The organism is Fulvivirga sp., from assembly GCF_040218215.1.
Taxonomy (GTDB): Bacteria; Bacteroidota; Bacteroidia; order Cytophagales; family Cyclobacteriaceae; genus Fulvivirga.
The window spans coordinates 1-57,671 of the sequence record NZ_JAVJQL010000010.1; the positions used below are offsets into that span (position 1 = coordinate 1).

Genomic DNA, 57,671 nt, shown 5'->3' on the forward strand with positions numbered 1-57,671 from the left:
TGGCAACTACCACAAGATCAAAGGGAAATATTTGCAATTGTACCTCAATGAGTTTGTCTATAAGCTTAACAGAAGGCATTTCGGTGAAAACCTGTTTGATAGGCTCGTAATTGCAAATATCATAGGATTATGAGACTTTACGAATATTCAAAAAAATTGTTTATTTTAATACATATGTAATATTTAGTAGAAATATGTCATGAAATTTCCTATTAAGCAGTTGTCGGTTAAATTTTTTATTAATTCGAAAAATCCGTAGAGTGGAGTAAGGATAGGGCAGATAAGACATAATATAACTTTTAAAGTTTCTAACAATAAAAAATGATTGTATAGCGATGATTAGTCCAATGAATTAAACAGCTTCTCATTATATCCATCCAGCACCTCATTACCAAAGCTATTTAAATAAGTCTGCGTCATTTCCTCGGTTTTATGGCCCAACCCCTCTTGGATAGCCGCAGCTGGTGTACCGTTGCGCTTTAAAGATGTGGCATATGTGTGTCTTGCTGTATAAATTGTGAAGTCATCTATTTTCAATTCTTCAGCAATCTTCTTTAATGCCTTATTTACCTTTTTACGCTTGTTTTTCATTCTTTGTACTGCAATTAAATCAGGTTCATGATTCAAAATAGGAAGAACATAGTCTCGCCTCTCTATTTCATTAATTTTACTACCACGTAAGTTTTCAATAATATCCTTAGCCTGAGGAAAAAGTTTGATACTAAACCTTTTACCTGTTTTGTGTCGTATGTAAGTAATTCTTTCAAAATCTGAACTTATATTATCGCCCTGAAGCAAGCACATATCCATCCAATTCATCCCTTGAAAAAAGAAGCTCAGCAAGTAATAGTTTTTGGCATCCTGCAAGACCTTGCTATCGAATGGACTATTTATGAGTTTTTTAAATTCTATCGGACTCAAAGCGTTACGTTTTGCTTCTGATTTTCTTATGGTGTATTGTTTAAATGGGTAATCATCAAGCTTAGCAATACCGCTCTTGATTGCCTTATTATAAACGGCTCGAAGTGTTCGCATATATACACCCAGTGATCCAAGGTTAGAACCTTTATTCAAGTGCACTTTTTCCAAATCATTTAAAAACTTATAATCTATCTCATGGAATTTAAGATTGAGGTTGCCATTAGTGAAGTTCTTAATCTTGTTATATAGTCCTTTATATGAATCAGCTGTGCCTATTCTCCTTGCCAATTTAAGATCTTGAATCTGCTCATTTAAGAATGGAAAAAAGCTGGAATTTAAATTATTAGATTTCTTGTCGGCCTTCTCTTTTAACTCAGAGGCCGATAAGTCTTTAAACCCTTTAGAAATCAGATCAAAAATAGCTTCATTAAATTCTGCCTTCTTCTTTATCAGCTCATTGTTAAATCGAGTAGTATTTTCGACCCGCTTCGAACTAGGTTTGAGCATCTCTTTTTTATTGTCCCATTCATTTGGGGATAGATAAAATCCAGTTGAAACATGGGCACTCGTGCGATTATATATAAGTCGTAGCTTTAAGGGTCTATCACCATTGGGCTTAATCGTCCTAGAATCTAATATATATTTTAATGTCATAATTACTTGCAAACAATTTGCAAACAAATATAGGTTTATTATGAAATTAACAAACTTAAAAAGGTTATTTAAATGCACTTAAATGCACTTTTATTTCATATAAATCCAGTTTGAATGTGACTCATAATCAGGTGGTCCCTGGTTCGAGTCCAGGTGGGCCCACGTTGATAATCAAGCACTTACGATGTAAAAATTGTAAGTGCTTTTTTATTTGCGTGCGGTTTACATACAGAATTAGTCATTTATTTACTTAATTCAGCTGATTATTATATCTATGAGAAAACAGTTGAACCCAGACAGACTTAATTTGGAATTTGATGCAGAATGCACTGCATGATGAAGTATGGGCACTAGCCTTTAATGAAGTTAGATTTGCAATATTCATTACCTAAACTTATCTGATAGATGATACTGTTTAGGTAGTTTTGCAATCAATTATGAGCAACATGCACGAGCAAATAGAATTAGAGAAAATCAATCAGGTAATTGCTGATTACTTTGATAACATTACCAAGGAGAATTGGGTGGCGGTTAAAGAATTAATGCCTTATTTTATCAAGGCAGGCATATTCAATGCCGATGTCAAAAAGGGGCTTCCTATCAGGAAGGTATTGCGGTCACTAGACGCGGATAATGCGCTGGCTAAAATTCCGTTTGTTCATGCTGAAAGAAAGGATAAAGATACCTATTGGTATTTTGTAAGACCTGGCAGTAGCTATGTTTCCAAAGCTATTAACGATACTGGTGTTACCAAAAAACAAAAAGCAAAGATTATAAAGGCAGGAAGTGATGAAAACTATGTGATAGACCTGTGTGATGAATTGCTACAACAACGTGCGTCAAGACAGCATAAGTTTGGATTTCTACTGGGTGACTATCACAAAAATGGTAAGACAAGAACTGCCCTGCCAGTAGATGCTTATTATGCGGCTTTAAACCTTGCCATTGAGTTTATAGAAAAGCAAAATTCAGGTTCGGTGAGTTTTTTCGATAAAGTAGAGCGGAGGACTGTTAGTGGTGTGAGCCGTCCTGAGCAAAGGAAAATATATGATGAAAGAAAAAAGAAAAGCCTAAGGGCTAATAATATTCAACTAATAGAGATTGGTAATTCAAACTTTGATTGTGATAATGAGAATAAACTTGTTCGCAATGAAGCACAGGATAAAAAAGTATTGGAGAAACTATTGAAGGAATTTATTTAGAAGAGGAATTCGGAGGCTTCCTGTTCCAATCTCGAACCTACAGTTAGTTATAGCCAACTACCGGATGCTATCTTATTCGACTATGACTTCTTTCAAATTCCTTTCAACAACTTATTGATTTTAGATTTACCCATTAGGTCGTCAAGCTCGTTGAGAACATTGTCAGCTTCCAATAGAGGCTTCTTACCCTCACCCGCTTCTGCCTTACCATGCCCTTCAAATTTTGCCAACACGTACTGCACCGAGATCAAATCTGTATCTACAGCCGGCTGAAAAGCTTCTGCATCATCACGGCTGGTCAATGAAAGCACGTTACATTTTATCAGCACGTCCAAAACCTCATACAAGAGTTGCACAGGCACCTTCACTTTCTCATTCACATCTTGAATAGTTAAGGGAGCCTTACCTGCCCTAAAATTTTCAACGATGACCATACAAGCTGCCAGGGCAATTTTTTTCTTAAAGCGTAAGCTAAAACCTTCGGCTTTTATGTTGCTCTCATAGTTGTCTATATTTTGAATGGAATAGGCTATCTCCGATCCAAAAAGTACGATCATCCAACTTGTCTGCAACCAAAACAGAAAGAGTGGCAAAGCAGCAAAGCTACCGTATATAGCATTGTATTGTGAAACGCCAATTCCCGCTTTAAACAAAAGTATTTCAAAAAACTGAAAGAATGTTCCCGCTACTACGCCTGCAATAACTGCCGCCCTAAGGCTTACCTTGGTGTTAGGCATAATAATGTAAAGCAATGTAAAAAGCAGCCAAATCAATGCAAATGGCAAAATTCGCAAAGTGGGAAGTATGAGGCCTTTAAATGTTCCTAGTAAGGCAATTCTTTCGGTAAGCTCAGTAATTTGTGTGGCCAAGTAGGTGGTTATACCATTGGCCACTATGATTAGGATAAAGCCAAAAATCATTACTGTAATATAATCCGTCAGTTTACGAGTAAGGTCACGGGCCTTATGAACATACCAAATATCGTTAAATGACTCTTCAATATTACTGAGCAGCTTCATTACTGAATAAAAGAGAAAGACTACGCCAATACCGGCCACAAGCCCTCCACTGGTAGAATCCAGCAGATTGTGGGCGAAAGAAAGGCTCTTATTTAAGACCTCTTCTTGCCCCTGAAAATTCTCAGAAAGTTGCTTTTCAAGTACTTTATCTAGTCCGAAACCTTTGGCCAATGCAAAGGCAATGGCTAAAACAGGCACAAATGAAAGTAAAGAAAAATAAGTAAGTGCTGAAGCACGCAATGCGATTTTATCTTCCTGTACGCCTTTGGCTGCCAGGATGATTACTTTAATGACTTTATAAAAAAACCGATGATAACCCGATATACTTTTTAGGTCAATCTCCCAAATACCTTCTTTAAAGAAGTGAATCATTTTTTTTATAATGCCATCTTTCATATTCTTAGTGCCAATAAGCAAATTTTGCAAAGTAAACCTCTATGAAGCTAACCAACCTCATTTCTACAACATGAATCTAAAAGAAAAAACCTTCTGAAATAAGATAAAATAATAATGATTTTAATTTCGCCCCGGCAAAAGACAGAAGTGATAAACACTTTTGATAATCAAAAAATATGTCCTAAAAATAAAAGAGGCTGTCTTCTATGTTGAAAACAAGCCTCTTTAATCAATGATATCTATTGACTACAAACCTATTGGCACGCGCACCATGGTGTCATCCCAAGCGATAATCATATGGGCTCCTGGCTCTGCTTCTTCAAACATTATACTCAGGTTCTCCACAGTACTTTCAGTTTTTTGTTTCGGTACTTTTATGGTTGCTACCATGCTGTCTTCCGGCTTATAGGCATAATGGCCCCATCCATCTGTATCAGTGCTGAAGTGGATAGTCCAATCTTCTTCACCAAGCAGTGCATACATGGTATATCTTCCTGCTGCTACCTTTTTGCCGTCAATGGTCACATCCTGAAAAAACATGACCTCTGTTGACTCATTAGCACCAACTCTCCAGATATTTCCTGGCTTTTCAAGTTCAGTAAACACCTTTCTGCCTTTGGCCTGTGGTCTTGAATAAGTAACACGAATAACTGGTTTTGCATTTTTTTCTTCATCTGTCTTTCCAAATGCTCTAAAAGCCACTCTTGATGGGTAATAAGCCATATCCATGGGGCTACCGTCCAATTTTGGAAATTCCTGAGCACTGACATCAGGATTTGCCATTAAGCAGGTAAGCACAACTAATGATGATAATAAGATTTTTTTCATTTTGATAAGTTTAAATGTTACAACACTATAAATGTAATTAATCGAAAAAGGTTTAGAATGTCGGCTAATAGCTAAAACTAATTTTTTATGGATGACGCCTCAAAAACTGAAGGGAATAATTCTGCAAACTGCTTTGCCTAATTTCATCCATCAAAAAAATCTCCCCATTACCTCGTAAAATCTATGGCTGTAAATTGAGTTTAAAGATTTAAGATATTTTGATATTTACCGAATTATCGTGGCTGTCGGTGCCCTGGAGTACTAGTAGTATATTAATCTACTATCATATAATCCAATGAGAAATATCATCACCACTTAAAAAAAAAGAGGCTGACTTAAGCTAAGTCAGCCTCCATTCATTTTAAAATCACCTAAACTAAATCTTCTCCAATCTAATAGTAGTTTGAGCAGGAGGACCACAATCTCCGGTCACATCCTCTGTTAAGGTAATTTCCAGCACACTGTCATCAGCAGGATCAAATGAGCTAGGCACATTAGCAGAGCCGAAGCTTATGCCCGACACACACTGCAACCCTGAATTCTGGTTATCAGCAAACAACACTCGCTGGCATTCCAGTCTAAACTGAAATGTTTGTGCTTGATTGCCTATACCAAATGATGGAAGGTACGTAGCCTCAAAAGATCGTACAAAAGTGCTTACTTCCTCTAACTCAATTGGCCCTTCACCAAACAAAGTTGCCCCTCCACCGGCTGAGCTGCCAGTAATGTCAACAATCTTGTACTCACCAGTAAAATCAGCGCTAAGTGGACATGAGAAAATCATCTGGGAAGTTCTCGGAGTATTCAGTACACTGCTGGATGTTGGGCTTGCACCTGTTACATTAAGTAGGTAAGTAAAAGACCATGAATCCCCTGGATCCAAATCATCTTCAGTCAGAACATTTCCATTAACTGGCACATCTGCAAACAACTCGGCTAATGTCTGTGAAAAGCTGTCACCTGTAACTGTATAAGTTACGGGGCTGGATTTAACCGCATCTGATGTCTCAGGATCATCATCAAAGTCTGCAATATTCAGAACTTTAGTCACCTCTACAGATGCTATGGATGTGGCATTCTGTTCTGACTTATCAAAATTTATTGTAATATCAGAAGTCTGACCATATAAAAAATTCACAGTGGCCGGGGGATTTATATTTGCATAAATATCTCCTCCATCAGCTACGTCAAAAGGTTCATCGCCACATGAAACCGATGTAATAATCAGGAATATGCAGCACATACTTATATTTATAATTCTTTTCATCTTATCTCGATTTTATATTGTAGAATAATTTTATTTAAACGCCCAAAGTGGTACATCTAAATTGTTATTTTGCCCCTGATTAGCCACTGCTGCCGCTAAACTTTCAGCGTTAGTTGTTCGCTCATTTTGAGGGTAAGTTATTCTTCTAGGAATAACGCCACTTGGATTGTTCCCTTTCACACCATTTGGATTGGGTGTAAGCGCTGGAAATCCAGTTCTTCGGTAATTAACCCATACTTCCAATTCTGCCTGACCGTATAATGCAACGTAGCTTTCGTTCATAATGGCTTCAACTGCGGCAGTTGGTGATAAAGTACTAATATCAGGCAGGTTACCAATGTATGTTGCAGCATCTGCCGCTGCTACTCCCATATAATCCATGCTAGACTGAACTGCTGCTACAAAAGCAGTTTGTGCAGCAGCGGCTGAACCGGTTCTTACCAGTGCTTCAGCTTCAATAAATTTCAACTCAGTGTATGAAATTAATGGGCTTGGTGCAGTGTTTACTGTCCAAAAAAATCCACCATCTCCGATAGTTGCCCCACCATAAAATGCATCACCATCAGTAATCAAATCTTCACGAGGATCACCTGAAAGTTTACCAACAAAGCCCTGATTGATTACCAAAGTATTTGGACGTCCCCTTCCAAAAAGCGCATAGGGGTTAGAAAAAGCCGATGCTGCATCCCAAGTAAAGTCAGGCTGATTAGCTGAGCTGGTAAATGCACTGGCTATCTCAGTCAAGGCACTTGAAGCATTGCTGTTATTCACTTTTTGAAGGTGCATAAAATACCTGGCCTTAAGAGCATGTGCTGTTGCAATCCATTTTGCAGCGTCACCATCGAAAATCAAGTCTGAACCTGCCGCTGGCCCACCGCCAACAGCTGGTTTACTTAACTCTGTAATAGCTTCTGATAAAAGTGTCTGGATTGAATTATAAATAGACTCTTGTGAATCGTAACCAGGTTTCAGGTTCTCGGTACCCAAGAAGGCCTCAGTATAAGGCATATCTCCAAATATTGAAGTGCCCGTACCTAATGCATTGGCCATTAATATTTTAGCAATGCCCACATAGTAAGGCTGCTCTTCTTCGATTCCTTTTTCTATCATCACTACGGCATCTTTCATTACACCTCCATACAAACCGAAGTTCCAGAAGTTATTCAAGGCATTTTCATCGATTACATAGTTTTCTAAATCATTTTGCTGGGCATCAAATCCAGAAAAATGTTGCATCAAAATGCCCGATAACCGGGCAGCTGCTCCAGACTGGTTGTAGGCAGTTTGGGTAAGTGCCGCTGGCAATATCAAATTCAATTGAACGTCCGCCTGTCTTGTTGGGTCAATGTTCTCGTCACCATACTCGCAACTGGAGAGTGACACTGTAAAACCCAAGGTAAGTAATAGTATATATTTTAAATTTTTCATAATTAATATTTTTTACCGTCTACTAATTAAAATGTCACGTTTAGCGTAGCTCCATAGCTCTTGGTATTTGGCATATTGAAATAATCCAGTCCAATACCATTATCAGCTCCTGTTAAGTTCGTTTCCGGATCTATGCCTGTATATTCAGTTTTTAACCAAAGGTTTCTACCTTGTACAGAAAAAGAGGCCCTTGAAATCTTAAGTTTCTCAAGGATAGATGAAGGTATTTGATATGACAAAGTCAACTGTCTTAACCTTATCCATGAGCCGTCTTCCATATTCTCCTCTACCAATCCTCCAAATCCATACCTGTTCCATTTGTTCCCCGCTATTCCATCAGCAGGGTTGGCAAAATCAACAGGGATATTGTTAACTGTCTCAGTTGGGTTTCCATCACCATCTGCTAAGACACCATCAAACACATAACCTCTTATTTCCCTCTCATCACCAGATTTTTTTGAGGTTCCAAAAGTGTGCATAATACCTCCTGTACCATTCCAAACGGCACCACCTTGTCTGATATCAAGCAAAGCGGATAAACTAAACCCTTTGAATGAGAAGGTATTTCTGATACCTGCAATCCAATCTGGGTTAGGGTCACCTAAGTACCTGTCACCAGCAGGGTCTACATTTGGCCAGCCGTTAGGGCCAATCACTAACCTGCCTTCATCATCTCTTTGGAATGCATTACCATAAATAGCACCATAGGGCTTACCAGCAATAACATTGGAAGAAGCTGATGTAAAACCGGCTAAGAAAATCCTGTCGGTTCCGGGAGCCAGCTCTTTCACAAGGGACTCGTATTGTGTAAAGTTAACCTCAACATCCCAGGAGAAATCACCCACTTTTACAGGGGTACCTGTTATCAAAAGTTCATGCCCTTTATTCTCAATAGTTCCTGCATTGGCAATGGATCCACCAAAACCAGTAGTGTTGGAAATATTGATATTAATGATCTGATCCACTGTCTCACTATTGTAGTAAGTGTAATCGAAACCAAACCTTCCATTGAAGAATTTAAAATCTCCACCAAATTCATAAGTAGTGGTTAACTCAGCTTTTAATTTATCATTACCCAGTACATTACTTCTTTCAAAAGCGTTAGTTCCGAAGGCAGGAAAACCAACCGCAGCAATAAAACCATCACCAGTAGCAGTGGCTGAATTAAAATAATTACTCGTTACATAAAGAGGAGCATCATTTCCTACCTGGCCCCAAGAACCTCTTAATTTACCATAAGATAAAACTGGTCCATTAGCTAAACCAAAAGCCTCGGTAAAATCAAACCCTAAGGCTACCGCTGGGTAGAAGAAGGAATTGTTATCTTCCGGAAGTGTAGAAGACCAATCATTACGTCCGGTAACATTCAAGAACAGAAAATTCTTATATTCTAATTTGATGTCTCCCATCACACCATTAATTTGCTTTCTATCCCACTCTTCGAAGGTTACAACAGTAGCAGCATTTGAGATATTACTAAAACCCGGAGAACCAAAGTCTGTTCCTATATCCTCGCTCAGGTATGAATCGAACGTGTAGTAGTTGTGCCCAAATACAGCGCTTACATTCAAATCTTCATTGATGTCCTTATTAATAATAAAAAGTAAATCAGAGTTGATGTCAGTTCTATTTCTATCAAGATTGACTATGGTTCCTGTAGGAAACGCTGCCCCACCAAAGTCTGCAAAACCCTTGGTCCTATCTGTGTAATGGTCTAAGCCTACCCTATAAGTAGCCTTCAACCATGGAGTGATGTCATAAGCCAGATTTACATTACCAATAATCCTGTTTACATTATCATCAAACTGGTTTTTGGCAACTGTCCAGTAAGGACTATCATATACACCTGCTCTGTAGCTTCTTTGAGAACCATCTGGCAACTGGTAAGTTGTTGGATCATCGGCTGCTTCTTGCCCTGTTTTTCCATTTCCAGCATCAAATGTTGTAGTATTTCTATACAAACCAAGCGCTACACCAGAGATGTTAGAACCTCTTTGTAACCTGCTGCCTCCAGTATTCGAGAAGGTGGCAGACATGCCAGCAGTAAGCTTATCGGTAATCTTGGTATCTGTGGTAATTTTAGTTGTAGTTCTCTCCCATTCTGAATTGGGTACGATACCTGATGTTGTTAAATTACCGAATGACAAATAGTATGTAGACTTTTCATTGCCACCGGATACGGAAATGTTTTTATCCCAGGTTAACCCGGTGATGAAAAAATTCTCTGTATTGTCATAGGCTCTTGCAGGAGTACCATTTCCTGTGCCTTTGGGCACCAATCTGCCATTAACATCATATGGGTAATCTGACCCATCAAACTCTAAATCGGCAATGGCAGGGCCATAAGTATTTCCTTCCAGGGTCTCTGGTCCTCTCCAAACATTGACACCACCAACAGGTCTTCCCTGAGCATATTTTTTCTGGAATTCTGGTAGCTTATTGACCTGGTCAAAAGTCAATGAAGTGTTGAAGTTCACCTTCGCCTTGCCTGACTTACCTTTTTTGGTAGTAATGATAATGGCACCATTGGCCGCCCTGATACCATAAAGCACTGTTGCTGATGCTCCCTTAAGCACCGTCAATGACTCGATGTCATTTGAGTTAATGTCAATTGCCCTGTTAGAGTTGTCAACCCCGCCTGTTCCATTGCCCTGGCCACCGGTGGAGTTATCAATAGGCACACCATCAATAACGAAAAGTGGGGAATTTGAGCCGTTAATAGAGGTATTTCCCCTAATCCTGATGTTAGAAGAGGCACCAGGTGAACCGGAGGAACTTACTACACTTACCCCTGCCACTTTTGAATTAAGTGCATTGACAAGGTTGGTCTCACGGGCATTTACGATGTCATCAGCTGCAACATTCTGCACAGAATAGCCCAGTGCCCTTTTGTTTTGTTCAATACCAACAGCTGTGACTACAACCTCTGAAAGTTGCTGAACATCTGGTGACATTTGAATGTCAATAACAGATCTTGCGCCTACGGCTATTTCTTCAGTAGCAAGTCCAATAAATGAAAACACCAATGTACCGCCATCGGATGGGACAGATAATCGGTAATTTCCATCAACATCGGTAACTGTACCTGTAGTTGTACCTTTTAGCACAACATTAACGCCCGGAAGCGATGTCCCATCTTCTATGGATGTGACCTTACCCGAAACGGTGCGTTCTTGAGCCCACGATTCACTAAAAGTGAATGCGAACATCAACATGAAACTCAATTGTAAAAACTTCTTCATATTGTTTTGTTAGGTTGATAAATATGCTGCGCACTTTACGCAACTCAACAAAACTATTCTTACCATCACATAGTCATTTGGCTCGAAAATGGGGATTTTTACTATAACGCTCAATTATATAATAAACTGATTATCAATTATTTATATAGAATAAATTTTTAAGTGTTAGGATAATCGTCAAAATAAAAGGCAAAACATCCCCCAATTTGCAGAAGGTCTATGGAACTAAATTTTCCTGTCATGAGAAAATGAAAAAAGCCACTTTTTCAAGTGGCTTCATCGGTCAATCAAATGCTCAAATTGTTTGAATCTAAACAACTTAAACCAATATGATCAAAAACCTGAGCACCTACATTATACCAATGTTTCTTGCTTTCTCAACAGCATTGAATCTGCTCTTGACTTCGAGCTTCGAGTATATATTTTCGAGATGTGTTTTAACTGTCTCTTTACTTATAAACAACTTATTGGCAATCTGGTCATAGGACAAACTTCGCCCGAGTTCTTTCAAAACTTCAAGTTCCCGCAGCGTAAGGTCTGAATCAATAGCAAAGGTGACATGGTTAGTTTTATTAACAAGATGTTTAAAAACCTGATTTGAGCTGGGAAAAGTAAGCATATCCAAAACATCCTTATAGGCATATTTATTTTCGTGATAAGATATTATCCCAAACTCCAAATAATCATCTAAGAACCCAGCGTTTCCTCCAACGCCTATGATATTGTTATGCCCTGCCTGTAGGTATCTGTATAAAGATTTATGGTTAACAGTATCCAAATCGACAATGATTGCATCACTATTTTCAAAAACAATATTCATCCAATCAGGTTGGTTCATATTTGCCGAGCCTTGATATGAATAACCGTTACAAACATTTAAAATGAGCCTGAGATCATTAGCATAACGCTGATCCTCAGAAATCAATCCTATTTTCATAATACTGTACATAGTGTTTCCATTAAGCATATGCTATTTTAATTATATAATGAACTTTCATTGACCTACACTTATATGAAGAGGCACAAAAACGAAATGAAATAACACCAGTAAGGAATTAATAAAACGCTGTTGGCCAGAAATAAGGCTCAATAGCTCATGACTATTTATTTCACCTTTACACCTTTTATGTGAACTTTTAGTTTGCATTAATATTTATCAAATTGCCTAATACCTTAACATTAAGGCATGAAGACATTATTATTAATTATCGCCATTGGTATATCAGGACAAGTTCTAGCGCAGGACAGCCTCATGTATTATTATAACAAAAGCACCGAAGCCTATAAGGTTAAGGACTACCCTTCCTTTATGACTGCACTTGAAAAAGCCAATGGTCTCAGGCCAAATCACCCTACGCTTGTTTATAATTTAGCTGCGGCATATTCATTAAATAACAATCAGGAAAAGGCCATAGAAACGCTTAAGCAACTCATACTCATGAATTCAAAAACAAGTATTGAGGGTGATAGCGATTTTATTAGTCTTACCAATAATCCCAACCTGGCAGATTTAATCCAGCTCAGGAAAAGTCTGGAAGAGCCTGTTCAAAATAGTAAGTTGTACATAGAAATTGAAACTCAGGACATCCATCCTGAAGGTATGGCCTATGATAGCCGAACCGAAGACTTTTATTTTGGGGGTGTAAACAAGAGAAATGTTGTTAAATATTCTCAAGATGGAAGTATTACAGAATTAATCAGTTTCAAAACCGATGCTGATATTTTCTCTGTAATGGGCATTGAATATGATGAGAAAAACAAGATTTTGTGGGCTTGTACTGGCTCGCTTCCTGAAATGATGGATTATAACGATTCCCTTAAAGGCCGCTCATCTATACTCGCCTTAGATAAAGATGGCAATATCTTAAAGAAGCATGTTTTTAAAGGGAACCATATGTTTGGCGATCTTAAAATACTTGTTGATGGCACCGTGCTGATCTCTGATACTGGAGAGAATAAAATATACAAGACAACGCTAAACACCGAACCTGAACTCTGGTTTGATCTTAGTGAAAAAGTATGGAACCTTCAGGGGCTTGCCATGTCTGAACAGGAAGAATATCTATACCTATCTGACTACATATCAGGACTTTACCGAATAGACTTAAAAACCAAGGAAGTAGAGAAAGTCAAACTTCCGAAAACTATGTCTGATAAAGGATTTGATGGAATTTATTTTTACAATAATCAATTGATTGGCATTCAAAATGGAGTGTCACCAAACAAAACATGGGCTTTGCAATTGGACCAATCGGGCCTTGATGTGGTTAATGCCAGGGTAATAGATCAGGCGTTGGATATACTGGATGAACCTACTCAGGGAATATTACTTGCCAACAGGTTTCTCTATATTGCCAATAGCCCTTGGGCACATTATAAAGAAGGCCAATTTGATAATTCTAACCTTGCTAAAACTGCCATTTTAGAATATACAATTGACTGAAACCTGACTTGTCCCACATACTTCAAACATCCTAAATGTATTTTTAGCCAGTAAAAGTGACACTTGGTCATCAGCAGGTTCATTTTGACCCTAAACAGTTCTACTCTCACACATAAATTTCATTTATAATCTTAATGAGGGTAATCTGTTATTGGCTTTTTGTGATCCTAAGTTGCACCATTGCCTATGGTCAGAACTGCGACAGCATGGTGAAGTACCATTCCGTTTATGACCTCTATGATTTAGATGTCTATACTCCCAAGGGTTATGATCCTAACAAATCTTATCCTGTCATATACTTTAATGATGGTGAGACAATATTTGCAAGTCAGGGTTGGAACATGAAGTCTATACTCGATAGCTTGATAACTTATGGAACTATCAATGATGTTATTGTTGTGGCAATACATTCAGGCAATGAGCGAAACAAAAGATATATCCCGTACCTGGCCAGCCATCCTGTAAAGAATAACGCAGAAGAATACGCCACTAAAATTAATGAGCTCATCGTTCCTTATGTTGAATCAAGGTATTCTGTAGATGATTGCAAGCGAGGAATTGCCGGAGCATCTTTTGGGGGATTGTTCAGCACATGGGCAGGCCTTTCTTCCAATACCTTTTCTTTTGTGGCATCATTTTCGCCCAGTTATTGGGTAAGGGATTACGAAATTATTAGAAAACCTCCTCAAAAAAGGGATACACCTTTGACCCATTGGTTTGATTTAGGTACTGCAGAATGGAACTATTACATTCCCTTTATTGCAAAGCTGGACAGTATGGAAGCGATAAAATCTGGTGCCTCATATTATTATGAAGTGCCTGATGGCACACATACCTATAATTCATGGGCAGACAGGCTCGGTTATGCACTTCAAATTTTTACCGGAACCTTTGACAGCACTATTAAGGATATTGACCTTGTCAATGAATGTATTCCAAGTCAATCTATGCCTGGAAGGATTTTTCAAAGGGTAAACGCAATTGTAACCACAAATTCAGGCACCAGGTATTCATTATCAACAAAAGCTGATTATAGAATTAGCAAAGGAAAAGGCACAATAGAAAAAGATGGCAGGTATTTCTTGGAGTCAAAAACAGCCGAAATAACTGTCACTTATGGCAATTATGTAAGAAAAATCTCCCTTACTAACTGCATTAATTAGTAATTTACCAAAGATGAAATCATACAATTCATTCAAAATAAGAATTCTACTGGCTGGGTTAATATCGCTCCCTGCTTACCCGGTTTTAATCCTAATTCAAAACTCCAACCTATTTGATGTTGCCCTATATGCCTATGTAGAATATACTTTTGCAGTATTCGTTTCTCTCGTTATCCTGCTTGAGTTTCAGAACTGGAAAAGTAATTTGCTGGAACGAAGACTATCATGGAAAGACAGTTTCACCAAAAGACTTATCAGTGAGTTGACTATTACATTTATTGTAACTCCTTCACTAATCACCGCTTCCTACTATTCCTTTTACAACTTTTACTGGGACATGAACATCTATTTCCCATCGGCTATTTTTTACAACTCGATAGGTATTTTTATCTCCCTGTTTTTTCTGGCATTTGTTAATGCCGGCTATTTCCTCAGCAACTGGAAAAATGCCTCTATTAGAGCTGAGGTGCTGGAAAAAGAGAATATTAAATCGCAACTCATTGCTTTACAAAACCAGCTCAGTCCACACTTTCTTTTTAACAATTTCAACATTCTGAGCGCTTTAATGGACGAAGATCTGGATACCGCAAAGCGATACCTTCACAATCTTTCAGAGGTATTCCGCTACATACTTCAAAACAAGTACAACGAAGTTGTGAGCCTGGAAGATGAACTTAAATTTATTACCAATTATTCATTCCTTTTGCAGACAAGGTTTAAAAAGAAGTTTAACCTCCGCATTGAGGTAGAAGAACAATACAAAAAACTGAAAATACCGCCCGTATCATTGCAGGTAGTGTTAGAAAATGCCTTGCAACATAATGAGGTATCTGAAAAATATCCATTGCAAGTAGATATAACCAGTGACGGTCAGGAAATAGTAGTCACTAATAAGATTAAACCTAAAAAAGGAAAAATAAACAGCACTAAAACCGGGCTGGACAATATAGCCAGAAGGTATGAATTTATCACTTACAAAAAGCTAAGGATAAATAACGATAATGAGATGTTTACAATAGCCCTGCCTTTGATTGAATAACCATGAAGATTGCAATAATAGAAGATGAGCCACTGGCTGCCAGCAACCTGAAGAAGCTTGTTAAGAACTACGACAGCACCTTCACAATTCTGCCTATTGCTGATACAGTTGATCAGGCAGTTGCACTTTTGAGTGAGGTTGAACCCGATCTTATCTTTTTGGATATAGAACTTGCAGACGGCTCCAGTTTTGAGATATTTAAACAAATAAAAATTAATGTACCAATAATATTTACCACTGCGTACGATCACTACTCAATTAAGGCCTTTGAGGTGAATAGCATTGCATACCTGCTTAAGCCAATTAATGCTGAGAAACTGGAAGATGCCTTCTCACATTTTGATAGCATGAAAAAGGCATTTGATCCTAAAAAGCTCAACCTCGCACTGTCAGAATTGAATCAAACCTCATACAAAAGCAATTTTTTAGTTAAAAGGGGCAACAAGCTTTTACCAATTGAAGTTGACCAAATTGCCTATTTTGTGGCATCAGACAAGTGGGTATACCTGGTTACACACGACAACGAGCAGTTTATTGTCAACTATAACCTAAGCGAGCTTTCAGAACTCATCAACCCTAAGAATTTCTTTAGGGTAAACAGGCAATACCTGGTTTCCAAAAAATCAATCGGTTGGTTGGAGCCTTATTTCAAAGGCCAGGTATGTGTGTCACTAAAACCAGAAACTGAAGTTCAGGTGGTTAGCAGAAAAGTGACCCCTGAATTGAAGGAGTGGTTAACTAATTAATAAAGGCAGGATGATAATTCGCAAATACACTTCTTCTGACTGGAATCAAGTTAAAACCTTATTTGAACTCAATACTCCTAAGTATTTTGCTCCTGAGGAAATTGATGATTTGAATGATTACCTGGAAACCTATGCAGACACCTACTTTGTAATAGAGCATAACAAGCAAATTTTAGGTGCAGGTGGCTATCATATTATCGGCAATAAACTGGGAAGATTGTCATGGTACTTCTTCAATCCAGAAAGTAAAGGTCAGGGTTATGGCACTAAAATAGTACAGCACTCTATAGATGAGATGGTCTCAAAAAACGATTTAGAAAGCATAGAAGTTTGGACCTCTCAATATGCCGAAAAATTTTTCAGAAAGTTCGATTTAAAAACTGTGAAAATTGAAAATAATTTTTGGGCGAAAGGTATACATCTTTATTTAATGAGAAGGTCATTATAAATTGGTAAAAGTTCACTCCCCTACCGAAATGTGACACTTCATTCCCTGAGCCTATGATTGAAGTCGTCTTTAAGAGACCTTTAATCAAATGATTAAAAAAAGAATGAAGCACATTCTGTCCTTACTTTCTATTCTGACTCTATTTGGTTGTGCCAATTCACCAGAGCCAATTGAACTCAATTCGGAAGAAAACAGTCCTGAATCTCAGTTTAAAACATACAGTTCCATTGCTAAAGTTAAAGTGATGGTTGTTGGCACCTATCATTTTGCTCAGGAGAAAGACAGGAATGAGTTGTCACAAGAAAATCAGAAACAGATTAATAAGATAATAGATGCTTTATCTGAATTTAAACCTACAAAGGTCATCATTGAAATGCGGCCAGAATTTAAAAAACGGTATAGTCAAATGTATAGCAAATACAAAGCCAGCCAGCTCTCAATAGACACCCTTGCTAACGAGATCTTTCAACTGGGTTTTAAAACAGCCCACAAAATGAATCATGACTCCATCTATTTCTTCGACAATCAACCTGATTTTATAGGATCGCTGGAAGGTTTTACTTTCGAAGGTTTCGCCCAGTACGCAGATAGTGCTGATGCAGGCTTTTATGACATTTATAAAACCCTTATTATAGAGAATTTTGAGTACAACGAGAAACTTCTCAAAAGCCAATCCCTTTATGACGAGATAAAACTCAGAAACTCCCCTCAAATGCAGACATTCAATATTGAGCGGATGCATGCCTATGAAGTAAGGGCAGGAATTAACGACAACTGGATTGGCGCTGACTGGCTAGGAAGGTGGTACCAGCGAAATATCAGAATGATGGCTCACCTGCTGAAAATATATGAACCTGATGACAGGTTACTGATAGTTGTAGGCGACAATCATAAATGGGTACTTGAGCAATTAATGAACAATACACCAGACTTTGAAGTCGTATCAAGCTTTGAATACTTAAATAAATAATAACCAGAAATTAATTCTCACAATAACACATATGAGGAAAATAATACTGTGCCTGATGATCTTTTGGCACCCGGCAGTTAATGCTCAAAATGAGGTTGAATACACAACCGCTGAAGTCAAACTCCAATCAAAAGTTCTTGATGAAGAAAGGGAATTAACAATATACAAGCCTGTAAACCTTGATTCCAAAACCCCTATTACCACCATCTATCTACTCGATGGTGAGTGGAATTTTAGCTATTTAAAAGGTCTGATCGATCTACTGATCCGCTGGGAGCGTATTCCTAACGTTGCATTAGTTTCCATCAAAAATATAAACAGAACAAGAGACTTCACCCCTAGTGAGGATGAAGCAAGATTTCCGGGCAGTGGTGGAGCGGGACAATTTCTGAGCTTTATGCAATCCGAATTAATTCCACATATTGAGGAAAACCATTTTAAAAGTTCAAACAGGCTTATTATTGGTCATAGTTTTGGTGGACTATTTGCCCTTTATACGCTCTTTGAAAATCCTGAATTATTTAATGGTTATATAGCCATTAGCCCGAGCACATGGTGGAAAGATAAATTTCTTTTCAAACCCGAATACCAGAACGCACAAATAAAGAATCACCCTATGCTTTACATGTCTACAGGTGAATTTGATCGTGGAAATGTGGCTTCTAATCTGGAGTATTATGAATGGTTGAGGTCAAACAATCTGGATGATCAAATGACGCTGATTTATGATTCAAACAATGGAGAAAGTCATTTTTCAAATGTAAGTATCAGCATCCATAAAGGTCTTAGCCACTATTTTCCCGGACCAGAATTAAAGAATATAATAGCTGATACCTATGCAGCAGATGGACTGGAGATACTAAAGGACTGGTACACCGAATTGGACAAAAAAATGAATGGGCGTTTGATTCCTCCTATAGAAAGTATTCTTGAAATTGCTGCTGAACTTAACAGAACATCTAAAAAAAAGGAAGCTCTAGACCTGCTTCAATGGTTTCAGCATATTGATCCTGATAATGGCAATATTCATTATTATGTTGGGGCAATAGCAGCAGATCACGGACAACTCGACCTGGCAATGACACATTACAATAAAGCACTGGAGCTAAATATGCCTGAGAGGATGAAAACTGTGATTAGAAAAAATATAGAAAAACTTAAAACTGACAATAATGATTAAAACCGCATTTATTTCATTGATGCTAACCTGTGTTGTTCATAATGTCTCTAAGGCACAAGTTAGTTTTGAACGACTGTCTGATAACGTTTTTCATATCAATGCCGATGGTAATAAAACTTCAGTTAAGTCTTTATTAATCGTTAAAAATAATAAAGGACTGCTTGTTGATGCCATGTATGGTGAATTTGGAAAATCAATAAAGACATACCTGAATGAGAATGATATCAAGCTTGAATATATCATCAACACGCATTACCATGGGGACCATACGCATGGCAATTCAAATTTTGACAATACTACTATTATAGCACACCAAAATACCTTGAGCAACATAGAAAAAAAAGCTCAATATGGTCCTGAAGAACCTTTTGATAAGAAATACTGGCCTAATCTATTGTTTACAGATTCACTATTACTTTCATTTGAAGGAATTGAAATCAATATCTTCCACCTAGGTAAAGGGCACACAAATGGTGATGCTATCTTACATATTCCAGCATTCAATTTAGTTGATTTAGGAGATATGATTCTTGCTCCACAAGCACTGCCTTATGCATCAGATCCAAAAAACTTGATTAGTGTACTATCCACCATTTCAGAAAGCATCAATACTGAAACAATAGTAGTAACAGGTCATGGCACTTTAGCAAATAAAGATGCCCTTGATGCCCTAATAAGGATTATGAAAGAGACCATCGGTTATGTAGAAGATGGTAAAGATGTTTCCAAATTTCCTGCTGAATGGAATAGCTGGAACAGTCAGTTCATGGATATGGCCACTTGGCTTGGGATGCTTACTAAGTACTACAAGTCATAAGACCCTTAAAAAAATCAAGACACCATCACCTCTAGATTTTATAAATAATGATATTCATTAAAGTGTCCCTTTCTCCTAATGTAATGAACCAGAGAGGATTCATATTCTATTAGGCCTTTCAACTCAGAGATATTAAAAAAAAGTTGACAATCAACTTTTTTAGCTCTGAAGTTTATTCCATCCTCGCAGTCTACTGAGTAGGAATGAGATATAATTTTCTTGCTACGTTCATTGAACAAACCAATCCTAAAAAAATTGGTCTCCATACCCTTAAGCATAATAACATATCCCTGTCGAATACTTTGTGATAAGGACGGAAGCGAATTAATTAAAAATTCCGCCTGCCGTATTAATAATCCGTTCTCCGTATTTGATCCACAAAGAGAGCTTCTGTATATCTTTAATTCCAATCTATCTCCGTTCATTAACCCCAGGTACTCGGCTTCTCCTACTTGAATATCCAGCGTAGATCTCATGTCTTTAATTTACATTTAAATTGAAATATCTATATTGTAATATTACTTTATATATCATTATAGGTTATTTCATTTATGTAAGTGGAGTAATATTTAGCTAAAAGGTTGTAGATAAACTGAAAAAACAATGAAATGGCTGCAATTGGGTAATTATAGCCCTAATCAAAACCTAAAAATATCTCCTAGATAAACTCAAACTTAATACGAGATATTATATTGTAATATTACTTGCTTGAATAAAAAATGATAAAACAATTATTTAGGCGGCTTATTATACCTGTAAACTGAAAGAACTGTTCCAATTAAAAGGCATTGAATATGACATTTTAGAGAGAGTTACCAATATCTAAAAATACAGCTATTACATTCTATAAATTATAGGACTTTACACCTATTTAGGTTATAATTAAAGCTTTAATAGAAGTATCATATAACGCGCTATGTGGGATAAGAAGTTTAAACAGTCTGATCGAAAAAAATTTCTTCATCTAATTCAATACATTGTCGATGCAATAGATAGTGGTAAACTCAAATCTGGAGAAGTGCTTCCAACCCAAAGGCAGCTATCCAAGAAACTCAATCTATCAATAGGCACAATAACAAAAGCCTTCAAGGAGCTTGAGCGAATGGGCTATTTAAGCGGAGAAATAGGCAGAGGCACCTTTGTTAGTGACATTACCACTGAGTATAAGAATTTCCTCTACACTGAAAGCAAAACCCCTTATAAGTACAATCTGGGGCATTTTAGAACGAGTGAATTGTTTAACCACACCATTCAACTCAACCTTCTATCTGGTATTAAAGAAATAGCTGGCACTCCTGACTTCTTTTACAAACTTAACGACTTTAATAACTGCGGTACCGAAGCACAAAAAGAGTCTTTCATCAACTGGATAAAACCGCTCGGATTTGAAAGTATAGACACCACTGATACGACTTTATTAATGTCAGAAGTCTCAGCAATTAATACCATCATAAATGCTTTAACAGAAGTAGGCGATAAAATTTTGGTAGAGCAAATTGGTGACAGAATTACTAAAGATCAGATTGCACAGAGCAGCAGAGAAGCTACACCAGTCAAGTTAGATGCTCATGGTATTGACACCTCGGATTTGGAAGAAAGAATAAAACTTCACCAGCCCAAATTACTTATAACACAGCCTACCTTTCAGATGCCCACCACTATTACGTCTCCTAAATCAAGAAAGGAAGAAATAATGAAGATCTGTGAGAAATATGGGGTGATCATACTTGAAGATGCTAAAACTGACAAGTTTTATGATGCTGCAGTGAACCCATATTATGAAATGAATCCTAATATTGGGCTTTACGTTACAGGTACATATTTCACCCTTAACCCTGCCCTGGCAAGCTCAGTTGTTGTTGGTAACAGCAACCAAATTAAAAAGATTGAAAATCAATTTAAGCTTTACAATTGGACCCATTCCCAGATACTTTTAGAGATGTGTTCTAATTTAATTAACACAGGTAAGGCTGATAAAATAGTTGATGAAAGAAAGAAAATACTCGAAAGCAGAAACATCTGTTTTGACGAAGTATTTGATATACCACCAAACACATCCCACAAATACAGCCCATTCAGATGGTTGAAAATACCAGATACCTGGTCAAATGCTCAATTTGCTCAAGTAGCCTATGAAAATGGCATTTTGGTTCGGAATAGTGACATTTTCTTAAATGATAAACTTCCACCAATGCCTTATTTGAGAATTAGCAACGGCTCAATTCATAAAGATGAAGATTATAAGACCGCGCTTGTTCAACTAACGGAGCTATTTAAAGAACAGGATTTTAGTTTTTAGCCTTGCTTTTCAGCCTAGTTTTCACAACTACTCTGTCCTAATAGATTTAACCGGATTAGCAATGGCCGATTTTATTGATTGATAGCCAGTGGTAAGCAAAACCAATATCAGTGACAACACACCTGCCATCAGGAAAATATCAAAAGAAATGGTGACATCATATGGGTATTGTTGCAGCCAGTCATTCAATACGTAATAGGCAATAGGCCAGGCTAACAGATTAGCAATAACAAGTAGTTTCACAAACTCTTTTGACATCAAGAATACGAGACTGTTTACAGAAGCACCCAGCACTTTTCTAATGCCAATTTCTCTTGTTTTTTGAATAGCAAAGAATGATGACAGGCCTATAAGACCAATGAGTGCTATGAAGATAGCAATAACGGCAAAGGTTAAAAATATATCTCCAAATTGGGTTTCTGACCTATAAAGCTCATCATATTCCTGATTTAGAAATGAGTAATCAATCTGCTCGTCAGTCACCCGTTCCTCCCAGAGTTTAGTAATATCAGCTATGGTCTTTTGAATATCAATACCTGGTTCAAATTGAACTGTAATTACCGGAGGCGTAATATTCCTGTTAGTCAGATTTTCAAGATCGACACCAAACATTATCAATGGTCTTATTCGTTCGTGCAATGAGTTGAAATGAAAGTCTTTTATAACGCCTATTATTTCAACCTCTCCTGCAGTGGTAGGCCTTATCTTCTGGCCGATTGGATTCTCCCAGCCTATTTCATTAGCTGCTGTTTCATTAATAATCACATTTAATGAATCATTTCTCTGCTCTTCAAAACCTCTTCCTACAACAATCTCAAGCCCATAGGTATTGATAAAATTCTTATCCCCGGTAATTTGCCCACACTGGTACCGTTCTGTAGATGGCCGTCCTATCGCCTCAAAAGTAAGACCTGAAACCTGTCTGCCTGGAACGTGAAATGAAGCTGAAACCTCATTGACTCCGGACATTTGCTCGATGCTATTTTTAAATGACAAGAAAGAGCTTCCAAGAAGATTCGTATCGTTAATCGTTAAAAGCTGCTCCTTCTTAAAACCCAGCTTTTTATTAATTAAAAAGTCAACTTGCTTATTTACTATTAGCGTACCAATAATCAGAAATATTGAAATACTGAATTGAAGAATGATCAAGGTATTTCTTAAGATATTATTGCTCTTACCTTGTGTAACCTGACCTTTGAGTATTTTCACCACATTGAAAGAGGATATAAAAAGGGCAGGATAAGAACCTGAAAACAGGCTCACCAGCAATATAATCACAATAAATACTGGTCCATAAATCAACCAATCGATCTGATCTATAGACAGCTCTTTGCCTGCCAAAGTATTAAACTGTGGTAGCAGTAAACTAAAGAGGATAAAACCAATAATACCTGATACTGTGCATAATATCGTAGACTCGGTAAAAAACTGAACAAATAGGCCTTGCTTCGTAGAGCCCAACGTTTTTCTGATCCCTACTTCTTTGGCTCTTCTGATAGATCTGGCAGTTGAAAGATTGGTAAAATTAATGGACGCTATCGCCAGAATAAAAAGCCCAATTATTGAAAATAGAATCACATACTGCATGTCTCCAGTGGGTTTCATTTCAAACTGAAGATTGCTATTTAAATGAATACTACTTAAAGGCTGCAAATAGAAATTATGAATGTTTCCAGCAGCCTCATATTCTTCAATGGTTTTTCCCAGGTAAGCTTCTACAGGTGGCCCCACATATTTGACAACAACAGTATGAAATAGCTTTTCAAACTCCCTTGGATCAACTCCGTCATTGAGCTTTATGTAGTTATAGGTGTTGTAAGACACCCATTCAAATGCACTAAACTGATCAAATGAAAACGACTCCCATGAAAGCAAAAAATCAAACTCCAGATGTGATTTTCTTGACACATCTTCAACCACTGCAGTAATAGTATATTCCGCAGTGTCATTAACCAGCATCTTTTGCCCCAGTACTTGATCTGTCCCAAAATATTTGATTGCCATTTCTTCGGTTACGGCCATATTAAACGGCTCTTCAAGCGCTGTTAACTCGCCGGCCTTAATTGGTATCGACAACATTTCTAAAAAGTTAGAATCGACCGCAAGTACATCCTCTTCCAGAAATGAAATATCCTTCCCCTCATTTTCAAAACGGAAATTCGATATTGGCAAAGCCCTACTGGATTGCTGTACTTCTGAAAATTCCCTTTGCATGGTATAGCCCAGCGGCTGCGGTGTGGTAGCATAACTCGTTTGGGTATTCGGAAAAAACCTCTCCAGCACTATCCTGTAAACATTGTCCTGATGATAATTATCAAATGAAAGCTCATCATTTACAAAAAGTGCAATAAAGTAAATACAAGCGATAGCTGTACTCAACCCTAGCAAGTTGATAATGGTAAACAGCTTATCTTTTTTGAAAAATCTAAAGGCAAGAAGTAAATTGATTCCTTTCATAACAACGGCTTGATGATTTACTATTACAAAAAAAATTATTAGTATCGAACCAATTGATACCGTTTATGTAATATTACAATTATTTGCCTTAATTTTAATTGAATACGTATATTTAGATTAAATCCTGTATATGCATAATATTGTACTTGGATAATTCATTCTATTTAATCGCACCTACTTTGATTAGTATGTATTGTAATTATCTCTCATTGCATCTGATTTAGCAATACCGTTATCTCTTTAATGCCGAAGTATCTGCTAACGGTTATTAGGGTTCAGGATGCATAGCTTCTCTGCTTTTAGAGCTTTCTAATTCATTAAATCCAATTAGGCTTTATAACTTCCACCTATTATATTGATGTTTTATGATCATATGAAACACTAAATCAATATAATCATGACACTCACCCAAGAGCAAAAAAAACATCTTGAGACACTGTTGATAGCTGGTGAAGAGCTGGAGGCCGTTCGTTATCTACAAGATACATTGGGACTTTCTGCCGAAGAAGCCCTCCAACTCACGGAAAAGTTGGACAAAACTGTTGAGCAATCACCTGCCGCTACCATGTTCAAAACCATGAAACATGGCTCAAAACACATGATGAAAGATTCCAAAGTAGGTAAGTGGGTTGGTGGTATATTCATGTTTTTCGGACTGGTAATGTTGGGGGTGTGCACTTATATTTTTTACACCAATTATACCTTTGCCCAAAATGCTGTTATAGTAAAAGGGGAAGTAACTGGTTTTGATACCCATTATAGTTCAGATGACGATGGTGGTTCCACATTGATGTATAGCAGTATTTTTAAATATGAATATCAGGGTCAGGAATATGAACACACCAGCGATGTGAGCTCATCAAGTCCTGATTATGATGAAGGTGATGAAGTTGAAATATTAATCGACCCAAATAAACCCTCAAAAGCATTGGTCAATGAATTCTGGGACCGCTGGTTTGTCATTGTTATCTTAGGATTTATGGGAACGATGTTTACAGGCTTAGGGTATATGGCCTTTAGGTTGTTTTAACTTGAAGGAAAATTGTAATTTAAGCCCATAAAAAAAGTGCCTGAACAATGAGAAAAAAGATAATGATAAGTCTGGCCGTTATTTTGATACTGGCCATAGCAGGTGGTTTCTATTTTTACAAAAAGGAAGTGCCTAAAATGGCGGCCAAAGCAATTGTAAAGGGCGAATACTCCCCTTTGGTGCCAAAAAAAATACAAACTAAGGTAAATGCAGCCAGGCAGGAAGTAAATGAAAAGGTGGAAAAAACGCTTATAGTGTCAATGTCCAATGACATTACAATCGAACAACTTTTTGCGGCTATAGATCAGGTTGAAAAACAGGAGGTTGAAAAAGTATATGACTTAATAAAAGAAAAGAATATTACTGACCCTCAGGAAGCCTTTAAAGTGGCTTATGACAATATTAAGATCGAAGCTTTCGATCCGCTTGTTCTAAAACCTGCTTATGACGATATCATAAAAAAACATCATGTGCTCATGGGATTAAATTTGATTGAGAAATACAATCTCTTTGAAACATTGGATGTAGCTATGGCTCGAAGTATAGCGAAGCAAATTTTACTTCAAAAAAAGGAGGAAATTGAAAGTCGAACTGATGCACTTAATTTTAAGTGAGTTTTTATCTAACCTTTTGAAGGTTGCCTAATCCCCGCCCATAAAATTACTCTCATAATTCACCTCCTTTTTAGTTAATATTATTCCGTATTAATATCTCCTATATCTTTATGAAGCATTTATCTCTTCCATTATTGCTATCAGTTTTTATTATCAGTTGCTCAACTGACCCTAAAGAAAAAACGGCTGAAACACCAACTTCAGGAAACCCATTATTTGAAGGTTGGTATGCTGATCCAGAAGGGGCTGTATTGGACAATCAGTATTGGATCTTCCCAACTTATTCATCCGAATATAAACAGCAGGTATTTTTTGATGCCTTTTCCTCTCCTGACTTGGTATCTTGGAAAAAGCACGAGCATGTACTGGACACATCCATTATTAAATGGGCTCGACAGGCCATGTGGGCACCATCTATTATCGCAAAAGATTCTTCTTACTACCTATTCTTTTCAGCCAATGACGTGCAGCAACCTGGCGGCCCTTACTGGGATGAAAAAGATACAATCAACCACTATGGAGGTATAGGCATCGCACAGGCCTCATCTCCCTCTGGGCCATATAATGACTACTTAGGCAAACCTTTGATATCAGTATTTCAGAATGGAGCTCAACCTATAGATCAGTTTGTATTTAAAGATGTTGATGGCACCTATTACATTTTCTATGGTGGTTGGAAACACTGCAATATGGGCATACTAAATGATGACTTTACTGGATTTACCCCTTGGGAAGATGGCTCATTGTTCAAAGAGATAACGCCAGAAGGATATGTTGAAGGTCCTTTCATGTTTATTAGAAACGAAAAATACTACCTCATGTGGTCGGAAGGTGGCTGGACCAATGGCAGCTATAAAGTGGCCTATGCCATGGCTGATAAAGTCACCGGCCCATTTGAGCGAATAGGCACCATTCTGGAAAGTGATACCACCATTGCCACAGGAGCAGGGCATCATTCTATCATCAACACTCCCAATACCGATACCTGGTACATTGTGTATCATAGAAGGCCTATTCCGAATGAAGGCCGTGACCACAGAGTGACTTGCATCGATAGTCTGTATTTTAATCCTGATGGCACCATCAAGCCAGTGAAAATGACTTTTGAAGGTGTTGCTAAAAATGAATTCCAACAGAATTGACCTAACTTAACATTCAGTCATAAGAATATTTATTCAATCCCATGAAATACATCTTCTCGTTACTTTCCGTTGCAGTCCTATTTGGATCCTGCGCTAAAAATGACTTACAAACCGTACCCTCTGATTCCAGCATAGAACTGGTCGATTATGTGAACCCATTAATGGGTACCGATTCGGAAATCTTATTGTCCAATGGCAACACCTACCCTGCTATTGGTGTACCCTGGGGAATGAACATGTGGACGCCACAGACCGGAGTTATGGGTCACGGTTGGGCTTACACTTATGATGCAACAAAAATCAGAGGTTTCAAGCAAACTCATCAACCTTCTCCATGGATGAATGATTATGGTCAGTTTGCCATCATGCCGGTAACTGGGGGTATGAAGTTTAATCAGGATGATCGTGCCAGCTGGTTTTCACATAAAGCTGAGGTTTCTAAACCTCACTATTATAGCGTTTACCTTGCCGACCATGATGTAACCACTGAAATAACCCCAACAGAAAGAGCTGCTCAATTCCGATTTACATTCCCAAAGTCTGACAGTGCTTTTATTGTGGTAGATGCGTTCGATAGAGGTACTTACGTCAAGATTATTCCCGAAGAAAACAAAATTATTGGCTACACGGTAAGATATCACCGTGGCGAATACAAGAACTTCAAAAACTATTTTGTTATCCAATTTGATCAGCCATTTGATAATATCAATACCTGGAGTGGCAATGACCTGGCTAAAGGGCAAGCCGAAATGGAGGCCAATCATGCAGGAGCAATTGTTGGTTTCAAAACCACAAAAGGTCAGGTTATTAACGCTAAGGTGGCGTCATCCTTCATCAGTTTTGAACAGGCAGAATTCAACTTAACTAACGAGTTGGGGCAGGATGATTTTGAAACAACAAAACAAAAGGCTGCTGACCTGTGGAATGATAAACTTGGAAGAATAAAAGTTGAAGGTGGGTCAATTGATCAGATGCGTACATTCTACTCTTGTCTTTACAGAACGCTCTTCTTCCCAAATAAACTTTATGAGATTACTGAGTCAGGTGAAATTATGCACTGGAGCCCTTACACCGGAGAAATTTTACCTGGGTATATGTTTGGTGGCACTGGTTTCTGGGACACTTTCAGAGCACTCTATCCCTTTCTTAATTTAGTTTATCCGGGTATCAATAAAGAAATGCAGGAAGGCCTGATCAATGATTATAAAGAAGGTGGCTGGCTGCCTGAATGGTCTAGTCCCGGTTATGCCAATATCATGGTCGGGAACAATTCAGCGTCTGTAGTGGCTGAAGCTTATATCAAAGGATTGAGAGGCTATGACATTGAAACTCTTTATGAGGCATTGGTCCATGGTGCAAATAACGAAGGGCCTATGACAGCAGTTGGCAGAGCGGGAGTTAAATACTATAATGAATTGGGCTATGTTCCCTATGATGTAGAGATTAACGAAAATGCTGCCCGTACCCTTGAGTATGCTTATGATGATTTTTCTATCTATCAACTGGCAAAAGCTCTAAACAAGCCTCAGGAAGAAATTGATTTATATGCTAAGAGAAGTCAGAATTACAAAAACCTGTTCGATCCATCTTCAGGATTAATGCGTGGAAAAAACAAAGATGGTAGCTTTCAGTCACGATTTAATCCTTTCAAATGGGGTGATGCCTTTACCGAAGGTAATAGTTGGCATTATAGCTGGTCTGTATTTCATGATGTTCAAGGCCTGATTGATCTTATGGGTGGCGAAGATAATTTTGTAGCCAAACTGGATTCCGTTTTTGAGCTTCCCCCAATATTTGATGATAGCTACTATGGTGGTGTGATCCATGAGATTCGTGAGATGCAAATAGCCAACATGGGGCAATATGCTCATGGCAACCAACCTATTCAGCATATGATCTATCTCTATAACTATGCCGGGGCTCCCTGGAAAACCCAATACTGGGCGCGTGAAACGATGAACAGAATGTATCAGCCAACTCCTGATGGCTATTGCGGTGATGAAGATAATGGGCAGACCTCTGCATGGTACATCTTCTCTGCCCTAGGGTTCTACCCTGTATGTCCATCAGTTAATGAGTATGTGCTTGGCGCTCCTCTATTTGAGAAGGCAACAATACAATTGGAAAATGGAAACACCATTGAAATCACTGCGCCAAACAATAGTGATAACAATCGCTATGTCCAAAAATTAATGATCGATGGTCAGGAGTATTCCAAAAACTATCTGATTCATGAGGAACTGATGAATGGCGCAAAATTAGATTTTGAAATGACGAATACTCCAAACAAAACCAGAGGCACTAATAAAGAAAGCTTTCCTTATTCCTTCTCCAATCAAAAATAATAGGTCAACAATATGTTCAAGAAAATAATAGGTTTCAGTTTAATCAATTTATCAATCTGCATTTCTGGTTTCGCTCAGGATACATCATCGCAAAACCTGGTGAAATATGTAGACCCAATGATTGGCACTGCCCGAATGGGACATACCTACCCTGGTGCAACGGCTCCTTTCGGCATGGTACAGCTCAGTCCTGATACTGATACTATCCCTTATGCAGTTAATGGCAAGTATAACCCCGATGTTTATAAATATTGTGCAGGCTATCAATATGATGATCCAACCATAGTAGGGTTTAGTCATACGCATTTCAGCGGTACTGGCCACTCAGACCTTGGTGATTTTCTAGTAATGCCTACTACAGGAAAACTTCAAATGAATCCGGGTACGGCAGATAAGCCAAAAAGCGGTTTTCGCTCTGCCTATTCTCATGACAATGAAAAAGCCGAGGCAGGGTATTATAAAGTAAAACTGGATGACCACAACATCACTGCTGAATTGACTGCTACTACCCGAGTGGGCATGCATCAATATACATTCCCAGAATCAAAAGATGCTCATATCATTCTGGATCTGATGCATGGCATTTATAACTATGATGAGAAAAATACCTGGACTTTTGTTCGGGTTGAAAATGACACTTTAATTACTGGCTACAGGCAATCAAACGGCTGGGCACGAACAAGAACGGTATATTTTGCCATGGCTTTTAGTAAGCCCTTTAAATCCTATGGACTTCAAAGTAATGAGAAGCATGTTTATAAAGGTTTTTGGAGACGTTTTGATCAGGAAAACAACTTCCCCGAGGCTGCCAATGAGAAAATAAGAGCTCATTTTGATTTTGATACAGCAGAGGAAGAAAAGATCAAAATTAAGTTCTCGTTGTCTTCAGTAAGTACCGAAGGCGCTCTAAAGAACATGTATGCTGAAACTCCAAATTGGGATTTTGAAGCAGTGAAAAAACAAACACAAAACCAATGGAATAAAGAGCTGAGCAAAGCGATTGTTGATGCAGGCAGTGAGGGTGAAATGACGAACTTCTATACTGCGATGTACCACTCCTTTTTAGGACCTACCGTTTACATGGATGTTGATGGTCAATACAAAGGTTTGGATCAGAACATTCATAAAGCTGATGGTTTCACCAATTATACCAGCTTTTCGCTGTGGGATACTTACCGGGCACTACACCCGCTTTTCAATATTTTTCAGCCCAAGCGGAATCAGGAGATGATTGAGTCCATGCTTGCTCATTATGACCAAAGTGTGCATAAAATGCTGCCCATCTGGTCACACTATGCCAACGAAAACTGGTGCATGATCGGGTATCACAGTGTTCCTGTTATTGCTGATGCTGTGATAAAAGGCAATGCTGATTTTGATGTGAAAAGAGCACTGGATGCATGTGTACAAACTGCCAACACCAGGTACTTCGATGGTTTGGGGTATTATATTGACAAAGGCTATGTACCAGAAGACAAAAGTGGCGCTTCGGTTTCTAAAACACTGGAGTTCGCCTACGATGACTGGTGTATTGCTCAAATGGCGAAAAAACTTGGTGAAGAGGGTATTTATAACACTTTCATAAAGCGATCAGAACATTACAAAAATGTTTATGATGCCAAAACGGGCTTTATGCGTCCTAAGCTAGATGATGGCTCATGGAAGGCGGATTTTGATCCATTGAATACGCACGGACAAGGGTTTATTGAAGGCAACTCATGGAACTACAGTCTGTATGTGCCTCATGATCCTGCCACCATGATTGACATGATGGGTGGAAAAAGCCAATTTACTCAGCACCTTGATTCTCTGTTCTCCATGGAGCTGCCAGACAAGTATTTTGCTGATACAGAAGACATCTCCAGAGACGGTATTATAGGTAACTATGTTCATGGCAATGAGCCATCACACCATGTAGTGTATTTGTACAACTGGACGGATGCACCATGGAAATCTCAGGACAAAGTGAGGATGATTTTGAAAGCAATGTACAAACCTGCTTCTAACGGACTAGGAGGAAATGACGATTTTGGTCAAATGAGTGCTTGGTATTTGTTCAGCGCTATGGGCTTCTATCCTGTGGCTCCAGGCTCTGATAAATACTACTTCGGTAGCCCAGCTATAAAAAGTGCGTCTTTACGTTTAGAAAATGGAAAGACCTTTGAAATTGAAGCGAAAGGCCAAAGTGATAAAAATGTTTTTGTAAAGAAAATAGAACTCAATGGCAAAGAGCTGAACAGCAGATACATTACTCACGATCAGTTTATGAATGGAGGTAAGCTAACTTACTATATGAGTAACAAGCCTTCTAAATAGATTGAAAGTCTTCAAGTACAAGAATGTGCCTATCCATTCTTATGCTTGCTCTTCCCAATCCACCCCAGATGGGTGTGATCAAAACTGTCGAAATACTTAAGGCCATAGCCCAGTACCCTGTCAAAAAAGGAGTGAGCCATAAAGACAATTCCGCACATGAGTACTATATCATTTTTTAACAGGTACCCAGTGATGATTACCAGAGCCATTACGCCTCTGTGATGCATAAAATTATACGCCACAGTGGCTACTCTCTTATTAATTACGATGGCAATAAACGCTAAATCTGGCACGAAGAACAGCGCCAAAAACCATCCCCACCCCAAGTCCAATTGTGTGAAATAATATCCTGTTGATAGCAGAAGCAAACCAACCTCCTCAAGCTTAAGTGTATTTTTCATTTTAATAAATCGGTATATTTCTACTAAAAATATCAGTTTCTGATGGCATTTTTTTGCCCATTTTTCGTTTAAGAATATATACCTGAACAAAAACCTGTCTAAGGTCTTTGCTCTATTTATAATTTTCACACTTAAATTGATAAATATGGGCTTCTTAAAAGATAATGTAATTCCCGGTAACCATGGTAAAGTTTTCGGAACTAATGCTAAAAAAGATGAAGATTTAGCGTACATAAAGTCATCAATATTAAAAATCAAAGGGGTAGAAGATGTGGTTATTGACCGGAGTATTTTCCCCATAGAATTCACTGTTTACACATCAGCCCTGGTAAAAGTAGATGATGTGGAAAAAGTGGTTCAAAAGAGCGGTTTTCATGCCATTCCGCAGGAGCTGTTTTCATTATAAAACCGCTATTCAGCGAAAGAAGAGTTGATTTAACCGATTTATAACATTGGGTACTTAAACTCATGACAGAAGGGTTGTATATTACAATACAATTAAAACCTGATGCTATAATCTTATGAAATCACTCTACACTTTCTTCTTTTTATTATCCGCACATCTGGCAGTAAGCCAGTCTAGGCAGGAGATTCATTGCAAACATTTTTTCTACGGCTATCCATATGGCACTCCGGCAACCAATGACCTGATTATTAGGGATATTTATGCGCTTTCAAATAATGACGACACAAAATTTGCCGATTGGGTGGCATACCGACTATCCATGCATGAAGTTGATGGCGACTTAACCGTTGAAAGAAACTGGAAAGCCGATCCATGGCTTGCTGAAGAAGAAACGCTGGAGCCAAGCCCAAGTTCTCATGATGATTATAAAGATGCATCTCGTGATTTAGACTCAGACCGGGGCCATCAGGCGCCTTTGGCCTCGTTTAAAGGATCAAGACATGCTTCGCATACTAACTTCCTAAGTAATATTACTCCTCAGAAGGCTGACCTTAACCAAGGTCCTTGGCAGCTTTTAGAAGCCAGAGTTAGAGAGCTGGTAAAAGCCACAGGTGAAGTATATGTGATGACAGGTCCGGTCTATCAAAGAACCATGCCTCCTCTTCCGAATGCCGATGAAACTCACAAAGTGCCCAGTGGTTACTGGAAAATTATTTGTATTCAGGAAGGCAGCAATATTAGTGCTGCGGCCTTTTTCTTTGATCAGGATACACCCAGAAGTGATAAGATAAAGGACCACAAAAAGACCATTGATGAAATAGAGCAGCTAACAGGCCTGGATTTTTTATGGGAGTTGCCGGATAATCAGGAAGATCACATTGAGAGCAGTTTAAACAATGCTTTTATTAATATGTATTTTGGGGATTAGAGAGTCATCCCGGAAATTTTATTCCAAAATTCCCTTCATGGAATAAAATTTCCGGGATCCTTATAAAGTGTTTCGCTTAATGAAATGCCTTAGTTATTCAGCGTTACCGATTCCATCCCCACCATCTCCCTTGCCCAATTAACCACCAACTCCAGTATTTTCGGATCCCATTGGCCGGGCTTTCCGAAATAAGAATTCTCTGGTGATTCATGGATAGTATTCCAATGATCGAGGCCGGGATAACGAACAAGCTTGTGATCTTTATGACCTACTTTATCCAAAACATCAATGATCATGGTATTGTCAACATCAGACATGATCCAGTCATTTTCACCTCTCAGTATTCTTACAGGCACTTTGATATTCTGCCAGGCGCTGGCCAGATCAAAGTCCTGCAACTGCTGATAATAACTCAGTGGCCTTCCATACATATGATTCATGGGGTGATAAACTTCCTTTGCAATTGCTGGATAGTCATTAATAATCTCCTCATAGCTTCTTTTTTTAATTAACATCTCATAATAAAGCGGTATAAACACCTCATTCATTTTCCTGGCCACTGTTGCCTCATCATCACCTTCCATCTGCCTTAACCTTCGTTCTATTTCCAGCATATGTTCAAACCAAGTCTTGAAAAACACCCCATCAGAAATAACCCCAGCCAGATTAAACTCATTTACTAAAACCGGAGCCAAAGCACTGCCCATGCTTGCTCCATAAATCACAATCTTGGTGGTATCAACATATTCCTTACCCTTCAATGCTCGCAAAGCTGCTCTATAGCCTTCCAGTTCAGTAATAAAATCAGTAGAAGCACAGTCACCTTCACTGTCCCCTACGCCTGGTTTTTCTACCCGCATCATTACCATTCCTGATTCTTCTACCAGCCCATTGATCATTTTGGGGTAGTTTCCCTGTCGGCCCTCATAATTTTCTATTGATGAACAGCTCAAACCCTGAACCATAAATATGGCCGGGTACTTGTCCCCCTTCTTCGTGGGGATTGTGATGATAGTTCTTTGAGCAATATCATAGTCACTGGTCACGACCTCATACCGAATATCCAAATCAGTATGTTTCTCCTTTCCGACTTCATTTAGTTGCACAGTTTTTTCAAACACCTCACTATCTCTTCTCACTAGCAGCTTAGTATCTTGCTTTGCTCTTATACCATAATAAATACTTGTCCATGACTCACCTGAATCGGCTATAATGCCATTCACTTTTAAAATAACATCGCCAGCCTGAAGCCCGGCTTTCTGCAGTGGACTGTTTGCTTCTATTGACTGAATAGTAGCGCCAGGCTTACCTGAAGGATAACTAATACTAGCCTGCCAGGTTGCCCTTCTAGGCAGCTCCTGAGCATATACATTAAATAAGACGCCTAGCTGGAACAGATAGGTAAAAATTGTAATATGGGTGAATTTTTGTCGCATGTCGAGTTTAAGTTTTAGCCAATTATAGTGGCTAGAATTGAATAAAAACTGGTATTTATGCCATCGACATCTATATTTATGCGTATGACAGGTATTATTCTACATCCATTTTAAACACATGTCTCAAAAACCCTCCGCAAAAAATATCGGCATCATTTATCATGTTATTTTCTGGATTGCCTACTATGTGCTTTTCAGTTTTGTTTGGGCGAAGGATGGCAGATACTATGAGTCTTTTGGGTTAGAATTCATTTTGATGCCCATCATAATATCTGCATCATACCTTTCTATGCACTACCTGATGCCCCGGTACCTTTTGAAAGAAAAACTGTTGAATTTTATTGGCTTATACCTACTTCTCATTCTGGGAGCGGGGCTGCTTCAAAGGATATTCATTTACTATTACTATGATCTTATTTTTAGTGAAATCACTACTGAGCTTTTCTCTGCCTGGGATACAATCAGAGCCATAATTTTGGTCAATTCAACAGTCTTGTTTCTTTCCGCTTTGAAGATGTACGATTATTGGAAAATTGAAAAGGCCTCTAATCAAATGGAAGAACAAAGCCTTGTTGAAATAAGAGCTGACAAGCGAACGTACAGAGTTCCGGTAGATAGCATTACCTATGTAGAGGGACTCGGCAATTATGTGACCTATTACTTCACTGACCGGAAGCCATTGATAAGCTACAGCTCGCTGAAAGACATAGAAGAAAACCTGTCAAAGGATTTTACACGCATACATAAGTCTTTTGTGATCAACCGGAAGCATATTGATTCCTATACGAATGAGAATGTGCAAATCAACGACAGAATTATACCTATTGGAAAGTCTATGAGCCTTGAGCTTTAGGAGCTGTTTTAAAATATTAAAAAGCTTCCTATTCATATCCAGTTCTGTCTAAGGCGTGGTTCCAACAACGATGCTACTCAATCATTAATATCATTCCAGGCATCTGCATAGATTTTCCACTCTCCTTCAACCTTTTTCCAAACAATCAAATATTTACCCTTCCACTCCACTACAGAGCCATCTTTTCTTTGGGTTTTACCATTATAGTAACCAAGATCATATGCAATATTATTTACTATGGTAATTTCTGTTGGGTTTACCTTATGGAGCAATATTTTTATTCCCTCTGGCAGTGTCCATCTTTTTTTAATTGCAGCATAACCTACTATAATATCTGCTCCAGGAGGAAGAATTTTAGCATCAGGAGTATAAGCACGAGCAATTGCCTCGTAATCAGCATTCATATAGCTGCTAGAAAACTTCTTGATGTTTTTCAAAATGCTTTCTATCTCTTGCTTGTCACCAACAAATGTCTGTGCTCTACCATTAAATGAATTAGCCAGCATTAGAATAATTAAGACAATGTATATTTTGTTTTTATGTTTCATCTATTGTTATACCCAATTCAAAAAATTTTGTTCGCCTCTAATTTCATTTTCCAGCTTGCAAAACAAAATGTATCTAACCATACTTATCTTTTCAAGTCCTTATATTTACCCTATGACTAAAACCATCAATTTCAAAGACCTTCCTGCCCCAAAAGGGAAACCAATATTTGGCAATCTCAAAGAATTTGCCGCTAACGAAAAGCATACCGTGCTTGAAAAGTGGGTGAATGAAGTTGGATCTGTATTGAGAATTAGTCTGGCAGGGAAAAAGTTTATGGTATCAGGTAATGCTGACCTAAATAATGAAATCCTAAAAAGTCGCCCCGATAAGTTTCGAAGGTTTTATAAGATCAATGAGATCCTGGAAGAAGTGGGCATTATTGGCGTTTTCAATGCTGAAGGTGATCAATGGAAGCATCACAGAAAGCTTACCTCAGAGGCGCTTAACTTAAAAAATGTTCAGGGTTTTCTGCCTACACTGCATAAAGTAACTGAGCGATTGATGCAGCGATGGGCGAATAAGAATGGAGAAATAGTAGATATCCAAAAAGAGATGATGCGTTACACGGTGGACATCACCACCAATATCGCCTTTGGCTATGACATCAACACATTGGAAAAAGATGGGGACGTAATCCAGAATCATCTGGAAAAAATCTTTCCGATGATCAACAAAAGGATCACCAGCCCTATACCCTTGTGGCGTTTGATCAAGTCAAAGGATGATAAGGAATTTGAAAATGCATTAGTTGAAATTGAAGCCTTTGTGCAGCGATTTATTGATGAAGCTAAAGAGCGTCCTACCAACCATCCGGAGCTTAAGCAAAACCCCACCAACTTTCTTGAAGCGCTTTTAGTAGAACAAGAAAAAGAAGGCGGATTGTCAGATAAGGAAGTATTTGGCAATGTTTTTACCATTCTCCTTGCAGGTGAAGATACCACTTCCAATTCCATTTCATGGATAATCTACTACTTGTGCCAAAATGAAAAGGTTGTAGAAAAGCTTAGAAAAGAAATTCAGGAAGTGCTTGGTGAAGATTCTCTTCCTTCTACTAATGAACAATTGACGGCTTTAAAATATACCGAAGCCGTTGCCATGGAAGTAATGAGGTTGAAACCCGTAACCCCGAACCTGTATTTGCAGGCGTTGGAAGATGTGACCATCCAAAACTATGAGATCAAAAAAGGCATGACCGTGATGATGCAAAACAAAGTGCCACAAACTCATAATGAGCATTTTTCAGAGCCGGATGCCTTTATTCCTGATCGCTGGATTCCCAATGGCTGTCCACATTTACAGAACCATAGTCCCCAAACCATCAAAGTATTTGGTGCTGGCCCGCGGTTTTGTCCGGGTCGTAATCTGGCATTTCACGAAATGAAGATGGCTATTGCCATGCTTCTCAAAAACTTCGATTTCACCTTAGAAGTTGATCCTAAAGATGTAAAAGAGGTATTCGCCTTTACAATGTATCCGGACAACCTAAAGGTGAGCATAAAAAAGAGAGACTGAAAATTAATTGCATTGAAAGAGTTCTCTGTGCCCCTCTGTGATCTCAGCGGTTTTTAGTTAACCACGGGGATCACAGAGTAAGCCACAGAGAAATTGAATGTCACAAGAATAACATCGACTTCATTATTTACTTACCAACTTTTAAGTCAAGTTTTTTTTAGTTTTAAAATCTTATTCCGATCTCAATGAATTGACTGGATTAGCCACCGAAGCAGCTATCGATTGGTAACTTACAGTAAGCAAACCGATGCCAATAGCCAGCGCTCCCGCTAGGAAGAACACCACAATTGAAGAAATAGACAATAAATCAATTTTATACTGAAAGTCACTCATCCACTCTGTTACTGCAAGGTATGATATTGGGAAGGCCAAAACAGTAGCAATTATGATAAGCACCACAAACTCCTTTGACAGCAACATAACGGCCTGCTGCACGCTCGACCCCAATACTTTTCTAATTCCAATTTCCTTTTTACGTTGCTCTGCCACATAAGCTGAAAGGCCAAATAGACCCAGGCAGGCAATTAAAATGGCCAACCAGGTAAAGCCCATAACAAGACTTGAGAAACGATCATCTGCCTCAAACATCTGGGCAAATTCCTGATCGAAAAATTCATATTCAAATGGATAATCTGGGTACATCTCTGCCCAAACGGATTCAATATAACTTACCGTTTCATTGACATTACCTTTGATTTTCACAGAAAGGTTTCCGTTGGCATTTGGATTATAAAACATTACCAACGGCTCAATAGCATGACGCATAGAAGCAAAATGAAAGTCCTTCACCACCCCAATAATGGTGCGCTCCTGATCATTGCCCATGGTCAATTTTTTACCAATGCCACTCTCCCAGCCTACCTGTTTAATGAAAGCTTCATTGACTATTATTCCTTCCTGCTGATCAGTACCATATTCTGGTGAATAATTCCTTCCTTCTGATACCTCAATACCCATAGCATCCAGAAAATGCTCGTCAAAGGATAAAGCACTTACAATCCAGTTCTCCTCATCTTCAGGGCGGCCTTCCGGGGTCACCCCTGTCCTGCCAAAAGTTCTGCCAGGCATGTTAGAGGTCACGGCTGCATTTGAAATGTTATCATACTGCAACAGTCGATCGCGTAGAGTAACCATTTTTTCACGCAATGTCTGATCATTCATACTCATGGTCAGCACTTGTTCCTGAGAAAAGCCCAAGTTTTTATTCTTAAGAAAATCGAGCTGCCTGTTTACAAGAAGTGTGGCTATAATCAATGTGATAGAAGCCACAAACTGGCTTACTACCAATATCTTTCTCAACCAAACACCGCTCTTGCTGGTTTGGAACTGCCCTCTGAGAATAGTTGTTGAATTAAATTTTGAAAGTACAAATGCCGGATATAAACCTGCCAACAAACCAATTACTATAGTTATACCAAATAGTTCAGCCAGAATTAAAGGATGGTTAATAAGGTAAGTAAATACATTTCCATCAACACCTAAGGGCACATAAATGGAAATAATGCCAATCAGGGCCAGCGATATAATAAAGGATAAAATACAAATGAGCACTGATTCACTTAAATGCTGTGTAACCAGCGATCCCTTGAGCGCCCCCATCGCCTTTCTAACTCCCACTTCTTTGGCCCTGGATGATGATTTTGCGGTAGACAAATTCATAAAGTTGAAGGCAGCTATGAGAATGACAAACAGTGCTATGGCTGAAAGTGAGTAGACATAAATGATATCTCCTTTATTGGCATTATTACCATCAAACAGGATATTGGCTGACAAAAGGTGCGTGTCCTTCAAAGGCTGAAGTTTTGTGATCCAAAAGTCCGGCACCTCATTGCTATGGGCCAGATCATTCATTTGGGCTTCTACAGAGTTGGCATTTTCGGTATCATTAAGTTTCACATAACCAACCATTCCCAATCCTTGCCACGAATCTAAATACTGCGCAAAATTCGAGTCTGCCTGAGTAAGGTACATGGACAAAATCAAATCCATCTCTAAATGTGTATTGAGATCGGTGTCTTTTAACACCCCAACTACTTCCCAGTCTTCATCGTCAATATTAAGCAGCTTGCCAAAAGGTTTTTCAGTCTTAAAAGTACGCTGGGCAAACTCTTCGGTTAGAAATAGCTTCCTTGGAGCATTAAACTTGGCTGTATCACTGCCTTCCACCATAGGGAAGTTAAACATGTGAAAAAATGACGGCTCAACATATTTGGCATTTTCGGCAAATACCACATCATCACCATTTTCCACGCGCTGTCTGCCTTGCCCTGAAATACGGGTTGAAAGCACCACATCCGCCAATTCACGTTCAGCAGCTTTTGGCATTATAGGGTTGGTAATGCCTACATTATTGCTGGAAACACCCAGTGCCTGATCTATAGTGGTGACACGATAAATCTTCTCATAGTCATTATGAAAAGTGTCATAACTGAGTTCATTTTGCACATAAACGAAAATCAGGGCAAAACAGGCCAGGCCTATAGAAAGGCCTATGACATTAATTAAGGTCGCAGATAAATTCTTGGTAAATCCGCGAAAAGCGATTTTGATGTAATTCTTGAGCATGTTGTTGTTGTTTTGAGATTGTTGACCTTTTTATAATCAAATCTATACGAAATGATTCTTACCTATGAATTTAACATGTTAAAGAATGTTAACAATGAAGATTTACACGAATGGGGGATATTATCATACAACTTGTACAAGAAAATGGGTGAACGCTTCACATTGTTATAGATATGTTAAACCCATCGATCTGATGAATAAAAATATTAAATGCAACATTGTTGCAATAAGCTATAGAGATGATATATTTGCATCAATGCAATAATGTTGCACTCACAAAACAATCCTGATAATGAAAGAGACTCATTTCGAAGTAATAATAATAGGTGGAAGTTATGCAGGACTCTCTGCAGCTATGGCACTTGGCCGATCGTTGCGTAAAGTGCTGATTATAGATAGTGGCATGCCTTGCAACAAACAAACACCTCACTCACACAACTTCATCACTCAGGACGGAGAAAAACCCACAGTTATTGCATTAAAAGCAAAGGAACAAGTGATGAAATATAACACCGTTCAATTTCTAAATGATCTGGCTATTAGTGGACAAAAGACGGATAATGGCTTTACCATTGCTACAAAAACAGGCAATCACCTCTCAGCGAAGAAACTAATATTCGCCACGGGTATTCGTGATATTATGCCTAACGTAAAAGGTTTTGCTGACTGCTGGGGAATTTCTGTTGTTCATTGCCCTTATTGCCATGGCTATGAAATTCGAAAGCAAAAGACCGGTATTATGGCAAATGGTGAAAAGGCATTGCATTATGCCGGATTGGTTAACAACCTCACAGATGATCTGACTATATTAACTTCAGGTAAAGCAGAATTTGACACTGAGCAATTTGCCAAACTGGAGAAGAATAAAATTTCTATAATTGAGAAAGAGGTTGCCGCAATAGAGCATGAAAATGGCTATATAAGCAAAGTGATTTTCAATGATGGCAGCGCAGAAAAATTTAATGCAATATATGCCGGTCTACCTTTTGAGCAGCACTCTCAAATTCCTGCCGATTTGGGTTGTGAAATTACTGAAGCCGGCTTTATTAAAGTAGATATGATGCAAAAAACTACCGTAGAAGGCGTTTATGCTTGTGGTGATAACAGTTCAGGTATGCGCTCTGTTGCTAATGCCGTAGCAGCTGGAAATGTTGCTGGCGCGGTAGTAAATAAAGAGTTGGTGGATGAAAAATTTTAGTCTTGGATCTGTTATCAGATTGCCGTCTAATGTCTGTGCCTCGCAGACCTAGAACAGTCCGTCATTCCGGTTTTCGAGGAACGAGAAAGACCGGAATCTGTATATTAAAGAAGATTCCTGACTCGCTGCGCTCTCAGGAAGGACGTTCTAATATAATCTGTCTGAAACCCTACAGTTTTACGTCACTGCGAGGACGCAGGACGCGGCAGTCTCCCTATACTTTCTAATCAAGACCTTACAATTAAACTATTTAAGTATTTTTATTACTTTTTAAAGGTAAATAGCGATATTTAATACAATGTACAGAAACTAAGTTGAGAGTCTTAAATCTAATTTTAACAGCTTAATGAAATTAAGTCAATTAATAAATCGTGATAGAAAGTTCAAATAAGCTTCAATTTCATTACTTATTCAAAGATGACAGTCATTCCATTGATGCGTCTTTGAGAAATGAATGTGAAAAAGAACTACTTCATTTATTTAAAGATGTAGCCGAAAGTTTAAGGCTGGATATTCGACTGGAAACTCTTCCTTCTCAGGAAGGAGGGTTTAAAGATGTTTGGAAATTTCTTGGAAAAAACTCTGTTCAAATTACCTTAATAATTAGTATTACTACGATTGTACTTTCTAGATTTCCTGCCGAAAACGAAGAGCTCACGAAACTTCAGATAGAAAATCTAAAGTTAGACAATGAATTAAAACGAAAAGAATTAGATAAATTAAACCTTGAATTTCTTCAAGAAGATAAAGATTTAGATGATGACAAATTAAAAGACTCAGTAGAACTAGTAAATACTAATTATAAAATCTCTTGGCGTAAATCAAATCTTTATAAAAAGTTGCAGAACTATCGTAAAGTAGAAGCAATTGAAATTCAAAGATTCAATAATGAAATTCCAATTAACCCTCCGAGGCACATTCCAAGAAAAGGCTTTCATAATTTTATTTTAAAGTCTGATGACCTACCTGATCTTATAATTACTAAAGCAGAAATAGACGTAATTTCACCTACAATTAAACCTGGCAAATTTAGATGGAAAGGTTTCTACAATACAGAAATAATAACTTTTGAAATGAATGACTTTGCTTTTAAAAATCAAGTTTTACATGGCGATATTCATTTTTCTAATACATTTTCCATTGAGGTCGAAATGACGCAAAAGAGAAAAATTGATCAGGATGGGAGCGTCAAGGTCACCAATACTTATGTTAATAGAGTCATTGCTACAATTGAATATGGAAAAAGAACTGAGTTTAACTATTAATGGCTCATCAATAATACAACATAACAAATATCCATATTTCATATTCTAATCTTCTGCAATTATTAAGCTGCATTAACAGTCCAAATATCTTCTTCAATAAGAATATTTGATTGAAAGTTTAATAAAAATTTACGTCCTTAATTTGCGTAGCTAAATAGCTACATATATATTTGTAGTCAAATGGCTACATAATAAAAACCATTAGCACAATGAAACTACGAAGAGACCCCTTCCAGGCTATAGCCGACCCTACACGCAGGGCAATACTTGTTCTGCTTACTGCGCAAACCATGTCGGCCGGGGCTATTGCCAGCAACTTTGATGTGGCGCGCCCTACCATCTCCAAGCACCTGACCGTGCTCAGCGAGTGCGACCTGATCCAGTCGAACCAGCAGGGTCGAGAGATTTTCTACGAACTAAAAGTAGACAACATGAAAAAGATAGATCAGTGGCTGGAGCAGTTTCGCAAGATTTGGGAGGATCGTTTCGATAACCTGGATAACTACTTAGCACAACTTCAAAACAAAAAAACCAATGGATAATACAGAAAACAGAACGATGAGAATTGAGCGCACCTTCAATGCGCCTATCGAGCTGGTCTGGACAGTCTGGACAGAGCCTGATCATATTAAAAACTGGTGGGGACCGACCGGATTTACCAACACCATCAAAACCATGGATGTAAAAGAAGGTGGAGAATGGCTATTTACGATGCACGGGCCAGATGGTACTGATTACGCCAACCGAAGCGTGTACAAAGAGATTATCCCGCACAAAAAAATAGTCTTTGAGCACTTTAATCCGCACTTCATTACCACTGTTCTTTTTGAAGCAGATGGTGACAAAACCCACATAAAATGGAGCGTAATGTTCGATTCTTCAGAAATTATGAAAGCCATAATAAAAGCACACAATGCTGCAGAAGGTTTGACACAGAACTGTGAGAAACTTGAAAAATACCTATCAACCAAAATATCATTATCATGAAACCAACCTTATTATTCGACTTTACTGTAGATAAAGAAAATAGCACGGTAAATGTAAAAAGAGAATTTGCCGCTGAGCATTCGTTAGTCTGGGATGCCTGGACAAAACCTGAAATGCTTGATAAATGGTGGGCACCAAAGCCTTATGTAACCAAAACCAAATCAATGAATTTCACAAATGGTGGCCGCTGGTTATATGCCATGGAAGGCCCTACAGGTGATAAACACTGGTGCCTTGCTGATTATTCGGAAATTGATACCAAAAACAGTTTCAAGCACTTAGACGCCTTTTGCGATCTTGAGGGCAATATCAGTGATGCCATGCCGCGTTCAGCCTGGAGCACAAAATTTACTAATCAGGGTGAGACTACGCTAGTGAATGTTTCCATTAAACATGATACGTTGGAAGATCTGGAAAAAATCATCGAAATGGGCTTTAAAGAAGGCTTTACCATGGCAATGGGCAACTTAGACGAACTATTTAGTAACTTAAAATAAACCATCATGACTAAACTATTCTTCGACTTTATAGTCGACAAAAAAAACAACACGCTGACCATAAAAAGAGAATTTGCTGCTAACCGGCAGTTGGTATGGGACTGCTACACTAAACAGGAGCACCTCGACAAATGGTTTGCACCAAAACCATTAGGCACAAAAACTAAATCAATGGACTTCTCTGAAGGTGGCCACTGGCACTATGCTATGGTAGAGCCCGAAGGCAATGAGTACTGGGGCTGGACAGACTACACAAAAATTCAGCCTATTGACTTTTACGAAACAACGGATGCCTTTTCTGATAGTGAAGGAAAAACCAATAGTGATTTACCAACTGCTACCTGGCATGTACACTTCACTGATAAAGGATCAAACACATTGGTAGAAACTACCGTGCAATATGCTTCCTTAAATGATCTGGAAACAGTAATCAACATGGGTATGGAGGAAGGTATGATGTCCACACTTGAAAGGCTGGATGAATTACTATTAACTTTAGCTAAATAACTTACTATCTTAATGAAAAAGAAAATCCTATTTGTTGTCTATTTATTGTTTAGCTTGATGTTTATCAATGCAGGGCTTAACAAGCTTTTTAATTATATTCCTATTCCTGATGATTTGCCTGAGAAAGTGCAGAAAATGAATGCGGCTTTCGAAGAAATTTTCTGGATAATGCCCTTGGTTGGAGTGATAGAAGCCCTGGGCGGAATTCTTTTTATCTTACCAAGAACAAGGGCACTTGGAGCAATTATGCTCTTCCCTATTATGATAGGAATTATGATCGTGCATTTAACGGTAGCACCTTCCGATTTAGTTTTGGCCAGCGTATTCTTTATTGTTAACCTCTGGGCCATTTATGAAAACAGAGAAAAGTTTATGCCACTAATCAATAATTAAATTTCCTTCGTTCTATTAAACCTCCTAGGTTAATCTGTTTGATGGAAGTTAAACCTAGGAGGTTTGACCCCCAACAAAGATTATCCCTCTTAAGTCTATCTGCGCAGTACAAGTAAAACTTAGGAGGGTTATTATTTTTTATAAATTTGACATAATTTTATTAAATTCCATTTCCCAATCAGAAATAGCAAAATGAAAAAGTTAAAATATCAAATAGATGTTAATGCCACTGCCGAGACTGCATACAGAGCAATGCTTGGCCTTGATGATAAAAAGACTTATGAACAATGGACAGCAGAATTTAACCCTACATCTACTTATGAAGGAAGCTGGGATAAGGGGTCTAAAATCCTATTTGTAGGCACCGATAAAGATGGGAAGCGAGGTGGAATGATTGCAGAAATTGCAGAAAACATTCCAAACAAGTTTGTCTCTATTCGTCATTATGGAATGTTAGATGGCGACAAAGAGATTACTGAAGGCCCTGAAGTTGAAAAATGGGCTGGTGGGTTAGAAAATTACTCTTTTGAGGAAAATAATGGGATAACGACAGTTACCGTAGAAGTAGATGCTGATAATGAATTTGCCGATTACTTTGATACTACCTGGCCAAAAGCATTTGAAAAGCTAAGGGAGATTGTAGAGAAATAATCCCTAAGGCATAGAAGTGATAATTTAAAATATCAGATAAATGGAGAAGGCGGCTTGGACATAAATTCAAGCCGTTTTTTATGACATATCATAAAAGTTCAATTAATTTATTATCTTAATATCAGATCGTTAAATTTTAATAGTTGATAAGTTCAATTAATATTTTCAATCACTAACCAGATTATTTTGAAAAAAATATCACTATTAATCGGCCTGCTTTTATTAGTTGCATCTGGTTATTCTCAAAATATCAATTCAAAAGTTGAAGAAATGCTTCAAAAAGCTTTTGAAGCCCAAAACCCTGAGGACGGATTAGTTTATTTAAACAAAATCAGCGAACAGATATCAACTGCTAATGATTCTGTCAGGCTTGAGTATTTAATTGCCAAAAGTGTGGCTCATGGTCAGCTAGGTAATGCTGATTCATCATTGATTTTTTTAGACCAGGCAGAAAAAGTTAGTCAACAATTGGGCGATGATTTACGGCTGATTAAAATCTACAATACGAAGGGCTTAGTACTCATGGGGCTAAGCAAATATGAAAAGGCACTGGATGTCTTTCAAAAAGGACTTGCAATTGGAGAAAATAAAAAAGACATAATCTACCTTGAGGCGATACGTAAAATATTGGGTAACTCTGGCGGCATATTTTATGAATTGGGCGACTACCAAGGTGCATTAAGACATACCTCACGCGCATTGGATATCTCCAAACAATTGAATGACTCCTCTGGGTTAGCCTATAACAATCTAAGGTTAGCCCTCACCTACCAAGCGATGGACAGTCTTGAAAATAGTATCAAACATTTGACGCTATCTCAACAGGTACTCTACAATCTACATGATACCTCAACCCTACTCTATGTAGAAAATACGCTCGGCTTGGTTTATGGTAAAAAAGACCAGTTCAAAAAATCACTTACGCATTATCAAGCCGCTTTAAAATTAGCGCAGCAAATTAGAAATGAAGAAGAAATCATTCATACTAAGGTATTTCTTGGGCAAACCCATTTTTCCTTAGGAGATTTGACAATGGCCAAAAAAATTGCTTCTGAAATTATAAAACAAACCAATGAGAATGGGATGGCTAATCACAAGCAGTCGGGGTATGAACTGCTGTATGACATAGCCTATAAGAAGAACAATTGGCAAGAGGCACTTGCCTACAAAAACAAGGGCCTTGAAATAAAAGATTCTATAGATAACGTGGAGATAAAATCAAGAATAGCAGAGTTGGAAACTAAATATGAGACAGAAAAGAAAGAGGCGGAAATTGTAAAAATTTCATTAGAAAATGATCTTAATGCTGCCAATCTTGCCTCCTCCCGAAATGCCAATATTGCCATGGCTATTAGTGGCTCACTAACAGTTATACTTCTCATCGTATTTTTCACACTGAGGCACAAAAAACAATTGGTTGAAAAAGAAGCACAGGAATTACAAATAGACGCCTTAAAAAAACGATTTATGGAATTGCACGCCAGTCCTGCTGAATTGGCTGTAGCACTTGAGTTTAATGAACTCAATAGCAAACTAAATACACAACTGACCGAAAGGGAATTTGAAGCCTTGAAACTAAGCCTAGAAGGCAAAACGAATACCGAAATAGCCGACATATTATTCATTTCTGTTTCAACAGTGAAGTTTCATTTACGAAATACCTACTCCAAAATGGGTGTTGGCAATAGAAAAGAGGCCTTTCAGCTGATGCTTAAAACAAGCTGATTATCAATAACTTACAAAGTTATTTTTAAAAACTAACCCATAGGGTCAGGTAAAAAAAGCGCTCTTTTATTGAGCTTCATGACATTATTCACAAATCAAAAATGTCATGAAAAAAATTACACACACACTTTTTACATTGGCATTACTATGGCTCGGTATGAGCAGTAGTTTTGCCCAACTGCCGGAGATTTTATCTGATATTGACAGCAGACCACGACCGAGTGATCCAAGAGAATTAACGGTCATTGATGGTAAAATTTATTTTGCCTCCAATATTTACAATAGAGGATTTCAGTTATCTGTTTATGATGGCAATAGCACTGAAAATATTTTATTTAGAGAAGGCAATACAGGTAGTTCTTTTTATCCAAATGAGTTTGTATCAATAGGCACTGATATCTTTTTTCCCTCACGTACAGATGAGTATGGTAGGGAAATTTATAAATACGATGGTAATGAAGTAACTGTTATTGACGCGAATCCAGGCAGCAACGATTCCAGCCCAACGAACTTAATCGTTTATAATTCCAAATTATATTTTAATGCAACAGATGGTGTAAATGGTTTTGAATTATGGGAATATGATGGAACTGATGTTACTATGGTGGAGGACATACAACTAGGAGCAGGTACCAGCAATCCATCAAAGTTATTTGTTTATAATAATGAATTACTATTCAGCGCAAATGATGGTACCAGTGGCTATGAACTTTGGACCTATGACGGAACAAATGTTACTATGGTGGAGGATATCAATCCCGGAGCAGGCCATTCAAATCCTGACCACTTTACCATTTATAACGACAAGCTTTATTTCGCTGCTGCAAATGTAGCTTGGGTATATGATGGTAGCATATTGCAAAGTCTAGCGGATGTTACTGGTCAAACTGTTGGAACAGACCCAAGGTATTTTACCGTATATAACGATGAATTATATTTTAATTCTTTACTGGCAGCGTCCGGTGCTGAATTGTGGAAATATGATGGTACAGGTGTCGGGATGGTCGCGAATATTAATGCAGGTTCTGCTAGCAGCTTTCCAAGATTTTTGACCGTTGGCGCTGGAAACTTGTTTTTTGATGCTGAAACAGATAATGGTCGTGAACTGTGGAAGTTTGATGGCACAACAGCAACTGAATATGACCTTAATGCTGGGACACCACACTCCTACCCATCAAATTTTACAGCAGTAGGTGATAAAATTTACTTTCGCGCTACTACGGTAAATGACGGTCAGGAATTATGGATGCATGATGGTACTTCAGCGACTTTAATTGATATAAACGAAGGTTCAGGAAATTCTACACCAAATTATTTAGTAGCCTTTGATAATGAAGTATTATTTAGTGCCAACAATGGGGATGGTGTTTTTTTATGGTCATATGATGGAACAAACTTGAACAGAATACTAACCAACACTAATACCTATGGAAGTACAGCTGATTCACCAATCGTTTTCAATGGCAAACTATATTTTCAAGCAGAAACGAACGAACTGGGTCGAGAACTATACGATTATGATGGTTCTGTTTTAAATGTGACTGAGATTAATCCAGGCGAAGGGGCTGGTGATCCTAGCAATTTTTTTATTCATGGTGATAAATTATATTTCTCAGCCTATGATGGATCAAATGGCTATGAAATGTTTGTATCAGATGGCACTGAAATGACTATGATTGATATTAATCCAGGCTCTGGGAGTTCATTTCCTCAACAATTTACCGCTTTCAATGGTGATATTTATTTCAGAGCTACAGATGGTACTAATGGAGTCGAGTTATGGAAATATGATGGTATATCTGCCACCATGGTTCATGACATTAATCCAGGTGGAGATTCATCCCCTCAAGGATTAATTGTTTATAATTCCAAATTATATTTCTCAGCAAATGATGGCATAAATGATTATGAACTTTGGGTTTACAATGGTACCAATACAACTATGGTGGAAGACATTAATATAACTGGTGGCTCCAACCCAGATAATTTCATTATTGTTAATGACAAACTCTATTTCACCGCTGATGATGGTGGAGTAACCTATGGTAGAGAAAATTGGAAATTTGATGGTACCAATTTGGTAGCAATAGATATTTATGCTGGCACACCGAGCTCTTTCCCAAGTCAATTAACAAACTATAATGACGAATTATATTTTACTGCATATGATGATACAAATGGTGAAGAATTAAGAAAGTACGATGGTACTACTGTAACAACAATTGACATTTATGCAGGTTCCGCCTCCTCCTATGCATACGCCTTTACTATTCATAACGAACTTCTATATTTTAGTGCTTACGAAGATATTAACGGTAACGAATTAAGAAGTTACGATGGCACTAACCTCAATTTAGTCGTTGATTATAGTGATAATGACGACACTTCGCTCGATTTTATATTTTCATATGGTCCAATGTTATACCTAAACTATTACGACTATAGTGATCAAACATATAAACTAACTTCTTACAATGGCACCGAAATAACTTACCTAAAACAAATGGCTCTGCAAGAGTTTGATGACTATGGTACTCCTACTGAATATGGAAATTATATGTACTTCTCAGCAGATTCTGAAGAATATGGTGATGTGGAAATGTGGCGCATTAGAAAAATCAGTGAAGAAACAGATATCTTAACCTTTGAACTATCTGAGCAATTAGCTGAAGCCACTATTAATGCTACTAATCATACCGTAGTAATTGAAACGGTTTTTGGTACTGATATTTCAAGTCTATCACCTACTATAACTGTTTCAGATTACGCGAGTATTAATCCTGTAAGTGGTGCAACGGTAGATTTTAGTTCACCAGTGGTATTCACTGTTACTTCAGAATTTGGTAACACCCAAGACTGGACAATAAGTGTGAGTGCAGAGACCAATGACGCGCCCACCGACCTGAGTTTAAGTGCAAATACCATAGATGAATTAAATGAAGTGGATGACATTATTGGGTCATTTTCAACAACCGATCCAAACATAAGTGATTTCCATACTTACTCATTAGTAGCAGGTACAGGAGATACTGATAATGCTTCATTCGATATTTCAGGAAGTAATTTGATCGCTTTGGAAGCATTTGATTTCGAAACTAAATCAAGTTATTCGGTTAGAGTTCAAACAAACGATGGTCGTGGAGGCATTTTTGAAAATGAATTCGCTATTTCGGTGAACGACTTAAGCAGCTTAGAACAAACAATCACATTCAATTCACTGACGGACAAGACATTTGGCGATGATTCATTTGAGCTTACTGCTTCGGCTTCATCAGGCTTAAATATTGAATTTACTTCATCAGATGATAATATTGTATCAATTTCTGGAAGCTTAGTAACTATTGTTGGTGCAGGCACAGTAAACATTACCACATCTCAATCTGGTGATACTGATTTTGCGGCTGCAACAGGTGTAGTTCAATCACTAACTGTAAACAAAGCAGACCAAACAGTTACTTTAGATGCGATTTCAAATAAAGATGTATCTGATGCTCCATTTGAGGCAGTAACTTCTGCAACATCTGGATTAAGTGTTAACTTATCTGTTAGTGGGCCAGCTTCTATCACCGGAACCACTATCACATTAGATGGAACAGAGGGCATCGTAACGGTAACTGCTTCTCAATCTGGAGATGACAATTACAATTCGGCATCGGATGTTGAAGTTAGCTTTGAAGTAACCAGCTCAGCAGTTGCACAAACCATCACTTTCAATGCTATTGAAAATCAATTCTTTGAAGCGGGTTCTTTAACGCTATCAGCTACAGCCTCTTCAGGACTAGAGGTAAGTTATGAATTAGTAAGTGGTCCTGCTACAGTATCTGGAAATGTGGTTTCATTCTCTGATTTAGGAACTGTAGTAGTAAGCGCCAATCAGGCAGGTAATGATTCATTCTTGGCAGCTACCTCTGTAGAGCAATCTTTTGATATTATTACCGTAACAGGAGTTGATAATGTAACCTCTGCCCTGCTCATCTATCCAAATCCGGTTACTGATGTTTTGACCATTCAAACGCAGCAGGAGGATATTTCCATTCAGCTGTTAAACATGAATGGTACACAAGTGATGAGTATCAGAGCAAATGCTCCTAATAGTATCTCTCACCTGAGTGATGGAATCTATTTCTTAAGAATCTCAGCAGGCGAGAACTACACTACTCACAAAATCATCAAAAACTAAACCTTAGAAATCATGACTATATTAAAATATATATCCCTTTCAGTATTACTCATTGGTCTGTTAACTATTGCTAGCTGCAAAGATGATTCTGACCCAGCACCTAGCGCAATTGAAGAGCAGCTTACTGCTCTGCTGAATGGTGGCAGCAATTGGGTACTCAGTAATGATGGTGTCACAAAAGATGGATTTGATGTGACAGGCCAGTTCACTGGTTTTAAATTAACCATAGGCAACAAAACCTACACTACTGAAAATGGTCTAAGCCCGGTATGGGAAACCTCGGGTATCTGGGATTTTCAAAATGATAACCCCAACCTGGTTTTACGTGATGGTGACACCTCCATTACCCTAAGTCTGTCTGGTGGTAATCTAACTATGACCTTCATGGCAGATGGTGCTTCTACAGGTGGTAGAACCAAATCCATCTCCGGTGAATATGAATTTCATTTAGTTGGCGAATAGTTTAATAAATGTGTGTGTAAGTCAGTCCCTGCCCCGCGTTGGGGTGGGGCTGACTATATACTTTAGTAACTATTAAACCTTTCTACTCAGGCAAATCCAAAGCTGGGTTTTGATCAAAATAATCAAATGGCCTGATCTCAAAAGAGTGCCATAATACAGGCATCACTGGCCAATCTTCTGCCCTTACCATATGGTGCATCCCGATAGTATACCACAAAACAATATCCTTTTTGTCAATGGATCGGTTGGCACTGGTCCACTCAGGAAGTCCCATACCGGGAGCACTTAGCGTTGGGAAATCTCCCGCGGCATACAGTTCTTTTGGACTATATGGTGTTGCCCACAGGTGATGGTTGATGAAGCCCACACGCATCCGTGGATAATCATCTTCTGAAAGTAAAGTGTTGGCTGTTTTGCCAGGCATCAGTTGGTAACTGGTAGGGTATCCCACCTTATTCTTTTTGGTAGTGCTTAATACCCGCCATAAGGTTGGTTTATTTAAGTCAATATTCAATTTTACATCAGCCTCACGCTCCGCTATTTTAGGATTGTTTACCCAAATGCTTCTTCTTGGATGGCCTTCCGGTAGCATCTTGCGCTGCAACCTGCTCAGTTCCAGCTGATTTACAGGGCCATCAACATCCAAATCAATTCTATAACTGAAATAATGATCGTGATTGACCGCCACTATATTTGGATCTACAAACCTGCCATATTTATCATCCGGGTCATTTGATGCCTCAGTCGCATCCTTTTGTTTCACTACCTTGGCCTCTGCTATGCCAGTGGCTCCTGCCAATACTTTGATTGAGCCGTCTTGCTGAAATACCCAGTCGAAGATATAGTCATAGTTGCCTAAAACCGCAGCTACCCTAACCACCAAGTCCCGCTTCACCCTGCTTTCTTGTCCGGCATTACCATTATGCCTCCAAGATGGGTCTCCAGATTCGCGTTCAAAAATGGCTACGAGATCAGAAACAGGTAAAGGCCTTCCTTTATCATTTGAAAATGTTCCATCCATGTAATGTGCATAATGAGGAGCATCCTGACCGGGAAACAATGGCTTTATCAGACCACCGGCAGTATATTCTCCTGCATCGATAAAATTTCTGGCCATCCAACCAAAACTCTCATCCATATAAGGCACAAAAATCTCTGATAGGCTACCCTGATACATCACGGGACGGACTTGATCGCCATCATTATAAGTTACCATTGAAATAATCAGGCCAACACGATGATCGGGCCTTACATGAAATTTCCACTTCTGCCATTCGATAACATATCCGTCTATAGTAAACCCAGGGCCATTAGGCTGAGAAACCATAAAAGGGCCGGGCACTTTGCGTAAACTTTCCGCAGGTAAATTGTCATAATCTGCATTAACTGTTGCCATTGGCACAGCACCCTCATCAACCACCGTGAGCACCTCCCCAGTGTTCAAATCAATAAGCGCATCAAGGCCTTCTATACCTCTCACCCAATTGTTCTTGACATATCGGGAATCTGTACATGAGCAAATTCCTACACGCTTTCCTTTATATTGCTCTTCTCCAAAATTAGCCCTTGGCCCAATAAAACAATCCAGATAGGTAAAGTCATCATATCCTCTTGCTTTTAACCCCTTAACAAAATCAGGATGCTTTAGTACTTTATCTATCATTGATGAAAATTCACTACCCAACCAAGTAGCCTGAATGCCCTTCAATTCGATAAATGCCAATTCCTTTTCATTAGTCAAGTCAACCTCCGCTCTATAGAATTTACCATTGTGATGCACGGTGGCATAAGCCTGTCTCGGTAGCTTCTCGCCAGCTTTCCAGTTCCATACTTTATATTTATCCGGCTCTATCAGATTGATCATCGAAAAACCAGTGGAGTCATTTAAATGACCTGCTTTACGCAAGGTTTCCAATACTTTCCAATACTCCTTATAAGTTAAAGGATCTAAAGGGTGTAAGGACTGGGCACTAATAATTGGCGCTATACCAATTAATAGCAACAATACTGTAGCTTTAATAAAGTTCTTCATGATGTTTAGGTAAGGTTATAGAATAATACAAGGTACATAAATAATATTATGAAAATCATAATTTATTTTTTTATGTTAAAACCTTAATATGCAGCCACTTAAAACTATTTGAGATGTCTTTTTGAAACTAAAGTCGCATCCGCGTTTCAAATAGATATTCTCATTTTATAAGTGATGAAATCCACTCAGCGGATTAGTCAACCACTCCTCATTTAATCCACAGATTTAATTAATATTGGTCGTCTAAAAGCCGAACCTAAACTAATACTATGAACAAATTACAAAAACTTGGTGGAGCAGCTGCTATTACTGAAGCTGCCATTTACGTATTTGCCTTTATTATTTTCGGAGCGGTCATCAACAACCCTGCAGCTGAAGTCGATCCCTCAGAAATATTGGTGCATTTGACCAATAACCAACTGTTAATAACTATTACCAATCTGATCATTTATGTCTTGTTCGGTATTGTGCTTTCAGTTCTTGTGCTGGCCATTTATGAAAGCACCAAAGCTCAACATATCACCAGCAGGCTAGCCGCAGTCTTTGGGTTTATATGGGTAACAATAATTATAGCCACTGGCATGACTGCCAATATTGGACTTAGTACGGTAATAACCACTGGAGCAGAAAATCCCGATCAAGCCATGACGTTATGGAAAATGGTTAATGTAATGGTGGAAGCTCTGGGTGGTGGCAATGAAATAGTAGGGGCACTTTGGGTGATGCTTCTGAGTATAGCCGGGTTAAAGTCTAACTTCTGGTCCAAGGCGCTCTCCTATTTCGGAATTCTGGTTGGTGCATTTGGATTGTGTACCATTTTCCCAACTGATACTTTTGCCATGCTCTTTGGTGTAACACAAATTGTATGGTTTATGTGGGTAGGAATAGCCATGATACGATCAAATGATAACCGCTAATCCATAATTTTGAATCTCTTCTCCTAAGCATGTTCTTACTAGACATTAACGATTTGAACTGCTATATTTAGGAGAGTACTTTTTATCCATTAAAACCAATTTAAAGATGGCCTCACCTAAAAACCCCGAGATTAACCAAGAAGTTTTCAAGCTGTACGATGCTTATGCCCATAATAAAATGAGCAAAAGGGAATTCATTAAAAAGCTTTCTGCCTACGCAGTGGGTGGATTGACCGTCAGTTCTTTAATGAGCTTTGTAATGCCTAACTATAAAGACACTATCCAAATACATGAAGATGACCCAAAGCTAAAAACAGAGTTTATCGATTATAATTCTCCAAAAGGTGGTGGTTCCATCAAGGCTCAGCTTTCAAGGCCGGCAAATGCCTCAGGAAAATTGCCTGGTATTGTTGTAGTTCATGAAAACAGGGGACTCAACCCTTACATAGCCGATGTAGGCAGGCGTGCAGCTGTGGCAGGCTTTATCTCTATAGCGCCAGATGCCCTTACACCTCTAGGAGGATACCCGGGAAATGATGATGATGGAAGGGAAATGCAACGCAAGCGTGACCGGGATGAAATGTTGGAAGATTTTATTGCGGCTTTTGATTATTTGAAAAACCAACCTGAATGCACTGGTAATATTGGTGTTGTAGGGTTCTGCTTTGGCGGCTGGATATCTAACATGATGGCCGTAAAAGTGCCTGACTTAAAAGCAGCAGTTCCTTTTTATGGTAGTCAGCCATCTGCGGAGGAAGTTCCTAACATTAATGCTCCACTACAACTTCATTTTGGTGGTTTAGATGAACGGGTAAATGCAGGCTGGCCCGCTTATGAAGAAGCTCTGAAAGCCAATAATAAGGAGTATGAAGCTTATATTTATGAAGGTGCTAACCATGGATTTCATAACGACTCAACAGGCCGTTATGATCCTGAAGATGCCAAACTGGCATGGAGCAGGACTATTGAGTTCTTTAAGAAGAACTTGAGTTAAAGATATCAGCTGGGGTTAGCAAGACAATGGGGGTATTAAATGTTATATAATTGCTCCAACCCAGCAACCTTCTCAAAACACAAAAAAACAAACCCAGATCCGATCGGCTCTGGGTTTGTTTTTATTTCAGATTTATGATCACAATCAAGGCACCTTAACAGCTCCTACTCCAGCTTCCCAAAGTTTTTTGTTATAAGCAGGAATATCCGTTTCCATTAATTCCTTAGCCCTTTTGTTCAACCCTTCCCATTCTTCCATAAGTTCTGCAAACCTGGCTTTGTTTGGCTCATTGACTCGTGGTAAGGCACTATCAGTCTGGTTAATCAAGAATATTAGTTCAGCTGTAAATTTGTTGGGATAATTCTCAACATCATCATATGCTTTAGACTTACGCTGCACCATATCCTCATCCCAGGCCTTTAGTTTCTTCAATAGCCCCTCACCTTCAGTTTTTAATTCTGTGGCATCTTCTGGCAATAACTCCATGGCATCATTCAACTGACCTTGTACTTTCACTAATGCGTTCACTTTAGTGTGCATGTCATTAAAAGTAGCTTGTGCTTTTTTCATAAAAGCATCGTATTCAGCATACTCAGCAGGTGTGGTGGTATATAATGGATTTGGTAATATTTTGGCTGACGTTTCCATCTTCTGATCACCCACCATCACAGCAATCTTATAATCACCAGGCACAGCTTTATGCCCTCTAAAACCACCTTCAATATAAGCTGTTGGTGCCCCTACCATTGTTGGATAGCGCATATCCCATACTATACGGTTCAGGCCCTCATTTTTAGATAAAGTAGGATTGGCTGATGGCCCTCCGTCATAAGATTTGAAGTCCTTATCCTTTTTAGAGGTATAGGTTCTTACCACATTGCCCTGTGCATCAGAAATCTGTAATTTAACCTCAGCAGCATCATCCAGCTTAGGCAGATTATAATAAATGACTACACCATTGGCAGGGTTAACGCCTTCGAAAGCATTTGACCCAGTAAAGCTTTCAGAATTTCCATTCAACTGGCTACCCCAGTTACCAATAATGGCATCCTCAGGTTGATAAAGAACAAGGCCTGTACTTGGTTTATGCTGCCTGATCAGACCCATATCATCCAAAATCCAAAAAGAACGACCCATTGTAGCAACAATCAGATCATCCTTATGAATCCTAAGGTCAGTTATAGGCACTATAGGTAAATTCAGCTGAAATGGCTTCCATGACTTACCTCCATCCTTGGAGATATACA

The 57,671-nt window shown here is 38.4% G+C and carries 47 protein-coding genes and 1 pseudogene (1 of these 48 running past the window's edge); 33 read left to right on the forward strand and 15 right to left on the reverse strand.

Annotated features, from left to right (window positions below):
• Window positions 1-133 (forward strand): annotated as a pseudogene (locus RIB54_RS03295) (IS1595 family transposase); the annotation flags it as partial.
• Window positions 134-339: 206 nt separating this feature from the next.
• Here RIB54_RS03295 and RIB54_RS03300 read toward each other — a convergent pair.
• On the reverse strand, window positions 340-1,575 hold the full coding sequence (locus RIB54_RS03300) for a phage integrase SAM-like domain-containing protein (RefSeq protein ID WP_350099259.1): 1,236 nt from the start codon (window positions 1,573-1,575) through the stop codon (window positions 340-342).
• 446 nt (window positions 1,576-2,021) lie between these two features.
• Between RIB54_RS03300 and RIB54_RS03305 the strand changes: the two genes are divergently transcribed.
• Window positions 2,022-2,777 carry a hypothetical protein gene (locus RIB54_RS03305; RefSeq protein WP_350099260.1) on the forward strand — a complete coding sequence of 252 codons (756 nt, stop codon included), beginning with the start codon at window positions 2,022-2,024 and terminating at the stop codon, window positions 2,775-2,777.
• A gap of 92 nt (window positions 2,778-2,869) precedes the next feature.
• Here the strand turns inward: RIB54_RS03305 and RIB54_RS03310 are convergent, their stop codons facing one another.
• From RIB54_RS03310 to RIB54_RS03335, 6 genes are all read right to left on the reverse strand, one after another.
• Window positions 2,870-4,192, reverse strand: coding sequence for a YihY/virulence factor BrkB family protein (locus RIB54_RS03310; RefSeq protein WP_350099261.1), 1,323 nt, complete (start codon window positions 4,190-4,192; stop codon window positions 2,870-2,872).
• A gap of 246 nt (window positions 4,193-4,438) precedes the next feature.
• Window positions 4,439-5,020: a DUF2911 domain-containing protein gene (locus RIB54_RS03315; protein WP_350099262.1), complete on the reverse strand. Its 582-nt coding sequence runs from the start codon at window positions 5,018-5,020 to the stop codon at window positions 4,439-4,441.
• A gap of 376 nt (window positions 5,021-5,396) precedes the next feature.
• Window positions 5,397-6,287 carry a hypothetical protein gene (locus RIB54_RS03320; RefSeq protein WP_350099263.1) on the reverse strand — a complete coding sequence of 297 codons (891 nt, stop codon included), beginning with the start codon at window positions 6,285-6,287 and terminating at the stop codon, window positions 5,397-5,399.
• 30 nt (window positions 6,288-6,317) lie between these two features.
• Complete coding sequence (locus RIB54_RS03325; protein WP_350099264.1) at window positions 6,318-7,715, reverse strand: SusD/RagB family nutrient-binding outer membrane lipoprotein; 1,398 nt, start codon at window positions 7,713-7,715, stop codon at window positions 6,318-6,320.
• Window positions 7,716-7,741: 26 nt separating this feature from the next.
• Window positions 7,742-10,957 carry a SusC/RagA family TonB-linked outer membrane protein gene (locus tag RIB54_RS03330; protein WP_350099265.1) on the reverse strand — a complete coding sequence of 1,072 codons (3,216 nt, stop codon included), beginning with the start codon at window positions 10,955-10,957 and terminating at the stop codon, window positions 7,742-7,744.
• 349 nt (window positions 10,958-11,306) lie between these two features.
• Window positions 11,307-11,924 (reverse strand): response regulator transcription factor, encoded by a 618-nt coding sequence (locus RIB54_RS03335; protein ID WP_350099267.1) that lies wholly within the window; start codon window positions 11,922-11,924, stop codon window positions 11,307-11,309.
• A 219-nt stretch (window positions 11,925-12,143) separates the two neighbouring features.
• On the opposite strand from RIB54_RS03335, the gene RIB54_RS03340 reads away from it, so the two are divergent.
• From RIB54_RS03340 to RIB54_RS03375, 8 genes are all read left to right on the forward strand, one after another.
• A complete protein-coding gene (locus tag RIB54_RS03340; RefSeq protein WP_350099268.1) occupies window positions 12,144-13,400 on the forward strand; it encodes a TPR end-of-group domain-containing protein in 1,257 nt (418 codons plus the stop codon).
• A 134-nt stretch (window positions 13,401-13,534) separates the two neighbouring features.
• Window positions 13,535-14,563, forward strand: a complete 1,029-nt coding sequence (locus RIB54_RS03345; RefSeq protein WP_350099270.1) for an alpha/beta hydrolase — start codon at window positions 13,535-13,537, stop codon at window positions 14,561-14,563.
• 13 nt (window positions 14,564-14,576) lie between these two features.
• Complete coding sequence (locus tag RIB54_RS03350) at window positions 14,577-15,602, forward strand: sensor histidine kinase (RefSeq protein ID WP_350099271.1); 1,026 nt, start codon at window positions 14,577-14,579, stop codon at window positions 15,600-15,602.
• A gap of 2 nt (window positions 15,603-15,604) precedes the next feature.
• A complete protein-coding gene (locus RIB54_RS03355) occupies window positions 15,605-16,348 on the forward strand; it encodes a LytR/AlgR family response regulator transcription factor (RefSeq protein WP_350099272.1) in 744 nt (247 codons plus the stop codon).
• 10 nt (window positions 16,349-16,358) lie between these two features.
• A complete protein-coding gene (locus tag RIB54_RS03360; RefSeq protein ID WP_350066520.1) occupies window positions 16,359-16,796 on the forward strand; it encodes a GNAT family N-acetyltransferase in 438 nt (145 codons plus the stop codon).
• 88 nt (window positions 16,797-16,884) lie between these two features.
• The gene (locus RIB54_RS03365) at window positions 16,885-17,766 is read left to right on the forward strand and encodes a DUF5694 domain-containing protein (protein ID WP_350099273.1); all 882 of its coding nucleotides are present in this window, start codon (window positions 16,885-16,887) and stop codon (window positions 17,764-17,766) included.
• 31 nt (window positions 17,767-17,797) lie between these two features.
• Window positions 17,798-18,946 carry an alpha/beta hydrolase-fold protein gene (locus tag RIB54_RS03370; protein WP_350099274.1) on the forward strand — a complete coding sequence of 383 codons (1,149 nt, stop codon included), beginning with the start codon at window positions 17,798-17,800 and terminating at the stop codon, window positions 18,944-18,946.
• Window positions 18,939-19,763, forward strand: a complete 825-nt coding sequence (locus RIB54_RS03375) for an MBL fold metallo-hydrolase (RefSeq protein ID WP_350099275.1) — start codon at window positions 18,939-18,941, stop codon at window positions 19,761-19,763. The genes RIB54_RS03370 and RIB54_RS03375 overlap by 8 nt, the downstream gene beginning before the upstream one ends.
• Window positions 19,764-19,801: 38 nt before the next feature.
• Here RIB54_RS03375 and RIB54_RS03380 read toward each other — a convergent pair whose 3' ends face one another.
• Complete coding sequence (locus tag RIB54_RS03380; protein ID WP_350099276.1) at window positions 19,802-20,239, reverse strand: hypothetical protein; 438 nt, start codon at window positions 20,237-20,239, stop codon at window positions 19,802-19,804.
• A 440-nt stretch (window positions 20,240-20,679) separates the two neighbouring features.
• Between RIB54_RS03380 and RIB54_RS03385 the strand changes: the two genes are divergently transcribed.
• Complete coding sequence (locus RIB54_RS03385) at window positions 20,680-22,062, forward strand: GntR family transcriptional regulator (protein ID WP_350099277.1); 1,383 nt, start codon at window positions 20,680-20,682, stop codon at window positions 22,060-22,062.
• Window positions 22,063-22,089: 27 nt separating this feature from the next.
• Here RIB54_RS03385 and RIB54_RS03390 read toward each other — a convergent pair whose 3' ends face one another.
• Window positions 22,090-24,519 (reverse strand): ABC transporter permease, encoded by a 2,430-nt coding sequence (locus tag RIB54_RS03390; protein WP_350099278.1) that lies wholly within the window; start codon window positions 24,517-24,519, stop codon window positions 22,090-22,092.
• 397 nt (window positions 24,520-24,916) lie between these two features.
• On the opposite strand from RIB54_RS03390, the gene RIB54_RS03395 reads away from it, so the two are divergent.
• From RIB54_RS03395 to RIB54_RS03415, 5 genes are all read left to right on the forward strand, one after another.
• A complete protein-coding gene (locus RIB54_RS03395) occupies window positions 24,917-25,549 on the forward strand; it encodes a DUF3592 domain-containing protein (RefSeq protein WP_350099279.1) in 633 nt (210 codons plus the stop codon).
• 47 nt (window positions 25,550-25,596) lie between these two features.
• Window positions 25,597-26,163: a hypothetical protein gene (locus RIB54_RS03400; protein WP_350099280.1), complete on the forward strand. Its 567-nt coding sequence runs from the start codon at window positions 25,597-25,599 to the stop codon at window positions 26,161-26,163.
• Between the two features lie 110 nt (window positions 26,164-26,273).
• Window positions 26,274-27,305: a glycoside hydrolase family 43 protein gene (locus tag RIB54_RS03405; RefSeq protein WP_350099281.1), complete on the forward strand. Its 1,032-nt coding sequence runs from the start codon at window positions 26,274-26,276 to the stop codon at window positions 27,303-27,305.
• A 41-nt stretch (window positions 27,306-27,346) separates the two neighbouring features.
• Window positions 27,347-29,650, forward strand: coding sequence for a GH92 family glycosyl hydrolase (locus RIB54_RS03410; RefSeq protein WP_350099282.1), 2,304 nt, complete (start codon window positions 27,347-27,349; stop codon window positions 29,648-29,650).
• A gap of 12 nt (window positions 29,651-29,662) precedes the next feature.
• Entirely contained in the window at window positions 29,663-31,966 is a 2,304-nt protein-coding gene (locus tag RIB54_RS03415) for a GH92 family glycosyl hydrolase (RefSeq protein WP_350099283.1), read from the forward strand.
• Between the two features lie 29 nt (window positions 31,967-31,995).
• Here RIB54_RS03415 and RIB54_RS03420 read toward each other — a convergent pair whose 3' ends face one another.
• Window positions 31,996-32,367: a DUF4260 domain-containing protein gene (locus RIB54_RS03420; RefSeq protein ID WP_350099284.1), complete on the reverse strand. Its 372-nt coding sequence runs from the start codon at window positions 32,365-32,367 to the stop codon at window positions 31,996-31,998.
• A gap of 145 nt (window positions 32,368-32,512) precedes the next feature.
• Here RIB54_RS03420 and RIB54_RS03425 point away from each other — a divergent pair, with 145 nt between their 5' ends.
• The gene (locus RIB54_RS03425; RefSeq protein ID WP_350099285.1) at window positions 32,513-32,773 is read left to right on the forward strand and encodes a hypothetical protein; all 261 of its coding nucleotides are present in this window, start codon (window positions 32,513-32,515) and stop codon (window positions 32,771-32,773) included.
• Window positions 32,774-32,888: 115 nt separating this feature from the next.
• Window positions 32,889-33,701 carry a DNA/RNA non-specific endonuclease gene (locus tag RIB54_RS03430; protein ID WP_350099286.1) on the forward strand — a complete coding sequence of 271 codons (813 nt, stop codon included), beginning with the start codon at window positions 32,889-32,891 and terminating at the stop codon, window positions 33,699-33,701.
• A gap of 89 nt (window positions 33,702-33,790) precedes the next feature.
• On the opposite strand, the gene RIB54_RS03435 is transcribed toward RIB54_RS03430, so the two are convergent.
• On the reverse strand, window positions 33,791-35,137 hold the full coding sequence (locus RIB54_RS03435; RefSeq protein WP_350099287.1) for a PDZ domain-containing protein: 1,347 nt from the start codon (window positions 35,135-35,137) through the stop codon (window positions 33,791-33,793).
• 118 nt (window positions 35,138-35,255) lie between these two features.
• On the opposite strand from RIB54_RS03435, the gene RIB54_RS03440 reads away from it, so the two are divergent.
• Window positions 35,256-35,990, forward strand: coding sequence for a LytR/AlgR family response regulator transcription factor (locus RIB54_RS03440; protein ID WP_350099288.1), 735 nt, complete (start codon window positions 35,256-35,258; stop codon window positions 35,988-35,990).
• 77 nt (window positions 35,991-36,067) lie between these two features.
• Here RIB54_RS03440 and RIB54_RS03445 read toward each other — a convergent pair whose 3' ends face one another.
• Window positions 36,068-36,496, reverse strand: a complete 429-nt coding sequence (locus RIB54_RS03445) for a YybH family protein (protein WP_350099289.1) — start codon at window positions 36,494-36,496, stop codon at window positions 36,068-36,070.
• A gap of 154 nt (window positions 36,497-36,650) precedes the next feature.
• On the opposite strand from RIB54_RS03445, the gene RIB54_RS03450 reads away from it, so the two are divergent.
• Entirely contained in the window at window positions 36,651-38,051 is a 1,401-nt protein-coding gene (locus RIB54_RS03450) for a cytochrome P450 (RefSeq protein WP_350099290.1), read from the forward strand.
• A gap of 171 nt (window positions 38,052-38,222) precedes the next feature.
• Here RIB54_RS03450 and RIB54_RS03455 read toward each other — a convergent pair whose 3' ends face one another.
• Window positions 38,223-40,616 (reverse strand): ABC transporter permease, encoded by a 2,394-nt coding sequence (locus RIB54_RS03455; protein WP_350099291.1) that lies wholly within the window; start codon window positions 40,614-40,616, stop codon window positions 38,223-38,225.
• 292 nt (window positions 40,617-40,908) lie between these two features.
• Here RIB54_RS03455 and RIB54_RS03460 point away from each other — a divergent pair, with 292 nt between their 5' ends.
• From RIB54_RS03460 to RIB54_RS03510, 11 genes are all read left to right on the forward strand, one after another.
• Complete coding sequence (locus RIB54_RS03460) at window positions 40,909-41,814, forward strand: NAD(P)/FAD-dependent oxidoreductase (RefSeq protein WP_350099292.1); 906 nt, start codon at window positions 40,909-40,911, stop codon at window positions 41,812-41,814.
• A 371-nt stretch (window positions 41,815-42,185) separates the two neighbouring features.
• Entirely contained in the window at window positions 42,186-43,079 is an 894-nt protein-coding gene (locus RIB54_RS03465) for a hypothetical protein (RefSeq protein WP_350099293.1), read from the forward strand.
• A gap of 209 nt (window positions 43,080-43,288) precedes the next feature.
• Window positions 43,289-43,621 carry a metalloregulator ArsR/SmtB family transcription factor gene (locus RIB54_RS03470; protein ID WP_350099294.1) on the forward strand — a complete coding sequence of 111 codons (333 nt, stop codon included), beginning with the start codon at window positions 43,289-43,291 and terminating at the stop codon, window positions 43,619-43,621.
• Entirely contained in the window at window positions 43,614-44,066 is a 453-nt protein-coding gene (locus RIB54_RS03475; protein WP_350099295.1) for an SRPBCC domain-containing protein, read from the forward strand. The genes RIB54_RS03470 and RIB54_RS03475 overlap by 8 nt, the downstream gene beginning before the upstream one ends.
• On the forward strand, window positions 44,063-44,563 hold the full coding sequence (locus tag RIB54_RS03480; protein WP_350099297.1) for an SRPBCC family protein: 501 nt from the start codon (window positions 44,063-44,065) through the stop codon (window positions 44,561-44,563). The genes RIB54_RS03475 and RIB54_RS03480 overlap by 4 nt, the downstream gene beginning before the upstream one ends.
• Before the next feature lie 6 nt (window positions 44,564-44,569).
• Window positions 44,570-45,070 (forward strand): SRPBCC family protein, encoded by a 501-nt coding sequence (locus RIB54_RS03485; protein ID WP_350099298.1) that lies wholly within the window; start codon window positions 44,570-44,572, stop codon window positions 45,068-45,070.
• A gap of 12 nt (window positions 45,071-45,082) precedes the next feature.
• Entirely contained in the window at window positions 45,083-45,463 is a 381-nt protein-coding gene (locus tag RIB54_RS03490; protein ID WP_350099299.1) for a DoxX family protein, read from the forward strand.
• A gap of 192 nt (window positions 45,464-45,655) precedes the next feature.
• Window positions 45,656-46,114 carry an SRPBCC family protein gene (locus tag RIB54_RS03495; protein ID WP_350099300.1) on the forward strand — a complete coding sequence of 153 codons (459 nt, stop codon included), beginning with the start codon at window positions 45,656-45,658 and terminating at the stop codon, window positions 46,112-46,114.
• A 186-nt stretch (window positions 46,115-46,300) separates the two neighbouring features.
• Window positions 46,301-47,839 (forward strand): LuxR C-terminal-related transcriptional regulator, encoded by a 1,539-nt coding sequence (locus RIB54_RS03500; protein ID WP_350099301.1) that lies wholly within the window; start codon window positions 46,301-46,303, stop codon window positions 47,837-47,839.
• A 106-nt stretch (window positions 47,840-47,945) separates the two neighbouring features.
• On the forward strand, window positions 47,946-52,019 hold the full coding sequence (locus RIB54_RS03505; protein WP_350099302.1) for an SGBP N-terminal domain-containing protein: 4,074 nt from the start codon (window positions 47,946-47,948) through the stop codon (window positions 52,017-52,019).
• A 12-nt stretch (window positions 52,020-52,031) separates the two neighbouring features.
• The gene (locus RIB54_RS03510; RefSeq protein ID WP_350099303.1) at window positions 52,032-52,481 is read left to right on the forward strand and encodes a hypothetical protein; all 450 of its coding nucleotides are present in this window, start codon (window positions 52,032-52,034) and stop codon (window positions 52,479-52,481) included.
• An 82-nt stretch (window positions 52,482-52,563) separates the two neighbouring features.
• Here RIB54_RS03510 and RIB54_RS03515 read toward each other — a convergent pair whose 3' ends face one another.
• Window positions 52,564-54,513: a copper amine oxidase gene (locus RIB54_RS03515; RefSeq protein WP_350099304.1), complete on the reverse strand. Its 1,950-nt coding sequence runs from the start codon at window positions 54,511-54,513 to the stop codon at window positions 52,564-52,566.
• A gap of 269 nt (window positions 54,514-54,782) precedes the next feature.
• On the opposite strand from RIB54_RS03515, the gene RIB54_RS03520 reads away from it, so the two are divergent.
• Together RIB54_RS03520 and RIB54_RS03525 are read left to right on the forward strand one after the other, a co-directional pair.
• Complete coding sequence (locus RIB54_RS03520) at window positions 54,783-55,430, forward strand: hypothetical protein (protein ID WP_350099305.1); 648 nt, start codon at window positions 54,783-54,785, stop codon at window positions 55,428-55,430.
• A gap of 106 nt (window positions 55,431-55,536) precedes the next feature.
• Window positions 55,537-56,424 carry a dienelactone hydrolase family protein gene (locus RIB54_RS03525; protein ID WP_350099306.1) on the forward strand — a complete coding sequence of 296 codons (888 nt, stop codon included), beginning with the start codon at window positions 55,537-55,539 and terminating at the stop codon, window positions 56,422-56,424.
• A 144-nt stretch (window positions 56,425-56,568) separates the two neighbouring features.
• On the opposite strand, the gene RIB54_RS03530 is transcribed toward RIB54_RS03525, so the two are convergent.
• Window positions 56,569-57,671: the 3' portion of a VPS10 domain-containing protein gene (locus RIB54_RS03530; RefSeq protein ID WP_350099307.1), read on the reverse strand. The gene runs 2,026 nt beyond the window's last position; only the last 1,103 of its 3,129 coding nucleotides appear in the window; its start codon lies beyond the right edge, outside the window; the stop codon is at window positions 56,569-56,571.

Coding starts and splice junctions, on each gene's coding strand:
- RIB54_RS03300 (WP_350099259.1), bottom strand. CDS start 1,575: ATGACATTAAAATATATATTAGATTCTAGGACGATTAAGCCCAATGGT.
- RIB54_RS03305 (WP_350099260.1), top strand. CDS start 2,022: ATGCACGAGCAAATAGAATTAGAGAAAATCAATCAGGTAATTGCTGAT.
- RIB54_RS03310 (WP_350099261.1), bottom strand. CDS start 4,192: ATGAAAGATGGCATTATAAAAAAAATGATTCACTTCTTTAAAGAAGGT.
- RIB54_RS03315 (WP_350099262.1), bottom strand. CDS start 5,020: ATGAAAAAAATCTTATTATCATCATTAGTTGTGCTTACCTGCTTAATG.
- RIB54_RS03320 (WP_350099263.1), bottom strand. CDS start 6,287: ATGAAAAGAATTATAAATATAAGTATGTGCTGCATATTCCTGATTATT.
- RIB54_RS03325 (WP_350099264.1), bottom strand. CDS start 7,715: ATGAAAAATTTAAAATATATACTATTACTTACCTTGGGTTTTACAGTG.
- RIB54_RS03330 (WP_350099265.1), bottom strand. CDS start 10,957: ATGAAGAAGTTTTTACAATTGAGTTTCATGTTGATGTTCGCATTCACT.
- RIB54_RS03335 (WP_350099267.1), bottom strand. CDS start 11,924: ATGCTTAATGGAAACACTATGTACAGTATTATGAAAATAGGATTGATT.
- RIB54_RS03340 (WP_350099268.1), top strand. CDS start 12,144: ATGAAGACATTATTATTAATTATCGCCATTGGTATATCAGGACAAGTT.
- RIB54_RS03345 (WP_350099270.1), top strand. CDS start 13,535: ATGAGGGTAATCTGTTATTGGCTTTTTGTGATCCTAAGTTGCACCATT.
- RIB54_RS03350 (WP_350099271.1), top strand. CDS start 14,577: ATGAAATCATACAATTCATTCAAAATAAGAATTCTACTGGCTGGGTTA.
- RIB54_RS03355 (WP_350099272.1), top strand. CDS start 15,605: ATGAAGATTGCAATAATAGAAGATGAGCCACTGGCTGCCAGCAACCTG.
- RIB54_RS03360 (WP_350066520.1), top strand. CDS start 16,359: ATGATAATTCGCAAATACACTTCTTCTGACTGGAATCAAGTTAAAACC.
- RIB54_RS03365 (WP_350099273.1), top strand. CDS start 16,885: ATGATTAAAAAAAGAATGAAGCACATTCTGTCCTTACTTTCTATTCTG.
- RIB54_RS03370 (WP_350099274.1), top strand. CDS start 17,798: ATGAGGAAAATAATACTGTGCCTGATGATCTTTTGGCACCCGGCAGTT.
- RIB54_RS03375 (WP_350099275.1), top strand. CDS start 18,939: ATGATTAAAACCGCATTTATTTCATTGATGCTAACCTGTGTTGTTCAT.
- RIB54_RS03380 (WP_350099276.1), bottom strand. CDS start 20,239: ATGAGATCTACGCTGGATATTCAAGTAGGAGAAGCCGAGTACCTGGGG.
- RIB54_RS03385 (WP_350099277.1), top strand. CDS start 20,680: ATGTGGGATAAGAAGTTTAAACAGTCTGATCGAAAAAAATTTCTTCAT.
- RIB54_RS03390 (WP_350099278.1), bottom strand. CDS start 24,519: ATGAAAGGAATCAATTTACTTCTTGCCTTTAGATTTTTCAAAAAAGAT.
- RIB54_RS03395 (WP_350099279.1), top strand. CDS start 24,917: ATGACACTCACCCAAGAGCAAAAAAAACATCTTGAGACACTGTTGATA.
- RIB54_RS03400 (WP_350099280.1), top strand. CDS start 25,597: ATGAGAAAAAAGATAATGATAAGTCTGGCCGTTATTTTGATACTGGCC.
- RIB54_RS03405 (WP_350099281.1), top strand. CDS start 26,274: ATGAAGCATTTATCTCTTCCATTATTGCTATCAGTTTTTATTATCAGT.
- RIB54_RS03410 (WP_350099282.1), top strand. CDS start 27,347: ATGAAATACATCTTCTCGTTACTTTCCGTTGCAGTCCTATTTGGATCC.
- RIB54_RS03415 (WP_350099283.1), top strand. CDS start 29,663: ATGTTCAAGAAAATAATAGGTTTCAGTTTAATCAATTTATCAATCTGC.
- RIB54_RS03420 (WP_350099284.1), bottom strand. CDS start 32,367: ATGAAAAATACACTTAAGCTTGAGGAGGTTGGTTTGCTTCTGCTATCA.
- RIB54_RS03425 (WP_350099285.1), top strand. CDS start 32,513: ATGGGCTTCTTAAAAGATAATGTAATTCCCGGTAACCATGGTAAAGTT.
- RIB54_RS03430 (WP_350099286.1), top strand. CDS start 32,889: ATGAAATCACTCTACACTTTCTTCTTTTTATTATCCGCACATCTGGCA.
- RIB54_RS03435 (WP_350099287.1), bottom strand. CDS start 35,137: ATGCGACAAAAATTCACCCATATTACAATTTTTACCTATCTGTTCCAG.
- RIB54_RS03440 (WP_350099288.1), top strand. CDS start 35,256: ATGTCTCAAAAACCCTCCGCAAAAAATATCGGCATCATTTATCATGTT.
- RIB54_RS03445 (WP_350099289.1), bottom strand. CDS start 36,496: ATGCTGGCTAATTCATTTAATGGTAGAGCACAGACATTTGTTGGTGAC.
- RIB54_RS03450 (WP_350099290.1), top strand. CDS start 36,651: ATGACTAAAACCATCAATTTCAAAGACCTTCCTGCCCCAAAAGGGAAA.
- RIB54_RS03455 (WP_350099291.1), bottom strand. CDS start 40,616: ATGCTCAAGAATTACATCAAAATCGCTTTTCGCGGATTTACCAAGAAT.
- RIB54_RS03460 (WP_350099292.1), top strand. CDS start 40,909: ATGAAAGAGACTCATTTCGAAGTAATAATAATAGGTGGAAGTTATGCA.
- RIB54_RS03470 (WP_350099294.1), top strand. CDS start 43,289: ATGAAACTACGAAGAGACCCCTTCCAGGCTATAGCCGACCCTACACGC.
- RIB54_RS03475 (WP_350099295.1), top strand. CDS start 43,614: ATGGATAATACAGAAAACAGAACGATGAGAATTGAGCGCACCTTCAAT.
- RIB54_RS03480 (WP_350099297.1), top strand. CDS start 44,063: ATGAAACCAACCTTATTATTCGACTTTACTGTAGATAAAGAAAATAGC.
- RIB54_RS03485 (WP_350099298.1), top strand. CDS start 44,570: ATGACTAAACTATTCTTCGACTTTATAGTCGACAAAAAAAACAACACG.
- RIB54_RS03490 (WP_350099299.1), top strand. CDS start 45,083: ATGAAAAAGAAAATCCTATTTGTTGTCTATTTATTGTTTAGCTTGATG.
- RIB54_RS03495 (WP_350099300.1), top strand. CDS start 45,656: ATGAAAAAGTTAAAATATCAAATAGATGTTAATGCCACTGCCGAGACT.
- RIB54_RS03505 (WP_350099302.1), top strand. CDS start 47,946: ATGAAAAAAATTACACACACACTTTTTACATTGGCATTACTATGGCTC.
- RIB54_RS03510 (WP_350099303.1), top strand. CDS start 52,032: ATGACTATATTAAAATATATATCCCTTTCAGTATTACTCATTGGTCTG.
- RIB54_RS03515 (WP_350099304.1), bottom strand. CDS start 54,513: ATGAAGAACTTTATTAAAGCTACAGTATTGTTGCTATTAATTGGTATA.
- RIB54_RS03520 (WP_350099305.1), top strand. CDS start 54,783: ATGAACAAATTACAAAAACTTGGTGGAGCAGCTGCTATTACTGAAGCT.
- RIB54_RS03525 (WP_350099306.1), top strand. CDS start 55,537: ATGGCCTCACCTAAAAACCCCGAGATTAACCAAGAAGTTTTCAAGCTG.